Genomic DNA, 57,671 nt, shown 5'->3' on the forward strand with positions numbered 1-57,671 from the left:
TAAACACGGTGGCGGAGGTGAACGGCGCGCTGTTGTTCGGCAGACGGGTGACCCAGTTGTCCGGCACCAGCTTGCCGTTGTCCGCCAGGGCATTGATGTCGGTGGCCATGTTCATGGTGATCACGTCAGCCGGCAGGCCGTCGATCACCGAGCGCGCCTGTTTGCTGGAGCCGCCGAAGGACATCTGCAAGGTCAGCTTGTCGTTCGGGTGCTCGGCTTCCCAGTGCTTTTGGAAGGCGGCGTTATAGTCCTTGTAGAAGTCGCGCATCACGTCATAGGAGACGTTGAGCAGTGTGACGGGGGCAGCCTGGACGGCGCCCGCCAGGGCTAGGCCGGCGGCCAGTAAGGAGGCGCTAACGAGTTTTTTCACTGCTCATTCCTTGTTGTTCGAGAAGGTTGTCGATTGAGTGGGGGCATTTTGCCACCGACTATAGCCGCGCCCGTATAGACGTTTAAAGATTAAAACGAACTTTGCTTATTCCACTTTACGAAACAGGTTGCTGCCACAGCGCGAGCAAAACGCTGCGTTGGGCTCGTGGTTGTCTTTCTTGCACACCGGGCAATCGTGCTGCAGTTGTTCACCGCGCATGGCACTGGCCAACTCGGCGGTAAAAATCCCGGTGGGCACGGCGATGATCGAATAACCGGTGATCATCACCAGCGACGAAATGACCTGGCCCAGCGGGGTCTTCGGCACGATGTCGCCAAAGCCCACGGTGGTCAGCGTCACGATCGCCCAGTAGATGCCTTTGGGAATACTGGTAAACCCGTGTTCCGGGCCTTCGATCACGTACATCAGCGTGCCGAATACGGTCACCAGGGTGCACACGCTGACCAGAAACACCACGATCTTCTGCTTGCTGCCACGCAGCGCCGCCATCAAGTAGTTGGCTTGCTTGAGGTACGGGCTGAGCTTGAGCACGCGGAAAATCCGCAGCATCCGAATAATGCGGATGATCAGCAGGTACTGAGCGTCGCTGTAATACAGCGCGAGGATGCCGGGCACGATGGCAAGTAAATCCACCAGCCCATAAAAACTGAACGCATAACGCAACGGCTTGGGCGAGCAATACAGCCGCAGGCTGTATTCGATGGCGAAGATGACGGTAAAGCCCCACTCGATGTAGGCCAGCACGTCGGCGTAGTTGTCGTGGACGGTCTGGATACTGTCGAGGATCACGATCACAAGGCTGGCGAGGATGATCAGCAACAGGGTGCTGTCGAAGCGCCGGCCGGCCACGGTGTCGCTTTGGAACACCATTACATAGAGGCGCTGACGCCAGTCGTTGTTGCTACGCATAAATCCCGCCCGAATCGAATATCGGGCAAGCCTAGGGGGATTCGAACGGGCTGTCCACGCGGGCTTTGAACATCCGCTGGCTGGCGTGTACCAGCCAGCAGGCGAGGATAAACGGCGCCGTCAATGCGGGCAGGTGCAGGGCGGCGAAACCGGGCGTGAGCATGACCGCCAGAAGGATGCCGAGCAGCGGCTGCCAGGGTCGGCGGCGTGACTGGCTTAACGCCAGCGCGGCCAGCGCCGGGTTATAGCTGTGCAGGCCGAGGAGGGCGCTGGCGGGTTCGTCCAGCCACAGGGCGATCAACACGCCGGTAGCGGCGCCCGTGAGTGCCCACAGCGCGGCGCGGCGGTTGGCCAGCAACAGGCCAAGCGCAATCAGAGCGCCAGCCAACGGCTGGTCCAGCAACATGATTTGTGCGAGCCCGGTGAAGGGCGCGGTGAGCACGTCCAGGGTGTCGGGTTCGGTCAGCGTGAATGTGCTGTCAGGCACTGCGCCGATCAGCAACCAGCCGAGGCCGACAAAGGGCGCGGTGTAGGCGGGCAAGTCATCTGGTGCAGGGGCGTGTTTCAACCATTGCCGCGTGAGCATCGCACTCAGGCCGCCGCACGCCAGGATCAGCGGCGGCAACAACGCCGACCAGGCAAAGTGCTGGCTGATCAGCAAGCCCAGCAGCACGCCGTTGTAGCTGTAAAGGCCCGCTTGGCGTTCGGCCTTGGGATAACCCCGGCGCTGGGCCGTGAGCAAACCGGCGACGCCACCCAATAATGCGCCGCCGAATAAGGCCGGGGCGCCGATCAGGATGGCCAGCAGGCACAGCAAGCCACACAGTGGCTGGCGTTGCAGGAAGATCTGGCTGAAGCCATTGAGCAGGGCTTCGGCCCAGTCGGGGCAGGTTGGGTTGTGCATGGTGGTTTAGTCAGTGAGGCCGAGTCGTCCCCAATCGCAGGCAAGCCCGCTCCCACACTTGATCGGGTTCACAACAATCAAATGTGGGAGCGGGCTTGCCCGCGATGAGGCACTTACAGACGCTAAATCAACGTCTCGATGCGCAGCGAGTTGGTCGACCCCGGCTGCCCGAACGGCACCCCCGCCGTAATCACCAAGGTATCCCCGCGCTGCGCCATGCCTTGCGCCTGAGCAATCTCCAGCGCGGTGGAACACACCTCATCCACCTGGCGCAGTCGATCGTTGACCACCGAATGCACGCCCCACGCCACGCTCAAACGCCGCGCCGTAGAGAGGTTCGGCGTAAGGTTGAGGATTGGCGCCACCGGCCGCTCCCGCGCCGCGCGCAGGCTGGAGCTGCCGGACTCGCTGTAGTTGACCAGCACCGCCACCGGCAGAATGCTGCTGATACGCCGGATCGCGCAGCTGATCGCGTCCGACACCGTGGCGTCCGCCTTGGGCCGGCTGACGTCCAGCTGCGTCTGGTAGTCCGGGCCGTTTTCCACCTGGCGGATGATCTTGCTCATCATCTGCACGGCCTCCAGCGGGTATTCACCCGAAGCGGTTTCCGCCGACAGCATCACCGCGTCTGCGCCTTCGGCCACCGCGTTGGCCACATCCGTCACTTCGGCGCGGGTCGGCGCCGGCGAAAAGCGCATGGATTCGAGCATCTGCGTGGCCACCACCACCGGTTTGCCCAGCTGGCGGCAGGTGCTGATGATGTTTTTCTGGATCTGCGGCACGCTCTCGGCGGGCACTTCCACACCCAGGTCTCCTCTGGCCACCATGATTGCGTCACTCAGCTCAGCGATTTCCTGCAAGCGTTGGACGGCGGACGGCTTTTCGATCTTGGCCATCAAAAACGCCTTGTCGCCGATCAACTCGCGGGCCTCGCGGATGTCTTCCGGGCGCTGCACGAATGACAGCGCCACCCAGTCCACGCCTAGCTCCAGACCAAAGCTCAGGTCGCGGCGGTCCTTGGCGGTCAGTGGGCTGAGTTCCAGCAAGGCTTGTGGCACATTTACGCCTTTGCGGTCGGACAGTTCGCCGCCATTGAGCACGGTGGTGTCGATGGCATCGGCATGCTTGGTGATCACGCGCAGGCGCAATTTGCCGTCATCGAGCAGCAGGTCCATGCCCGGCTCCAGCGCCGCGATGATTTCCGGGTGGGGCAGGTTGACCCGGCACTGATCGCCCGGCGTTGGGTCCAGGTCCAGGCGCAACGCCTGGCCGCGCACCAGTTGCACCTTGCCCTCGGCAAACGTGCCGACGCGCAGCTTCGGCCCTTGCAGGTCCATCAGGATGCCCAGCGGGTAATTGAGCTGGCGCTCCACCTGGCGGATCCACTGGTAGCGTTGGGCATGATCGGCGTGGTCGCCATGGCTGAAGTTGAGGCGAAAGATATTCACCCCGGCCTCCACCAGCTCGCGGATGTCATCGATGCCGTTGGTGGCCGGGCCGAGGGTGGCGAGGATTTTGACCTTCTTGTCAGGCGTCATGTTTGGCAGTCTCAAGAATCAGGATGGCGCGCAAGTCATTGACATTGGTGCGGGTCGGCTCAGTGATGATCAAACCGTCGAGCGCGGCGAAATAGCCGTAGCCATTGTTGTTGTCCAGCTCGTCGCTGGCTGACAGGCCCAGGGCTTCGGCGCGGGCGTAGCTGGTAGGGGTCATGATCGCGCCGGCGTTGTCTTCCGAACCGTCGATGCCGTCGGTGTCGCCGGCCAGGGCGTACACGCCGGGCAGGCCCTTGAGGCTGTCGGTGAGGCTGAGCAGGAACTCGGCATTGCGCCCACCGCGGCCATCGCCGCGCACGGTGACGGTGGTTTCACCGCCGGAGAGGATCACGCACGGTGCCGCCAGCGGCTGGCCGTGCTGCACGATTTGTCGGGCGATACCGGCGTGTACCTTGGCCACGTCCCGCGCTTCGCCTTCGAGGTCGCCGAGGATCAACGGGCTGAAACCGGCCTGGCGCACTTTCACCGCCACGGCTTCCAGTGATTGCTGCGGGCGGGCGATCAGTTGGAAGTGGCTGCGCGCGAGCACCGGGTCGCCGGGCTTGACGGTTTCCGACGCCGGGTTCTGCAGCCAGCTGCGCACCGAGGCGGGCGCGTCGATGCTGTAACGCTTGAGGATTGCCAGGGCTTGCTGCGAGGTGCTTGGGTCGCCGACGGTGGGACCGGACGCGATGACAGTGGCCTGATCGCCCGGCACGTCGGAGATCGCGTAGGTGTAGACCGTCGCCGGCCAAGCGGCCTTGGCCAGGCGCCCGCCCTTGATCGCCGAGAGGTGCTTGCGCACGCAATTCATCTCGCCAATGGTCGCGCCGGATTTGAGCAGGGCTTTGTTGATGGTCTGCTTGTCGGCCAGGGTGATGCCTTCGGCGGGCAAGGCCAGCAAGGCAGAACCGCCACCGGAGAGCAGGAAGATCACGCGGTCGTCTTCGGTGAGGTTGCCGATCAGTGCCAGTACGCGCTTGGCCACCGCCAGGCCGGCGGCATCGGGCACCGGGTGTGCGGCTTCGACCACTTCGATTTTTTTGCACGGCGCGCCGTGGCCGTAGCGGGTGACCACCAGGCCCGAGACGTCGCCTTGCCAGCATTCCTCGACCACGAGTGCCATGGCCGCTGCGGCTTTGCCAGCGCCGATTACGATCACACGGCCGCTGCGGTCGGCGGGCAGATAAGGTTCAAGCACTTGCCGGGGGTGGGCGGCGTCGATGGCTGTGGCAAACAGCTCGCGAAGCAGGTGTTGCGGATCGACCGACATAAGCGGGCTCCCGGGGATTTTTTGTTATTAGATATGCATCAATTTCAGACTTGGAATGCGATCAACTGTGGGAGCGGGCTTGCTCGCGAATGCGGTCTTTCATTCAACATCCATGCTGACTGACCTACCGCTTTCGCGAGCAAGCCCGCTCCCACATTCGACCGCATTTCAAAGGGGGAACGGTGTTTCTTACTTATCGCGAATCGAAAAATTCGCCATATGCTCCAGGCCCTTGATCAGCGCCGAGTGGTCCCAATTGCCGCCGCCAATCGCCGTGCACGTACTGAACACCTGCTGCGTACCGGCGGTGTTCGGCAGGTTGATGCCTAGCTCCTTGGCACCGGCCAGTGCCAGGTTCAAATCCTTCTGGTGCAGGTTGATGCGGAAACCCGGATCGAAGGTGCCCTTGATCATGCGCTCGCCATGCACTTCGAGAATCTTCGAGGAAGCAAAGCCGCCCATCAGCGCTTCACGCACCTTGGCCGGGTCGGCGCCGTTTTTCGAGGCGAACAGCAGCGCTTCGGCCACCGCCTGAATATTCAGCGCGACGATGATCTGGTTGGCGACCTTGGCGGTCTGGCCATCGCCGTTGCCGCCAACCAGGGTGATGTTCTTGCCCATGCTCTGGAACAGTGGCAAAGCGCGTTCGAAGGTCTGCGGCTCGCCACCGACCATGATGCTCAAGGTGCCGGCCTTGGCGCCGACTTCACCACCGGACACCGGCGCGTCGAGGTACTGCGCGCCGGTTTCGTTGATCTTCGCCGCGAACGCCTTGGTGGCGGTGGGGGAGATCGAACTCATGTCGATCACTACCTTGTTCGGCGACAGGCCGGCCGCAACGCCATCCTTGCGGAACAGCACGTCATCGACCTGCGGGGTGTCGGGCACCATGACGATGATGAATTCGGCTTCCTGCGCCACTTGCTGGGGGTTGGCCAGGGCCACGGCGCCGGCGTCGATCAGGGCTTGCGGAGCCTTGCCGTGGTGTTCGGAGAGGAACAGTTGGTGACCTGCTTTCTGCAGGTTCGCAGCCATGGGTTCGCCCATGATGCCGGTGCCGATAAATCCGATTTTAGCCATGATCAAAATCCTCTTTTTATTAGATGGGCATGCCTGTCTCGGGCCTGCCAAACACCGAAGATCTACTGTGGGAGCTGGCTTGCCGGCGATAGCGGCCTGTCAGTTGATAAATAGTTGGCTGATACACCGCCATCGCAGGCAAGCCAGCTCCCACCTTGTTCTGTGGTGTGTCTGTTAGATAGCGTTGTGGGTTTTGAGCCAACCCAATCCCGCTTCAGTGGTGGTCAACGGCTTGTACTCACAGCCAACCCAACCCGCATAACCAATGCGATCCAGATGCTCGAACAGGAAGCGATAGTTGATCTCCCCGGTTCCCGGCTCGTTGCGCCCCGGGTTGTCCGCCAGCTGGATGTGGTTGATCTCACCCAGGTGCGCGGCCATGGTCCGGGCGAGGTCACCTTCCATGATTTGCATGTGATAGATGTCGTATTGCAGGAACAGGTTGGCGCTGCCCACCTGCTCGCGAATCGACAGGGCTTGCGCGGTGTTGTTGAGGTAGAAGCCCGGGATGTCACGGGTGTTGATCATCTCCATGACCAGCTTGATGCCCGCGGCTTGCAGTTTGTCGGCGGCGTATTTGAGGTTGGCGACAAAGGTTTTTTCCACGGTTTGGTCGTCAACGCCTTGTGGCCGGATGCCGGCCAGGCAGTTGATCTGGGTATTGCCCAGCACCTGGGCGTAGGCGATGGCCAGCTTGACCCCGGCGCGGAATTCCTCGACCCGGTCCGGGTGGCACGCCACGCCGCGCTCGCCCTTGGCCCAGTCCCCGGCCGGCAAGTTGAACAGCACTTGGGTCAGGCCGTTGGCGTCCAGTTGCGCCTTGATCTCGGCGGAGCTGAACTCGTACGGGAACAGGTACTCGACCCCCTGGAAGCCGGCATCGGCAGCCGCTTTGAAACGGGCGAGAAAGTCCTGCTCGGTAAACAGCATGGACAGGTTGGCGGCAAAACGCGGCATAGGGTTCTCCTTAATCGAGCAGGGAAATGGCAGTCGGTGCATCGTTGCCGACCAGGGCCAGATCTTCGAATTCGTTGACGGCGTTGATCTCGGTGCCCATGGAAATATTGGTCACGCGCTCCAGAATAATCTCAACAATCACCGGAACCTTGAATTCTTCGATCATTTCCTTGGCCTTGCGCAGCGCCGGGGCGATCTGGCCCGGTTCGAACACACGCAGCGCCTTGCACCCCAGGCCTTCGGCGACGGCCACGTGATCGACGCCATAACCATTGAGTTCCGGGGCGTTGAGGTTGTCGAAGGACAGCTGCACGCAGTAGTCCATTTCAAACCCGCGCTGGGCCTGGCGAATCAACCCCAGGTAGGAGTTGTTCACCACCACGTGGATGTACGGCAGCTTGAACTGCGCGCCCACGGCCAGTTCTTCGATCATGAACTGGAAGTCATAGTCGCCCGACAGCGCCACCACTTTGCGGCTCGGGTCAGCCTTGACCACACCGAGCGCGGCCGGAATGGTCCAGCCCAAGGGACCGGCCTGGCCGCAGTTGATCCAGTGACGAGGCTTGTAGACGTGCAGGAATTGCGCGCCGGCAATCTGCGACAGGCCGATGGTGCTGACGTAGCAGGTGTCTTTGCCGAACACCTGGTTCATCTCTTCGTACACGCGTTGCGGCTTGACCGGCACGTTGTCGAAGTGGGTCTTGCGGTGCAGGGTGGCCTTGCGCTCCTGGCAGTCGTGCAGCCAGGCGCTGCGGTCCTTGAGTTTGCCGGCGGCTTTCCACTCGCGGGCCACTTCAATGAACATCGTCAGGGCGGAGCCGGCATCGGAAACGATGCCCAGGTCCGGGGTAAACACGCGGCCAATCTGCGTCGGCTCGATGTCGACGTGGATGAATTTGCGCCCCTCGGTGTACACCTCCACCGAACCGGTGTGGCGGTTGGCCCAGCGGTTGCCGATGCCCAGCACCACGTCCGATTTGAGCATTGTCGCGTTGCCATAACGGTGCGAGGTTTGCAGGCCGACCATGCCCACCATCTGTGGGTGATCGTCTGGGATCGTGCCCCAGCCCATCAAGGTTGGGATTACTGGAATACCGGTCAATTCGGCGAACTCCACCAGCAATTCGCTGGCGTCGGCGTTGATCACGCCGCCACCGCTGACCAGCAATGGGCGTTCGGCCTGGTCCAGCAGCGCCAAGGCTTTTTCGACCTGGATGCGCGTGGCCAATGGTTTGGCCAGGGGCAGCGGCTGGTAGGCGTCGATGTCGAACTCGATCTCGGCCATCTGCACGTCGAATGGCAGGTCGATCAGCACCGGGCCAGGGCGGCCGGAGCGCATTTCATAGAAGGCTTTCTGGAACGCGTAAGGCACTTGGCCGGGTTCCAGGACGGTGGTCGCCCACTTGGTCACCGGCTTGACGATGCTGGTGATGTCGACGGCCTGGAAGTCCTCTTTGTGCATGCGGGCACGCGGGGCTTGGCCGGTGATGCACAGAATCGGGATCGAGTCGGCCGAGGCGCTGTACAGGCCGGTGACCATGTCAGTGCCCGCCGGGCCCGAGGTACCGATGCACACACCGATATTGCCGGCCTTGGTGCGGGTGTAGCCCTCGGCCATGTGCGAGGCGCCTTCAACGTGGCGAGCAAGGACGTGATCGATGCCACCGACCTTCTGCAAGGCCGAATACAGCGGGTTGATGGCGGCGCCTGGAATGCCGAAGGCGGTGTCTACGCCTTCACGGCGCATCACCAGGACGGCGGCTTCGATTGCTCTCATTTTGCTCATGGTTTTGGTGCCTCTTGCGTTTTGTAATTGTATACAAGTGGTTTTTGATCGAAGTGTATTCACGGCGAGCGGGGCAGGTCAATGCATTTTATAAACTGGCCTTTACGCGGGTCTGGATGGCTTTTTTCGACGTATGGAGCCTTTGTGCGCAAATATTGTATACAAAAAATAATTTCATTGTGTTCTATTTGTTTGATCGAGCTTCTCATCAAACAGACTTCAACCCTTTCCCAATAACAAAAGAAGGACGGCACCTATGAGCGCTTTAACCTTGAAACTCGCCACCCAACTGGCCAGTCAGGCCCTCACCGCAGGCCGCACCATTTGCGCCGCGCCGCTGACCATTGCGGTGCTCGACAGCGGCGGCCACTTGGTCACCCTGCAACGCGAAGACGGCGCCAGCCTGCTGCGCCCGCAAATCGCCATCGGCAAGGCCTGGGGCGCGATTGCACTGGGCAAGGGCTCGCGTTTGCTGGCGTTGGATGCGCAACAACGTCCGGCATTTATCGCGGCGTTGAACAGCCTCGGGCAGGGCAGCGTGGTGCCGGCGCCGGGCGGCGTGTTGATTCGGGATCAGGCAGGGGCGGTGCTGGGGGCGATCGGGATCAGTGGGGATACGTCGGATATTGATGAGCAGTGCGCGATTACGGCGATTGAGGGCGTGGGGTTGTTGGCGGATGCGGGGGTGTCTGCTTGATTTGAGGTGGCAGATAGATTGCCATCGCGGGCAAGCCCGCTCCCACATGAGTATGCATTCCAAATGTGGGAGCGGGCTTGCCCGCGATGGCGGCGACTCGGTCTTCAGTCAAATCCAAATCGCATCCCAAAGCGGATAATCGCCAAACTTCTTCACCAGGCCTGCTCGCAGGGGGTTGGCCACAATGTAGCGGGCTATACCTTCCAGGCTTTCTTCGCGCCGCACGGCATGATCGTGAAATCCAGGTTGCCAAAGACGTCCCTGACGCCCGGCAACTGCATTTACGACTCGAGTGCTTTTGGATTTCACCTGGCGCATCAAGTCGCAAAGGGAACCTTTCTCTAGTGAGATAAGCCAGTGGAAATGGTCAGGCATGACTACCCATGCCAACGACGTTGCCAAGCCTTGGTTCTGGGCGATTCTGAATTGTTGGACAACCAGTCGGCCAAGTTTGAAGTCCTTGAAAATGGGCGCGCGATCAAGGGTGTTGGTGGTGAGTAGGTAAATTCGGTTGGATTCGCTGTAACGACCGATGCGCAGTCGTTTTGATGCGGGGAGATCAGGCATTCCATGGCCTCTTTTCAGATGGTGTTTCGAGAGGCTAGGTGTTGAAAGCAGGGGTTGATCGACAGGCTTTTGGCAGGATGTGTAGGGGAGGGCGCTATCGCGGGCAAGCCCGCTCCCACATTGGCTTTGCGGTGTTCATACAGCGTGTGTCTGGCACAGTTCCAAAGGTGGGAGCTGGCTTGCCTGCGATGGCCATACTGCGGTCTCTCAGTCCGGCTCACACCCCTTAAGCACCAATCGAATAATTGTCTGCGCCGCCGCTTCATAATCGGCCTCATCCAGCTTGGCCTTGCCGGTCACGGCCGATATCTGCCAATCAAAGTCGGCATAGGTCTGCGTCGCCGCCCAGATGCTGAACATCAGGTGATGGGGGTCAATGGCGGCGATCAGGCCGCGATCCACCCAGCTCTGGATGCAGTCGATGTTGTGCTTGGCCTGGGCGTTCAGTTGCTCGACCTGCTGGCTGCTCAGGTGCGGTGCGCCGTGCATGATTTCGCTGGCGAATACCTTGGAGGCGAACGGCAGGTCGCGGGAGATGCGGATCTTGGAGCGGATGTAATTGCTCAGCACTACCGCGGGCTCGCCGTCTGGATTGAACGGCGTGGACGCCGCCAGGATCGGCTCGATAATGCTTTCGAGCACCTCGCGGTAGAGGTTGTCCTTGGACTTGAAGTAGTAATAGACGTTGGGCTTGGGCAGCCCGGCCTTGGCGGCGATGTCGCTGGTTTTGGTCGCGGCGAAGCCCTTGTCGGCAAACTCCTCGCTGGCCGCCCGCAGGATCATTTCTTTATTGCGCTCGCGAATGGTGCTCATAAACCAGGATTTTCCTTGCCAGGACAGGCGGTCGAACATGGTAGCACCGGCTCGACGCAGCGCTCAAGAATGCCGGCGCAGCCCTTGTACGGCGGGCGTTGCAGCTGACTTTATCTGTCTTGATGCTGAACGTATTCACGGTAGTACAGGCACAGGCTGGCCGCGCTGCTAGAGTTCAGAGCAAGGACGCGGCCATCTGGGCCGGCGTTCAGTCCTGTAGTCGGCGTTCGAGTGAGAAACCGTGGAGAAAAGCAGACGACGTACGTTCGCCTGGGTGGTTGGCGCGTTATTGGTGGTGGCGCTGTTGATTGGCCTGGGCATGCATTTGTTTGGCGGCGCCCATAAAGGCAAGCCCGTGTCCCCCGGCGAACCGGTAGCAGCAGTGCCGGTAGCCTTGCAGGATGTGCCGGTGTACATCGACGCCCTCGGCACCGTCACACCCACCCGCAGTGTCACGGTGGTGACCCAGGTCGATGGCATCCTCAGCAGCGTGGAATTCAAGGAAGGCCAGCACGTCAGCAAAGGCCAGGTCATCGCCCGTATCGACGACCGCGCGCTCAAGGCGCAGCTGGCCGTGGCCAAGGGCACCCTGGCGCATGACCAGGCGGTGTTGAGCAATGCCCAGCGCGACCTGGCCCGTTACCGCGACCTGGTCAAAGCCGGCTCCACCAGCCAGCAAACCCTCGATACCCAGGCCTCGCTGGTGCAGCAACAACAAGGCACTGTGGCCGCCGACCAAGGCAACGTACAAAACCTCGACGTGCAATTGAGCTACTGCACCATCACCTCGCCGGTGGATGGCGTGGTCGGTCTGCGCCTGGTCGATCCCGGCAACTACGTGACCACCGCCAGCACTACCGGCATCGTGGTCATCACCCAGATGAACCCGGCCACCGTGGTGTTCGCCGTGCCCGAAGATGACCTGGGCGCCATCAACCAGGCTCTGGCGCGCGGCAGCGTCACGGTGCTGGCCTACGACCGCAACAAGCAATCGTTGCTCGCCACCGGCAGCCTGCTGGCGCTGGATAACCAAGTGGACACCAGCACCGGCACGATCAAGGTCAAGGCGCAGTTCGATGACTCGGGCAATGCGCTGTTTCCCAATCAGTTCGTCAACGCCCGGCTCAAGGCCGACACCTTGAACCAGATCGCCGTGGTCCCGACCCGTGCGATCCAGCACGGCAGCAAGGGCGACTTCGTGTTTGTGGTCAACGGCAACAAGGCCAGCCTGCGCACGATCAAGACCGGCCCGCCCACCGGCGATGTCTCGGCGGTGCTCGACAATGGCGTCAAGGCCGGTGAGCAGGTGATCACCGAAGGCGCCGACAAGCTCGACGACGGCTCGGCGGTGAAGGTCGTCGCCCAGTGAGGAGCCGCCGAGCATGAATATTTCGCGGCCCTTTATCGAACGCCCGGTGGCCACCACGCTGATGATGGTCGCGGTGTTGCTGCTCGGCCTGTTGGGTTACCACTTGCTGTCGGTGTCGGCGCTGCCGGAGGTGGATTACCCGACCATCCAGGTGTTCACCCAATACCCCGGTGCCAGCCCGGACGTGGTCAGCTCGTCGATTACCGCGCCGCTGGAGCGCCAGCTCGGCGAAATGCCGGGGCTCAAGTCGATGAACTCGACCAGCTCGGACGGCGCTTCGGTGGTGACCCTGCAATTCGATTTGTCGCTGTCGCTGGACGTGGCCGAACAGGAAGTGCAGGCGGCGATCAACGCGGCGGGCACCTTCCTGCCGGCCAACCTGCCGTACCCGCCGGTGTACAGCAAGGTCAACCCGGCGGATGCGCCGGTGCTGACCCTGTCGTTGACCTCCGACGTGTTGCCGCTGACCAAGGTCGAAGACCTGGCCGACACGCGCCTGGCACAGAAAATCTCGCAGATCACCGGCGTCGGCCTGGTCACCATCAGTGGCGGCCAGCGCCCGGCGGTGCGGGTCGAGGCCAACACCTCGGCGCTGAACAGCCTCGGCCTTTCCCTGGATGACCTGCGCACCTCGCTCGGTACGGCCAACGTCAACCAGGCCAAGGGCAATATCGATGGCAAGTTCCAGGCCTATTCCATTGGCGCCAACGACCAACTGCAGTCGGCCGAGGAATACCGCGACCTGGTGATTGCCTACAAAAATGGCGCGCCGATTCGCCTGTCGCAGATCGCCAGTTCCACCCAGGGCGCGGAAAACCCTCGCCAGGCGGCGTGGACCAATGACACGCCGTCTATCGTGCTGAATATCCAGCGCCAGCCCGGCGCCAACGTGATCGAAGTGGTCGATCGTGTGCAGCAACTGCTGCCCAAATTACGCGCCAGCCTGCCGGGCACCTTGAAGGTCGCGGTGCTCACCGACCGCACCCAAACCATCCGCGCCTCGGTCACCGATGTGCAATACGAGCTGGGGCTGGCGATTTTGCTGGTGGTGATCGTGATCTTCATCTTCCTGCGCAATATCCCGGCCACGATCATTCCGGCCGTGACCATCCCGCTGACGCTGATCGGCACCCTGGCGGTGGCCTACGCGCTGGGCTTTTCCCTGAACAACCTGACGTTGATGGCATTGACCATCGCCATCGGTTTTGTGGTCGATGACGCCATCGTCATGATCGAAAACATCACGCGCTACCTGGAGGCCGGCGACACGCCGTTGCAAGCGGCGCTCAAGGGCGCGGAGCAGATCGGTTTTACCATCATCTCGCTGTCCATCGCGCTGATTGCGGTGATGATCCCGCTGCTGTTCATGGGCGATGTGGTCGGGCGGTTGTTCCGCGAATTCGCCATGACCGTGGCGGTGACCATCGTGATTTCGGCGGTGATTTCACTGACGCTGACGCCGATGATGTGCGCGCGCATGCTCAAGTCCAAGCATGAAGAGCGCCGCCCGGACTTCTTCGACCGCATCAACAACCACTATGTACGCGGCCTGGATTGGGTGTTGGCGCACCGCACCTTGACGCTGATCTCGGTGGTGCTCACCGCCGCGCTGACCTTGTTCACCTTGGTGATCATGCCCAAGGGCTTTTTTCCCGATCAGGACACCGGCCTGATCCAGGGCATTTCCCAGGCCTCGCCGACCATCTCGTTCCAGCAGATGCAGGTTGAACAGCAACGCCTGGCCGCACGTATCCTCAAGGACCCGGCGGTGCAAAGCCTGTCGTCGTTCGTCGGTATCGACCAGACCAACCCGACCATCAACCAGGGCAATTTGCTGATCAACCTTAAGGCGCGTGGCGAGCGAGACAGCGCCACCGAAGTGATCCGCCGCCTGGCCGATGCGAATGCCGACGACGCCGGCATCCGCCTCTACCTGCACTCGGTGCAGGATCTGACCCTGGACGCCACGGTGTCCACCACCAGTTACCGCCTGGGCCTGCAAGCCACCGACCCGGATGAGCTGGAGCAGTGGACCACCAAGTTGCTGGCCGCGATCAAGCAAGACCCGATGTTCACCGACGTGCAAAGCCAGGCTATGCAGTTTGGCAACCAGATCAAGCTGACCTTCGACCGCGCCACCGCCTCGCGCCTGGGGATTACCCCGCAGGCTATCGACGATGTGCTCTACGACGCGTTTGGCCAGCGCCAGGTCTCAACCATTTACACCCAGCTCAACCAGTACCACGTGGTGATCGCCACCGACCACCCGCCGCGCAATTTGCCGGACTTGCTCACCGGTTTGTACGTGGACATTCCCGGCGGTGGCGTGGCGCCGCTGTCGAGCATGGCGACCCTGGAGGTGGTGCGTTCGCCGGTCACCATCAACCGCCTGGGGCAGTTTCCCTATGCGGACGTGTCGTTCAACCTCGCGCCCGGCCAGACGCTGGGCGCGGCGGTGACGCGGCTGCAGGACATTGAAGCCAAAGTCGGCCTGCCATTGTCGGTGCAAGCCAATCTTGAGGGTGCGGCGGCGACGTTCCAGGCATCGCTGTCCAACCAGGTGTTTCTGGTGTTGGCGGCCATCGTGGTGGTGTACCTGATGCTGGGCATTCTGTACGAGAGCTTCGTGCACCCGGTGACCATCCTCTCGACCCTGTTGTCGGCGGCCCTCGGCGCGTTGCTGGCGTTGCTGGTGACGGGCACGCAGTTCGACATCATCGGCCTGATCGGCATTGTGTTGCTGATCGGCATCGTCATGAAAAACGGCATCATGATGGTCGACTTCGCGCTGGAGCTTCTACGTGAGGGCGGCTTGAGCCCGGTGGAAGCGATTCGCCAGGCGGCGGAACTGCGCTTTCGGCCGATCCTGATGACCAGCATGGCCTCGCTGTTCGGCGCGGTGCCGTTGGCGCTGGGCACCGGCATCGGCTCGGAGCTGCGCCATCCGCTGGGCATCGCGATCATCGGCGGGCTGTTGCTCAGCCAGTTGCTCACGCTGTTTTCCACGCCGGTGATCTTCCTTGCCATGCACGGCCTGGGGCAGCGTTTCAGCCGTCGTCCGGTGGCGCTGGAATGATGCGATGAACCTCAGCGCGCCGTTTATCCATCGCCCGATTGCCACCACGCTGCTGGCGGCCGGGCTGGCGTTGTTTGGTGTGCTGGCCTTCAACCTGTTGCCGGTGGCGCCGTTGCCGGAAGTGGATTTCCCCACCATCAGCGTCAGCGCCTCATTACCTGGCGCCGACCCGACCACCGTCGCCAGCTCCGTGGCCACGCCGCTGGAGCGCCAGTTCGGGCAGATCGCCGGGGTCACGCAAATGACCTCCGCCAGCAGCCTCGGCTCGACGCGCATCACTATGCAGTTTGATCTGAGCCGCGACATCGACGGCGCCGCGCGGGATGTGCAGGCGGCGATCAACGCCGCGCGCAGTAACTTGCCCAGCGACTTGTCCGGCAACCCGACCTACCGCAAGGTCAACCCGGCCGATTCGCCGATACTGATCATCAGCCTGACCTCCGACAGCGCCACGCCGGGGCAGATGTATGACGCCGCCTCGACGGTACTCGAACAACGCCTGTTGCAGACCACTGGCGTCGGCGACGTCACGGTGGGCGGCGGCGCATTGCCGGCGGTGCGCATTGAGCTGAACCCGGACCGGCTCAACCAGTACGGCGTGAGCCTGGAGCAGGTGCGCCAGGTCATCGGCGCCTCCAACGCCAACTTGCCCAAGGGCAATGTGGCGGTGGGCGATCGCTCGTATGGCATTGGCGCTAATGACCAGTTGCTCGACAGCAACGATTACGGGCCGCTGGTGGTCAAGGCCAAAAACGGCGACCTGATCCACATTGCCGACCTCGGTTATGTGCGCGAAGACGTGCAGGACCTGCGCAACTTCGGCCTGTCCAACGGCAAGCCGGCGGTGCTGCTGGTGGTGTTCAAGCAACCGGGCGCCAACGTGATCGACACGGTGGACGCGGTGAAAGCGTCGCTGCCGTTTTTGCAAAGCTCGATCCCGGCGTCGATCAAGCTCAACCTGTTGATGGACCGCACCACCACTATTCGCGCGTCGTTGCATGACGTGGAAGTGACGTTGCTGGCCTCGATCCTGCTGGTGACGCTGGTGACCTTCGGCTTCTTCCGCGACTGGCGCAGCACCCTGGTGCCGGCCGTGGTGGTGCCGCTGTCGTTGCTTGGCACCTTTGGCGCGATGTACTTCCTCGGCTACAGCCTGAATAACCTGTCGTTGATGGCGCTGACCATTTCCACCGGCTTTGTGGTCGACGATGCGATCGTGGTGGTGGAAAACATCATGCGTCACCTGGAGCGCGGCAAGACGCGGGTGGAAGCCGCGCTGGCCGGGGCGCAGGAAGTCGGTTTTACGGTGCTGACCATCAGCGTGTCGCTGGTGGCGGTGTTTATTCCGTTGCTGCTGATGGGCGGGATTGTCGGGCGGCTGTTTCGCGAGTTCTCGGTGTCGCTGTCGGTGGCCATCGTCATCTCGATGGTGATTTCGCTGACGGTGACGCCGATGCTTGCCAGCGTGTTGTTGCGCGCACCCAAGGAAATCCGCGAAGGCAACGAGCACCCGGACTCACGCTTTCACCGCTTCTACGACCGCACGCTGGGCTGGGTGATCGAGCACTCGATCCTGATGGGCGTGGTGACGGTGCTGGTGATCGTGCTCGCGGGCGTGCTGTACGTGCTGGTGCCCAAGGGCTTCTTTCCCCAGGAAGACACCGGCCGCCTGCAGGGCAGCATCATCGCGGCGCAGAGTATTTCCTACGGGGCGATGCAAAAGGACTTCACCCAGATCAACCACAAGGTCATGCAAAACCCCAATGTGGAAACTGCTGCCGGGTTTGTCGGCGGCGGTGGCGGTGGCGGCGGGGCGGTCAACAGTGCGCAGCTGTTTGTGCTGCTCAAGCCGATTGATCAGCGAAAGGACAGTGCTGTCGATGTGATCGGCCAGATCCGCCGCAGCCTCGGCGATCTGCCTGGCACCAAGCTGTTTTTGCAGGCCGCCCAGGACATCACCGTGGGCGGCCGACAAAGCGGCGCGCAGTACCAATACACGCTGACTGCCGACGACCAGCAATCCCTGGATGAATGGGTGCCCAAGGTGGTGGAAGTGCTGCATAAGTTGCCGCAACTCACCGACTTGAACACCGACCAGCAAGACAACAGTCTATTGGCCAATGTGAGCATCAACCGCGACACCGCCGCGCGGCTCGGCGTGGGCATGTCGGCGGTGGACCAGACGCTGTACGACGCGTTCGGCCAGCGTCAGGTCTCGACCCTTTACCGCGCCGCCAACCAGTACCACGTGGTGATGGAAATCGCCCCGCAGTACTGGACTGACCCTCAAGCGCTCAAGGGGATTTACGTGCCCGCCGGCAACACCGCAGTGGCGGCCAAAGGCACCACCGTCGCGCCGAACCTGACCACGCCCACGACGTTGGTGCCGCTGTCCGCGCTGGCCGATAACAGCATTTCGCGCACGGCGATTTCGATCAGCCACCAAGGCACTTTTCCGGCCGTGACCGTCTCGTTCAACCTCGCCCCCGGCACCTCGATCGGCCAGGCCACCGCGCTGGTGGAGGACGCGGTAAAACAGCTGCGCATGCCGGCCAGCGTCACCGGCCAGTTTGCCGGCACGGCCCAGGTGTTCCAGTCGTCGGTGGCCAGCGAGCCGCTGCTGATCGTCGCCGCGTTGCTCTCGGTGTACATCGTGCTGGGCATCTTGTATGAAAACCTGATGCACCCGCTGACTATCCTTTCCACCTTGCCCTCGGCGGGCGTCGGCGCGTTGATCGCCTTGCTGCTGACCGGCACCGAACTGTCGATCATCGCGCTGGTGGGCGTGATCCTGTTGATCGGCATCGTGAAGAAGAACGCAATCATGATGATCGACTTCGCGATCACCGAACGGCGGGAGTTCGGCCTCACGGCCAAGGAAGCGATCCGGCGCGCCTGCCTGATCCGCTTCCGGCCGATCATGATGACAACGCTGGCGGCGATTCTCGGCGCGCTGCCGCTGGTGCTCGGCTCAGGTTATGGCTCGGAACTGCGCCGGCCGTTGGGGATTTCGATTATTGGTGGGCTGTTGTTCAGCCAGGTGCTGACGCTCTACACCACTCCGGTGATTTACCTCTGGCTCGACCGGGCGTCTCAGCGCCTGGGGCGGCACAAGGAAGCAAGGTCATGAAACTCAGATATAGCGTGCTGTTGGCCAGCCTGGTGCTGGGGGGCTGCATGGTCGGGCCGGACTACCAGAAGCCGGCGATGGAACTGCCACAGTCGTTCAAGGAGGGCGCGCAGTGGCAGCGCGCGGTCTCCAACCCTCAAGGGGCGTTGGACAGCCAGTGGTGGCTGGCCTATCAGGACCCGGTGCTCAATGACTTGGTGGCGCGTTCGGCCAAGGCCAACCAGTCGATCATTGCGGCTGAGGCAGCGTATCGGTTGGCCCAGGCGCAGGTGGCATCGAGCCGCGCCGGGTTGTGGCCGACGGTGGGCGTGGGCTTGTCCGGTTCGCGCGGCGAGGGCGGCGACGGCAGCACGTCCAGCACCACCACGGCATCGACCGGGGTGAAGAACAGTGTCAGCGCCACGTTGACCGCGAGCTGGGAGCCGGACTTGTGGGGTGAAGTGCGCCGGGGCATCGAATCGAGCCAGGCCACAGCCCAGCAATCGGATGCGTTGCTGGCCGGTGTGCGGTTGTCGATCAGTTCCAGCGTGGCGAGCAATTACCTGGCGTTGCGGCAGATGGATATCGATGTGCGCCTGTTGCAACAGCAGCAGACCATCAATCAGCAATTGCTCGACATGATCCAGGCGCAGTTCACCCAGGGCGTGGCCACTAATGACCAGTTGCTGGTGGCTCAGGATCAATTGACCACCTCGATAGCCGACTTGCAGACCTCGCTGCGTGATCGCGAGCAGTACGAGCATGCCTTGGCGGTACTGGTGGGCGTGGCGCCGAGTGAGTTCAGCATTGCGCCACGGACTGATTTTGCATTCGTGGTGCCACGGCCACCGTTGACCTTGGCCTCGACCTTGTTGCAGCGCCGGCCTGATGTGGTTGCGGCCGAGCGCTCGGCGGCGGCGGCGAATGCCAAGATCGGCGTGGCTGAGGCGGCGTTCTTTCCCACGCTGGACCTGACTGCTCAGCTGGGGTATCGCGGCAGTGCCTTGGGTGGGTTGTTCTCCCTGCCCAACCGCATCTGGACGTTGGGCCCGGCGTTGGCGGAGACGATTTTTGATGGCGGCGCGCGCGAGGCGGCGGTCAAGCAGGCTGAGGCGAGTTATGACCAGATTGCAGCGAATTACCGGGGCACGGTGTTGAGTGCCTTGCAGAATGTCGAGGACAATTTGTCGGCGATCAATCATCTGCAAACTCAGGCGGATGCCTTCCAGCAGGTGTACCAGCGCAATCAGCAGTTGTTCGGCAGTCAGCAAGCGCAGTTGCGTGCGGGCACTGTCAGTCGGGAGACGGTGTTGACCCAACAACTGGTGTTGCTGCAAGCGGAGCAGAATTTGCGTGATACGCAGGGGCAGTTGAGCCAGGGCAGTGTGGCGCTGATCCAGAGCCTGGGCGGTGGTTGGCAGGCGCCCTGATGAGTTGATTCACCGCAATCAAACTGTGGGAGCTGGCTTGCCTGCGATAGCGACCTCCGAGCTGCCCATTATCTTGCTGACCCAGCACAATTGAACTGTGGGAGCGGGCTTGCTCGCGAAGGCGGCGTGCCGGTTGGCAGGGATGTCTAGTCGGAGTACATATCCATTCCTTCGGTAACGGGCACTTAGGGTTCCGCTCTTACAGCGGCTCACTTTTGGAAGGACCGGAATGCCGGCCCAGCAAAAAGTAAGCAAAAAGTCCTCGCCCCACCACTCGGCACCTCGCCTAGGCTCGGAGTGCGGCCAGCGTGGTTGACGGGGCGACTCAGATCAAGATCAAGATCAACAGCCAGATCAACAGCAATCCTTCACGCAGCGGAAACCTATATTCCCTCACGGTCGCCGCGTTATATTCGCGGCACTTTACTTACAGGATGACCGCGTCATGGCAGGAAGCAGCTTACTGGTACTGATCGACGACATCGCCGCCGTCCTCGACGATGTGGCGTTGATGACCAAAATGGCCGCCAAGAAGACTGCCGGGGTGCTCGGCGATGACTTGGCGTTGAATGCCCAGCAGGTTTCCGGGGTGCGGGCCGAGCGGGAGATCCCGGTGGTGTGGGCGGTGGCCAAGGGCTCGTTTCTCAACAAGTTGATTCTGGTGCCTGCGGCGTTGTTGATCAGCGCGTTTGCGCCGTGGGCGGTCACGCCGTTGTTGATGCTGGGCGGGGCTTATCTGTGTTTCGAGGGCTTTGAAAAGCTCGCGCATAGCTTCATACACAAGCGCACTGAGGAGCAGGCGCACTTGGTCGAAGCGGTGGCGGACCCGGCGACTGACTTGGTTGCGTTTGAGAAGGACAAGATCAAGGGCGCGGTCCGTACCGACTTCATTCTGTCGGCGGAAATCATCGCCATCACCCTCGGCACGGTCGCCGATGCGCCGCTGATGCAGCAGGTAATCGTGCTGTCGGGCATCGCCATTGTCATGACCATCGGCGTTTACGGCCTGGTCGCCGGTATCGTCAAGCTCGATGACCTCGGTCTGTGGCTGACCCAAAAGCCCGGCCAGGCCGCGCGCAGCATCGGCGGGGCGATTCTGCGTGCCGCGCCTTACATGATGAAAAGCCTGTCGGTGATCGGCACGGCGGCGATGTTCATGGTCGGTGGCGGGATTCTCACCCACGGCGTGCCGGTAGTGCATCACTGGATTGAGACGGTGAGCCAGAGCGTCGGCGCCATGGCGTGGCTGATGCCGACGCTGCTCAATGCGGTGGCCGGGATTATTGCGGGGGCGGTAGCGTTGGTGGTGGTTCAAATCTTCGAGAAAATTTGGCACGCAGTAAGACATTGACAGGTGTTTGCCAGGGCGTGTGAGTCAGTCTAGTCGCAGCGCTTTAGGCTTTTCCCTACAGAGGACCAATTCAATCCTTCCTAAGATCTGCGGCTCTGTTTGGCCTATCCAGGCGTTTTACAGAGTCTGTTAATCAGGGAGTTTTAAATGAATTGGTATCTGGACGCACTGAAGAAATCATTTGTATTCGAGGGGCGGTCGAGCAGGAGAGCTTTCTGGTATTTTCAGTTGGTTGATAAGGTAATTGAAGGGGCATACATAGCTATTTGCTGGTGGTTTTTTGAAGATTGGATAAAAACTACCTTGGGTATTGGCTTGGGTTATTTGCTGCTGACGCTGCCTGCCAGGGTCACTCTGTTATGCCGAAGGCTCACCGATAACGGCATCAGCCAGGTCAACTCGTTCTGGACGTTGTTGCCTTTTGTCGGGTCGCTCTTCTGGGTTGGTTTTGGGTTATGGCCGGGCGCTAAAGAACAATCTGCCAGTCGCTCTGTGGATACGTCACGTACTGCTGAGTGATGTTGGAGCACAAACAAAAAAGCCACTCATTTAGGTGAGTGGCTTTTTCGTATCTGCAGGGCGTTTACTCGGCAATCTGCAACTTGCGCGATTCGGTGTAGATGTAGCGCACCTTTTCATACTCGAACGGCGAGTTCATCTGACCGTAGCGGAAGCTGGTCTGGTAGCGCTTGTCGACGGCGCGCAGGGCCCAGATTTCCGGGTGGTTTTCGCTGACCTTGGACACGTTGAGGAAGTTGATCTCGGTTTCCGCGCCGTAGTCGACGATCAGGCCGGTGGTGTCGCGCAGGTTCGACGGGCCGAAGATCGGCAGCACCAGGTAGGCGCCGCCAGGCACGCCGTAGAAGCCCAAGGTTTGACCGAAGTCTTCGCTCTGACGCGGCAGGCCCATGGCGGTGGCTGGGTCCCACAGGCCGGCGACGCCAATGGTGGTGTTGAGCAGCAGGCGCCCGGTGGTTTCCAGGGAGCGATGGCCCTTGAGCTGCAGCAGGCTGTTCAACAGGTTGGGCACATCGCCCAGGTTGTTGAAGAAGTTGCTCACGCCGGTGCGCAGGAAGCTCGGGGTGACATAGCGGTAGCCGTCAACCACCGGCAGGAACACCCACTGGTCGAAGCGATAGTTGAAGTGGTACACGCGGCGGTTCCACGACTCCAGCGGGTCGTACACGTTGAGCGCGGTCAGCGATGAACGCTCGAACTCGCGCTGGTCCAGGCCCGGGTTGAACTTGAGCTTGGTCAGCGGCTCTTTGAAGCCATCAGCGTCGACCTTGACCGGTTCATGCGCCTTGCTGTTGTCGGCATTGGCGACGCCCGCGCACATCAGGGCGGCGAGCAGCAGAAGATATTTAGCCACGGAAGAACTCCAGCATGGCGTCGGCGTTGACGCGGTAATTGAGGTTGCCGCAGTGGCCGCCCAGCGGGTAGACGGTCAAGCGATCGCCGAAGGTTTTACGCAGGAAACCGAGGTCGCCAGGGCCGAGGATCACGTCGTCGGCGTTGTGCATCACCGCGATTTTCGGGCTGCTGTGCAGGTAGTCCTTGAGCGCGTACAGGCTCACCTGATCAACCAGTTGCAGCAGGCTGCCGCCGTCGGAACGCGCGCGCCACATGGGGATCACTTGTTCGGTGAGGTAGCAGTCGAAGTCGCATTGCAGCGCACGCTTGAGGAACGGCGTGAGGCTGGTGCCTTCGGTGATCGGGTATTTAGGCGGAATGATCAGACCGCGGCGGTTGATCAGGTCCGAGGTAAAGGCAATGTCGGCCGCCGAGAAGCGGAACGAGGTGCCGATCAGCATCGCCATTTGTTCGTTGGTCAGGTGCTGCTTGGAGTTCTGGAAGTCGTAGAGCAGGGCGTCATTGAGGTCGATGTAGCCCTTTTGCTGGAAGTAGCGGGTCAGCTTGCTCAGCACCAGCTCATAGAAGGTGGTGGTGTTGTTGATGCCTTTGACCTCGGTCTGTACCAGCTTGTCGAGGTTGGTGATCGAGGTGTAGAGGTTGACCGGCGGGTTGAGCAGCAGCACCTTTTTGAAGTTGAAGCTGCGACGGGTCTCGTCGAGCTTGCTGACAAACGCCGCATCCAGGGCACCGAGGCTGTAGCCGGTGAGGTAGAAGTCGGTCACCGGCAGCGAGGCGTTCTGCGCGCGCACGGCTTGCATCACGCGGTACATGTCCTCGGCGTCTTCCTGGGTGATCCCCGGGGTGGCGAAGCGCGAAGCGGCGCTGATGAAATCGAAGCTGGTTGGCGACGACAGCTGCACCACGTGGTAGCCGGCCTGGTAATAGAGTTTTTTCAGGTATTCGTTGATGCTGCTGTCAAACCGCGCGCCGGTGCCCGCGATCAGGAAGATCAGCGGCGCGGCGTGGTCTTGTTTGGCGATGCGATAGGTGAGTTTCTTCACCGCCCAGAAGTTGTCCGGCAGGCTGAACTCGCGCTCGGGGCGCATGTTCAGCGTGTAGTCGGACTGGTTGATCTCGTCGTCGGTCGGCAATTTAGGCCGAAGGTCAGGCGGGGTGGTCGCAATGGTCGCTTCGAACGGGTTGGTCAAAGGGTAGCCATAGCTGGCTTGGTCGATGTCGACGGCCAGTGCTGACGCACTCAAAAATAGGCTGCCCAGCAAGGCAGCACAGCGCAAGGAACGGAGCATGACTTAATCCCTAAGAGGAAACGTGCTGAATGAAGTTCGCAGGCTATGACCACCGCGTTGCCACCGAAGTGCCAGCTCTCGGCACTAAAAGTCGGAAAAAAGCCACGGAATCGGGGTAATAGTAGCCAGAAGATACACTTTGCGAGGCATGGATGAATACTTATCTGTGCACACCGCTTGCTAACGGCCGCCGTGGGATTAAGCTGAGCGCCGTTTTTGTCTATCGGAGTGCCCCATGTCCCGTCGTTTGCCGCTGATCCTGCTGCTTATTGCCTTGCCTTTATGGCTGGCCGCCAGTTATGGCGCACGTTACGGTTTTATGGAGGATGGCCAGTGGGTCGGCATCTGCGCCGATGAGGCCAGCCGTTGGGAATGCCAGTTGCGTTCGAACCTGGGGTTGATGATTCACTTCAAGGTCTTGGGCTGGGCGGCGTTGGTTACATCGGTGCTGGGATTTTTTGTGCCGGGCCGTGCCGGATGGGGCCTGGCTGTGTTGGGGATGGTGTTCGGCTTGCCGGCGCTGGCGTTGTACAACACCACGTTTGCGGTGTTTGCGGTGGTGATTGCAGGGTTGCGGTTGGTCAGGAAGCCGCGGGCTGCCTGACAGGGTCTCTTCGCGAGCAAGCCCGCTCCCACATTTTGACCGCGTGAATCCGGCCTTAATGTGGGAGCGGGCTTGCCTGCGATGGCGCTCTTAGGCCTTGCGCACGCGCAAGCAACGCCACAAGGCTACAACCATCAGCACACTCACGATTACCCAACCCCACGCCTGCTGGTTCTGCAACCCTTCGCGATACAGCTGTGGCGCAATGCCTGCGCCGATGATGAAGGCCAGCAGCGCAATCTCCCGACGCGGGCCGGTTACCGGACGAACCAGGTAAACCAGCGCCGGCAACACCAGCGCCGCACTCGGGAAGCTGCGATAACGCGGGTCAAACACCAGCGCGAGCATCATTACCGCACCGGCAAACCCGGCGATTGCCACCAGCCAGCCCGCGCGTTGCTCCAGCCAGTTAAAGGCCCGCTCACGCCAACCGTCGCGCGCGCTCAGGGCCAGGGCGGCGTGGGCCAGCACCAGCAGGTTCAACACCACCAGCAAGCCTGCCCACACCCATTCATCGTTGAAGCGCGCAGTAACGCGGGTCAGCTCGGCCCAGGTGCCGATGGAACAGGCCGCTACGGCACCGAGCAATGGCAGCATGAGTGCTGCGCGCGTGCTGCGAACGCGCCCGCCAAGTACCAAGGTGCCCAGCAGGATAATCCCGCCCACGCTCAGCCACAGCGGCCAGTACGGCACATTGCTGACCGGCCCGGCGAGGATGCCCTTGTCCTGGCGATCAGCATCAAACAGCCCCCAGTAACCCCCGACCGCGCCTTCGCTGGCGCGTTTCCATGGCTGGTCAAAGGCTTCGATCAGGTTGTAATGCCAGCCATTGGCCTCGGCCATGGCGACAAAGCCGCGCATGAACTTGGCCTCATTGACCCGGCTCGGCACGGCGGTGTCGCGTTGGCGGCCTTCGCTGGGCCAGCCGGTCTCGCCGATCAGCACATCCTTGGGAGCGAACGTGTTGCCGAAAGTCTGACGTACATCACCCACGTGCTTGAGCGCCTGGTCGATGCCCGACGGGTCATCTTCCCAGTACGGCAGCAGGTGAATGGTCAGGAAGTCCACCGCCGGAGCGATTTCCGGGTGCTTGAGCCAGAACTCCCACACGTCGGCATAAGTCACCGGCTGCTTGATCTGGCTTTTGACCTTATGGATCAGCGTCACCAACTGCTTGGCGGTGACTTCCTTGCGCAGCAGCGCTTCGTTGCCGACGATCACCGAGGTGACCACGTCAGGGTTGGCGTTGGCCGCAGCGATCAACTCGGCGACTTCTTTTTCGGTGGCAACCGGGTCACTGCTGACCCAGGCGCCGGCCATCAACTTCAACCCATGCTTGCGCGCCAGGTCCGGCAAGGCTTCCAGGCCGGTCATGGAGTAGGTGCGAATGCATTCAAAGCGGGTGGCCAGCAGGGCCAGGTCGGCGTCCATGCGCTCGGGGCGCAGCTTGAAGGGCTGGTCGAACGGCGACTGGTCCTTGTCGAACGGCGTGTACGAGGCGCATTGCATTTTGTGGCTGGCGCTGGCCACGTCCGGCAACACCACGGGCCGGCCGAGGCCGTACCAATAGCCGACAAGGGCAAGTACGCCGAGGATCAGGGCGAAAATATAGGGCAGGGCAGGGAAGCGGGCAGTCGCGGGCATGGTCGGCTTATCTGGGGAGCAAAGGCGCGCATCTTACCCGGATTTAGCCCTTCCCAGTGGGGCCGCATAATTTAGACATGCAAAGTTCGGGCGGGATTTTGCTGCGATGTCCTACAAATCGTCCTGCTGGCGATGTGATGTCGTTTCTTGCTTACCTGAGGTCGCAGTCAGAGCAGGTCCAAGGTCCCGGCAGGTTGATGATCGAAGTGTCAGCACTCCACTGATGTCTGGGCCGCCGGATCGATGCGCGTGAAGGGGGCGCGGTGCACCACATAACAACAGGTTGACGTCGCTCGGCATCCGCCGGGCGCAGCACTTTCGGGGAAGTACTATGAAGATGCGACGACTCTTGGGCGCAGCTGCCACTCTGGTAGTTGCGATGAGCTCCACACTGGCCAGCGCCGACAGCAAAACCCTGAGCATCGGTTACGTAGATGGCTGGTCTGACAGCGTTGCCACCACCCACGTGGCGGCAGAAGTGATCAAGGAAAAGCTCGGTTATGACGTGAAACTGCAGGCCGTCGCTACCGGGATCATGTGGCAGGGCGTGGCCACCGGCAAGCTCGACGCCATGCTCTCCGCCTGGCTGCCCGTGACCCACGGTGAATACTGGGCCAAGAACAAGGACAAGGTGGTCGACTACGGCCCCAACTTCAAGGATGCAAAAATTGGCCTGATCGTGCCGGAGTACGTCAAGGCCAAATCGATTGAAGACCTCAAGACCGACACCACCTTCAAGAACAAGATTGTCGGCATCGACGCCGGTTCAGGCGTGATGCTCAAGACCGACGAAGCGATCAAGGCCTATGGCCTGGACTACAAGCTGCAAGCCAGCTCGGGCGCCGCGATGATCGCCGAACTGACCCGTGCCGAAGACAAACAGGAGTCCATTGCGGTCACCGGTTGGGTGCCACACTGGATGTTCGCCAAGTGGAAACTGCGTTTCCTGGACGATCCAAAAGGAATTTATGGGGCTGCTGAAACCGTCAACAGCATCGGCAGCAAGGGCCTGGAGAAGAAAGCGCCGGAAGTCGCCGCCTTCCTGAAGAAATTCCAGTGGGCCTCCAAGGACGAAATCGGCGAAGTCATGCTCGCAATCCAGGAAGGCGCCAAGCCTGATGCCGCGGCCAAGGATTGGGTCGCCAAACACCCTGAGCGTGTGGCCGAGTGGACTGCCAAATAAAGCACTAACTCTTTAGAAGCCCCACCACAACCTAATGTGGGAGCGGGCTTGCCCGCGAAGGCGGTGTGTCAGTCAGCCCATCTATTGACTGATGCACCGCCTTCGCGAGCAAGCCCGCTCCCACATTTTTTTGCCTGCATTCAGGCTGTTGTTTATTTGTTGGCTTAAAAACTTGCGAAGTTGCTATCTCGTTCTACTACTAAGGTCGTCTGGAACCTGATCCGCAGCCGCATACAGTGGATATGTTCCAAAATAATAAAAAGCTGTGCTGCGAGGATAAAAACAATGAACGACAGCATTTACCTCTCGATTCAAAACAGCCCGCGTTTCAAGGAGCTGGTGAGAAAAAGGGAAAGGTTCGCCTGGATTCTCTCGGCGATCATGCTAGGGCTTTACTCCGCTTTCATCCTGTTGATTGCCTACGGGCCACAAGTGCTGGGCGCCAAGCTCAGCCCCGGTTCCTCGATTACCTGGGGAATCCCGATCGGGGTCGGGCTGATTGTGTCGGCCTTCATTCTTACCGGCATCTACGTGCGACGCGCCAACGGCGAATTCGACGACCTGAACAATGCGATTCTCAAGGAGGCTGCGCAATGATCCGGCGTCTATTGGCTGTATGTGGCGCTTCGATCTTCGCGCCCGCCGTTTGGGCGGCGGATGCCTTGACCGGTGAAGTGCACAAGCAACCGCTGAATATCGCCGCGATCCTGATGTTCGTGGCGTTTGTCGGTGCAACCCTGTGCATCACCTACTGGGCGTCCAAGCGCAACAAATCGGCGGCTGACTACTATGCCGCCGGCGGCAAAATTACCGGCTTCCAGAACGGCCTGGCGATTGCTGGCGACTATATGTCGGCGGCGTCCTTCCTGGGCATTTCCGCGCTGGTGTTCACCTCCGTTACGACGGCCTGATCTATTCGATCGGCTTCCTGGTGGGCTGGCCGATCATCCTGTTCCTGATCGCCGAACGCCTGCGTAACCTGGGCAAGTACACCTTTGCCGACGTGGCGTCCTATCGCCTCGGCAAACCCAGATCCGCAGCCTGTCGGCCTGTGGCTCGCTGGTGGTGGTGGCGTTCTACCTGATCGCGCAGATGGTCGGCGCGGGCAAGCTGATCCAACTGTTGTTCGGCCTGGATTACCACGTTGCGGTGATTCTGGTGGGCATCCTGATGTGCCTGTATGTGTTGTTCGGCGGCATGCTGGCGACCACCTGGGTACAGATCATCAAGGCTGTGCTGTTGCTGTCCGGTGCCTCGTTCATGGCGCTGATGGTGATGAAGCACGTCAACTTCGACTTCAACACGCTGTTTGCCGAGGCGATCAAGGTTCACCCTAAAGGTGAAGCGATCATGAGCCCGGGCGGCCTGGTGAAAGACCCGATCTCGGCGTTCTCCCTGGGGCTGGCGCTGATGTTCGGTACTGCTGGCCTGCCGCACATCCTGATGCGCTTCTTCACCGTAAGTGACGCCAAGGAAGCGCGTAAGAGCGTGCTGTATGCCACCGGCTTCATCGGTTACTTCTACATCCTGACCTTTATCATCGGCTTTGGCGCGATCCTGCTGGTCAGCACCAACCCGGCGTTCAAGGATGCGGCAGGCGCCTTGCTCGGCGGCAACAACATGGCGGCGGTGCACCTGGCCAACGCGGTGGGCGGCAGTATTTTCCTGGGCTTCATCTCGGCCGTGGCGTTTGCCACCATTCTGGCAGTGGTTGCCGGCCTGACCCTGGCGGGTGCTTCGGCGGTGTCCCATGACCTGTATGCCAGCGTGATCAAGAAAGGCAAGGCCAACGAGAAGGATGAGATTCGCGTGTCGAAGATCACCACCATCGCCCTGGCGGTGCTGGCAATCGGCTTGGGTATCCTGTTCGAAAGCCAGAACATTGCGTTCATGGTCGGCCTGGCGTTCTCCATTGCCGCCAGCTGTAACTTCCCGGTGCTGCTGCTTTCCATGTACTGGAAAAACCTCACCACCCGTGGCGCGATGATTGGCGGCTGGCTGGGCTTGATCAGTGCCGTTGGCCTGATGATCCTCGGACCGACCATCTGGGTGTCGATCCTGCACCACGAGAAAGCCATCTTCCCGTACGAATACCCGGCGCTGTTCTCGATGATCATTGCGTTCATCGGCATCTGGTTCTTCTCCATCACCGACAAGTCGGCGGCGGCAGAGAAAGAGCGTGCGCTGTACTTCCCGCAGTTTGTGCGCTCACAAACGGGCCTGGGGGCGAGTGGGGCGGTTAACCACTAAGTGTCGTAACGGTTACAAAAAAAGCCCCGGTCGCGAGATCGGGGCTTTTTTTTGCTTTTATTGGTCACGAATACGACAAAACTGTTTCTTAAATCCTGCATCAATAAAAGTGGTTTTTCAGCGGGTGAGGGGGTGGAAGTGATTGGTGTTGGCGCGTGTTCGGCAGAAACAAATAAGGCCTCCAGAGGAGGCCTTATTCGGTGCAACTAAGCGGTTGGCTTACTTGCGGTCTTCCAGCTTGGTGATGTCACGCGACTCGTAGCCGGTGTACAGCTGGCGCGGGCGGCCAATCTTGTACGGGCTGGAGAGCATTTCTTTCCAGTGGGAGATCCAGCCCACGGTCCGCGCCAGGGCGAAGATCACGGTGAACATGCTGGTTGGAATGCCGATCGCCTTGAGGATGATCCCCGAGTAGAAGTCGACGTTCGGGTACAGCGAGCGCTCGATGAAGTACGGATCGGTCAGCGCGATCTCTTCCAGGCGCATGGCCAGTTCGAGTTGCGGATCGTTCTTGATGCCCAGTTCCTTCAACACTTCGTCGCAGGTCTGCTTCATCACGGTGGCGCGCGGGTCACGGTTCTTGTAGACGCGGTGACCGAAGCCCATCAGCTTGAACGGATCGTTCTTGTCCTTGGCCTTGGCGATGAACTTGTCGATGTTTGAGACATCGCCGATTTCATCGAGCATGGTCAATACGGCTTCGTTCGCACCGCCGTGGGCAGGGCCCCACAGTGCGGCGATACCGGCGGCGATACAGGCGAACGGGTTGGCACCCGAAGAGCCTGCCAGGCGTACGGTCGAGGTGGAGGCGTTCTGCTCGTGGTCGGCGTGGAGGATGAAGATCCGGTCCATGGCCTTGGCGAGCGTCGGGCTGATCGGTTTGATCTCGCACGGGGTGTTGAACATCATGTGCAGGAAGTTTTCCGCGTACGTCAGGTCGTTGCGCGGGTACATCATGGGTTGCCCCATGGAGTACTTGTAAACCATTGCGGCCAGGGTTGGCATCTTGGCAACCAGGCGGATCGCGGAGATTTCGCGATGCTGCGGGTTATTGATGTCCAGGGAGTCGTGATAGAAGGCCGACAGGGCGCCAACCACGCCGCACATCACGGCCATCGGGTGGGCGTCGCGACGGAAGCCGTTGAAGAAGGTCTTCAACTGTTCGTGAACCATGGTGTGGTTCTTCACGGTGCTGACGAACTGGGCTTTTTGCTCGGCTGTTGGCAATTCGCCATTTAGTAGCAGGTAGCAGGTTTCGAGGTAGTCCGATTGCTCGGCCAGCTGCTCGATCGGGTAGCCCCGGTGCAGCAGAATGCCATTGTCGCCGTCGATATAGGTGATCTTCGACTCGCAAGAGGCGGTCGACATGAAGCCTGGGTCGAAAGTGAAACGGCCCGTGGCCGTCAGGCCCCGTACGTCGATAACATCGGGACCAACGGTGCCGGTTAAAATGGGCAGCTCGACGGGGGCTGCGCCCTCGATGATCAACTGCGCTTTTTTGTCAGCCATGTGGCCTCCTATTTATGCTTCAAATCATCAGACAGACCCCCCACGCAGGGCCCGCACCACTATAGTGAGATAAATTCAGATGTCAATTTGCCTAAAGTCTTGCTCCAGAAGGCTTTAACCGTACTTTTTCGTCGAAATTGACTGCCATTTACGCCTTTTATCCCGCCAGCGCAATCAGCTATTAGGGTGAGGAGCGCGCGTTGTCATTAGTAACCTAACTGTCTATACTCGGCCACCGACCGCCAAGGGCTTTTGGGCTTGCTTTCATTGGGGGTCGCACTCCCTGGGTGGTGCTTACCTGACCAGTCGCACTCCCCAACAACTTTGCCCTGATTGTTAGGGGCTCTTCAGTGTGAAAAAAAGCCGTGAATAGCCAACGACCTGTAAACCTAGACCTAAGGACCATCAAACTCCCCATCACCGGCGTTACGTCGTTCCTGCACCGTGTTTCCGGCATCATCCTGTTCCTGGGCTTGGGCATCATGCTTTATGCATTGAGCAAATCCCTGGGTTCCGAGGAAGGTTTTGCCGAGGTGAAGGCATGCTTGACCAGCCCGCTGGCCAAGTTCGTAGCATGGGGCCTCCTGTCCGCTCTGCTTTATCATCTGGTAGCCGGCGTGCGCCACTTGATCATGGATATGGGCATCGGTGAGACGCTGGAAGGCGGCCGCCTGGGCTCGAAAATCATCATCGCCATTTCCGTGGTGCTGATCGTTCTGGCAGGAGTTTGGATATGGTAACCAGCGTTACGAACCTTTCGCGTTCGGGCCTCTATGACTGGATGGCACAGCGTGTGTCTGCGGTCGTTCTCGCGGCTTATTTCATTTTCCTGATCGGATACCTCGTCGCAAACCCGGGCATCGGCTATGAGCAATGGCACGGCCTGTTTTCCCACAATGCGATGCGAATCTTCAGTCTGCTGGCACTTGTAGCTCTGGGCGCTCACGCCTGGGTCGGCATGTGGACCATCGCGACTGACTACCTGACGCCAATGGCGCTGGGCAAGTCCGCGACTGCAGTCCGTTTCCTCTTCCAGGCAGTATGCGGCGTCGCGATGTTCGCTTACTTCGTCTGGGGTGTGCAGATTCTTTGGGGTATCTGATTCATGGCTAACATTCCAACTATTTCCTTCGACGCCATCATTATTGGTGGCGGCGGTGCTGGCATGCGCGCAGCGCTGCAGCTGGCCCAGGGCGGTCACAAGACTGCCGTGATCACCAAAGTGTTCCCAACGCGTTCCCACACCGTATCGGCCCAGGGTGGCATCACCTGCGCCATCGCGTCCGCCGACCCGAACGATGACTGGCGCTGGCACATGTACGACACCGTCAAGGGTTCCGATTACATCGGTGACCAGGACGCTATCGAATACATGTGTCAGGAAGGTCCGGCCGCCGTGTTCGAGCTGGACCACATGGGTCTGCCGTTCTCGCGTACCGAGCAGGGTCGTATCTACCAGCGTCCATTCGGCGGCCAGTCGAAGGATTACGGTAAAGGCGGCCAGGCTGCCCGTACGTGCGCCGCTTCCGACCGTACCGGTCACGCGCTGCTGCACACCCTGTATCAGGGCAACCTGAAAGCCGGCACCACGTTCCTGAACGAATACTACGCGGTTGACCTGGTGAAAAACGCTGACGGCGCATTCGTCGGCGTGATCGCCATCTGCATCGAAACCGGTGAAACCTCCTACATCCGCGCCAAGGCTACCGTTCTGGCGACTGGCGGTGCAGGCCGTATCTACGCATCGACCACCAATGCCCTGATCAACACCGGTGACGGCGTCGGCATGGCACTGCGTGCAGGCGTACCGGTGCAAGACATCGAAATGTGGCAGTTCCACCCAACCGGCATTGCCGGCGCCGGCGTACTGGTAACCGAAGGTTGCCGTGGTGAAGGTGGCTACCTGATCAACAAGAACGGCGAGCGCTTCATGGAGCGTTATGCTCCGAACGCGAAAGACCTTGCCGGTCGTGACGTTGTAGCCCGTTCGATGGTCAAGGAAATCATTGCCGGTAACGGCTGTGGCCCTAATGGCGACCACGTACTGCTCAAGCTCGATCACCTGGGCGAAGAAGTACTGCACAGCCGCCTGCCGGGTATCTGTGAGCTGTCCAAGACCTTTGCTCACGTTGACCCGGTGGTTGCTCCGGTTCCGGTTGTTCCGACTTGCCACTACATGATGGGCGGCGTGCCGACCAACATTCATGGTCAGGCGATCACTCAGAACGCCGACGGCGTGGACGAGATCATTCACGGCCTGTTCGCGGTAGGCGAAGTGGCGTGCGTATCGGTTCACGGCGCCAACCGCCTGGGCGGCAACTCGCTGCTCGACCTAGTGGTATTCGGTCGCGCTGCCGGCCTGCACCTCGAGAAGGCACTGTCCGACGGCATCGAATACGATGACGCGACCGACGCCAACATCGAAACTGCCCTGGCGCGCCTGAACGCTCTGAACGAGCGTACCGATGGCGAAGATGTGGCAACCCTGCGTCGCGAGCTGCAAAACTGCATGCAAAACTACTTCGGTGTATTCCGTACCGGCGAATACATGCAGAAGGGTATTGCCCAGCTGGCCGATCTGCGCAAGCGCATCGCCAACGTCAAGATCAACGATAAGAGCCAGGCGTTCAACACCGCTCGTATCGAAGCCCTTGAGCTGCAAAACCTGTTGGAAGTGGCTGAAGCGACTGCGATCGCCGCCGAGGTTCGTAAAGAATCCCGTGGTGCTCACGCTCGTGAAGACTTTGAAGACCGCGACGACGAGAACTGGTTGTGCCACACCCTGTACTTCCCGGGTGACAAGCGCGTGACCAAGCGTGCCGTGAACTTCTCGCCGAAGACGGTTCCGACGTTTGAACCGAAGATTCGGACTTACTAAGGGTGGCTGCCATGTTGAAAGTCAGTGTTTATCGCTACAACCCTGATCAGGACGCTGCGCCGTTCATGCAGGAATTCCAGGTTGATACCGGTGGTAAAGACCTGATGGTGCTGGACGTGCTGGCCCTGATCAAAGAGCAGGACGAGGGTTTCTCCTATCGTCGCTCTTGCCGTGAAGGTGTGTGCGGTTCCGACGGCATGAACATCAACGGCAAAAACGGCCTGGCGTGCATCACGCCGCTGTCTGCCGTGGTTAAAGGCAACAAGCTGATCGTTCGTCCTCTGCCAGGTCTGCCGGTTATCCGTGACCTAGTCGTCGATATGAGCATCTTCTACAAGCAATACGAGAAAGTTAAGCCGTTCCTGCAGAACGACACGCCGGCTCCGGCCATCGAGCGTCTGCAGTCCCCGGAAGAGCGTGAAAAGCTCGACGGTCTGTACGAGTGCATCCTGTGCGCTTGCTGCTCGACTTCGTGCCCGTCCTTCTGGTGGAACCCGGACAAGTTCCTGGGTCCAGCTGCACTGCTGCAAGCGTATCGCTTCCTAGCAGACAGCCGTGACACCAAGACGTCCGAGCGTCTGGCTTCACTGGATGACCCGTTCAGCGTATTCCGCTGCCGCGGGATCATGAACTGCGTCAACGTATGTCCCAAAGGCCTGAACCCGACTAAGGCCATTGGTCACATCCGTAACATGCTGCTGCAAAGCGGCGTGTAACCGACGTTGTAATAAAGCAGGACCGTTGTGCCCGTAAATGCTACGGCGCAGGCTTCAACCGGCGCCGTAGTTTTAACTTGAGCAGCGACTTACAAAGCCGCGGCTCTTATTTTGAAGAAATGAGACAAGCAGGGGCATTCGGGTTGGTACCCGAACTATCAGCGTGATCCTAAGTGGCTTGTTTTGGTCGCTGCACTTGGCCTTTTGCAAGCAAACTCGGTGTTTTCGCCGGTGGTGTCCCCAAATCGAGGGTGACCAAGCATGCAAGAAAGCGTGATGCAGCGCATGTGGAACAGCGGCTATCTTTCAGGTGGTAACGCTGCCTATGTGGAAGAGCTTTATGAGCTCTACCTGCACGACCCTAACGCTGTGCCAGAAGAATGGCGCACCAAATTTCAGACGTTGTCTTCAGACGGCAACGCTGCCACCGATGTATCGCACGCAACAATTCGCGATCAGTTTGTGCTGCTGGCAAAGAACCAGCGCCGCGCTCAGCCGGTTTCCGCCGGGAGCGTGAGCAGCGAGCACGAGAAGAAGCAAGTTGAAGTACTGCGACTGATCCAGGCTTACCGGATGCGTGGCCACCAGGCGGCCCAGCTTGACCCGCTGGGGCTCTGGAAGCGTCCTGCACCTGCTGACCTGTCGATCAATCATTACGGCTTGACCAATGCCGATCTTGATACGACCTTCCGTGCCGGCGACCTGTTCATCGGCAAAGAGGAAGCGAGCCTACGCGAAATTCACGAAGCGTTGCAGCAGACATATTGCCGCACCATCGGCGCTGAATTTACGCACATCACCGATTCCGAGCAGCGCCACTGGTTCCAGCATCGTCTGGAAGGTGTGCGTGGCCGTCCGGTTTTGTCTGCCGACGTACGCAGCCATTTGCTGGAGCGCGTGACCGCAGCCGAAGGTCTCGAGAAATACCTGGGTACCAAATACCCGGGCACCAAACGTTTCGGCCTGGAAGGCGGCGAGAGCCTGATTCCAATGCTCGACGAGCTGATCCAGCGTTCCGGTTCCTACGGCACCAAGGAAATCGTGATCGGCATGGCTCACCGTGGTCGCCTGAACGTGTTGGTCAACACCTTCGGCAAGAACCCGCGCGAGCTGTTCGACGAGTTCGAAGGCAAGAAGAAGGTCGAGCTGGGTTCCGGTGACGTTAAATACCACCAGGGCTTCTCGTCCAACGTGATGACCACCGGCGGTGAAGTTCACCTGGCCATGGCCTTCAACCCATCCCACCTGGAAATCGTTTCTCCAGTGGTCGAGGGTTCGGTACGTGCTCGCCAGGATCGTCGCAACGATTCCACCGGTGAAAAGGTTCTGCCGATTTCCATCCACGGTGACGCGGCATTCGCCGGTCAAGGCGTGGTTCTGGAAACCTTCCAGATGTCGCAGACGCGCGGCTTCAAGACCGGCGGTACGGTTCACATCGTCATCAACAACCAGGTGGGTTTCACCATCAGCAACCCGCTGGACGCGCGCTCTACCGAGTACGCCACCGACGTTGCCAAGATGATCCAGGCGCCGATCCTCCATGTGAATGGTGATGATCCGGAAGCCGTGCTGTTCGTGACCCAACTGGCCATCGACTACCGCATGCAGTTCAAGCGTGACGTGGTGATCGACCTGGTCTGCTACCGTCGTCGCGGTCACAACGAAGCGGATGAGCCTAGCGGCACCCAACCGTTGATGTACCAGCAAATCACCAAGCAGCGCACCACCCGTGAGCTGTACGCCGACAGCCTGATCAAGGCCGGCGTGGTTGACGATGCGCGTGTTCAGGCGAAGATCGATGAATACCGCAACGCGCTGGACAACGGTCTGCACGTAGTAAAAAGCCTGGTTAAAGAGCCGAACAAAGAGCTGTTCGTGGACTGGCGTCCGTACCTGGGCCACGCCTGGACTGCGCGTCACGACACCTCGTTCGATCTGAAAACCCTGCAGGAACTGTCCGCCAAGCTGCTGGAAATTCCAGATGGCTTCGTGGTGCAGCGCCAGGTTGCGAAGATCTACGAAGACCGTCAGAAGATGCAAGCCGGCGGCCTGCCGATCAACTGGGGTTACGCTGAAACCATGGCGTACGCGACCCTGGCGTTCGAAGGTCACCCGATCCGCATGACCGGCCAGGACATCGGCCGCGGTACGTTCTCGCACCGCCACGCGGTATTGCACAACCAGAAAGACGCGGGCACCTACATCCCGTTGCAGAACCTGTACGAAGGCCAGCCACGTTTCGACCTGTACGATTCGTTCCTCTCCGAAGAAGCCGTACTGGCGTTCGAATACGGTTACTCGACCACCACGCCAAACGCGCTGGTGATCTGGGAAGCCCAGTTCGGCGACTTCGCCAACGGTGCTCAGGTGGTTATCGACCAGTTCATCACCAGCGGCGAGCACAAGTGGGGCCGTCTGTGCGGTCTGACCATGCTGCTGCCACACGGTTATGAAGGTCAGGGTCCGGAGCACTCTTCGGCCCGTCTGGAGCGTTACCTGCAGCTGTGCGCCGAGCACAACATCCAGGTGTGCGTGCCGACTACTCCGGCCCAGATCTACCACTTGCTGCGTCGCCAGGTGATCCGCCCGCTGCGCAAGCCGCTGGTAGTGCTGACCCCGAAATCGCTGTTGCGTCACAAATTGGCCATCTCGACCCTGGAAGATCTGGCCGACGGTTCGTTCCAGACCGTGATTCCAGAAATCGACACCCTGGACGCCGCCAAGGTCACTCGCCTGATCCTGTGCAGCGGCAAGGTTTACTACGACTTGCTGGAAAAACGTCGTGCCGAAGGCCGCGAAGACATCGCCATCGTGCGGATCGAGCAGCTTTACCCGTTCCCGGAAGACGACCTGATGGAGGCCATCGCGCCTTACACCAACCTCACCAACGTGGTGTGGTGTCAGGAAGAACCGATGAACCAGGGCGCGTGGTACAGCAGTCAGCATCACTTGCGTCGCAGCATCGGTAACCACAAAACAGGCCTTGGCCTTGAGTATGCCGGTCGTGATGCTTCTGCTGCACCTGCGTGTGGTTATGCGTCGATGCACGCCGAGCAGCAGGAAAAACTGCTGCAAGATGCTTTCACTGTTTAACGCCTTCGCGCTGACTGAAACCGAATTTTAAGGACCCACAGATAATGGCTATCGAAATCAAAGCCCCGTCATTCCCGGAATCGGTTGCCGATGGCACCGTTGCCACCTGGCACAAGAAACCAGGCGACGCCGTCAAGCGTGACGACCTGATCGTCGACATCGAGACCGACAAAGTCGTTCTGGAAGTGTTGGCTGAGGCTGACGGCGTACTGGGCGCAATCGTTGCCGAAGAAGGCGCTACCGTTCTGTCGAACCAGATTCTGGGCTCGATCGAAGAGGGCAGCGCTGCTGCTCCTGCTCCAGCCGCTGCCCCGGCCGCCGCTGCTGCACCGGCTGCTTCGGCGCCAGCTGCACCGGCTGCTGCTGGCGAAGATCCAATCGCTGCCCCGGCTGCGCGTCAGCTGGCCGAAGAAAACGGCATCAACCTGGCGTCCATCAAAGGCACCGGCAAAGACGGCCGTGTCACCAAGGAAGACGTTGTAGCTGCAGTTGAAGCCAAGAAAAACGCTCCAGCTGCCGCACCTGCCAAGGCTGCTGCACCGGCTGCCGCTGCGCCTGTGTTCGCCGCTGGCGACCGCACCGAGAAGCGCGTACCGATGACTCGCGTACGTGCCACCGTGGCCAAGCGCCTGGTCGAAGCACAGTCGAACATGGCGATGCTGACTACCTTCAACGAAGTCGACATGACCGAAGTCATGGCCCTGCGTTCGAAGTACAAGGACCTGTTCGAGAAGTCCCACAATGGCGTGCGCCTGGGCTTCATGTCGTTCTTCGTGAAAGCGGCCACCGAAGCGCTGAAACGCTTCCCGGCAGTCAACGCTTCCATCGACGGCAGCGACATCGTTTACCACGGCTATGCAGACATCGGCGTTGCCGTGTCCAGCGACCGTGGCCTGGTGGTACCGGTTCTGCGTAACGCCGAACTGATGAGCCTGGCTGAAATCGAAGGCGGCATCGCCGGCTTCGGCAAGAAAGCCCGTGACGGCAAGCTGACCATCGACGAGATGACCGGTGGTACCTTCACCATCACCAACGGTGGTACCTTCGGTTCGATGATGTCGACCCCGATCGTCAACCCGCCACAAGCTGCGATCCTGGGCATGCACAACATCATCCAGCGTCCGATGGCCATCAACGGCCAAGTCGTGATCCGCCCAATGATGTACCTGGCACTGTCTTACGATCACCGCCTGATCGATGGTAAAGAAGCCGTGACTTTCCTGGTGACCATCAAGAACCTGCTGGAAGACCCGGCTCGTCTGCTGCTGGACATCTAAAGACGCAGCGGCAAGTTGCGAGCTACAAGCTGTAGGAAAAAGCAGCTTGGCTTGCGGCTTGTCGCTTGAAGCTTGTCGCTGAATAGAGGAACTATTTTCATGTCGCAGAAATTTGACGTTGTTGTGATTGGTGCAGGTCCTGGCGGCTACGTTGCCGCTATCAAGGCCGCACAACTGGGCCTCTCGACTGCTTGCATCGAAAAATACACCGACAAGGAAGGCAAACTGGCGCTGGGCGGTACTTGCCTGAACGTAGGTTGCATTCCTTCCAAGGCGCTGCTGGACAGCTCCTGGAAATTCCACGAAGCCCAAAGCGGTTTCGCGATCCACGGCATCAACCATGCTGGCGTGACCATGGACGTGCCAGCAATGGTCGGCCGTAAAGCCAACATCGTTAAAGGCCTGACTTCCGGCGTTGCCACCCTGTTCAAGGCCAACGGCGTTACTTCCCTGCAAGGTCACGGCAAACTGCTGGCCGGCAAGAAAGTTGAAATCACCAAGCCGGACGGTTCGGTCGAGGTCATCGAAGCCGAGAACGTGATCCTGGCTCCAGGCTCGCGTCCAATCGACATTCCACCGGCTCCCGTTGACCAGAACGTGATCGTTGATTCGACCGGCGCCCTGGAATTCCAAACCGTGCCTAAGCGTCTGGGCGTGATCGGCGCTGGCGTCATCGGTCTGGAGCTGGGTTCGGTATGGTCCCGCCTGGGTTCTGAAGTGACCGTTCTGGAAGCCCTGGACACGTTCCTGCTGGCTGCCGACACCGCGGTGTCCAAAGAAGCGCTGAAAACCCTGACCAAACAAGGTCTGGACATCAAGCTGGGCGCCCGTGTTACCGGTTCCAAGGTCAACGGCGAAGAAGTCGTGGTGACCTACACCGATAAAGAAGGCGAGCAGACCATCACCTTCGACAAGCTGATCGTAGCCGTGGGTCGCCGGCCAGTGACCACCGACTTGCTGGCTTCCGACAGCGGCGTGAACATCGACGAGCGTGGTTTCATCCACGTTGACGATCACTGCGCTACCACCGTGCCTGGCGTGTACGCCATCGGCGACGTGGTGCGCGGCATGATGCTGGCGCACAAGGCGTCCGAAGAAGGCATCATGGTTGTCGAGCGCATCAAGGGTCACAAAACCCAGATGAACTACGACCTGATCCCGTCCGTTATCTACACCCACCCGGAAATTGCATGGGTCGGCAAGAACGAACAGCAGTTGAAAGCTGAAGGCGTTGAAGTTAACGTCGGCACCTTCCCGTTTGCCGCTTCTGGCCGTGCCATGGCAGCCAACGACACCGGTGGTTTTGTCAAAGTCATCGCTGATGCCAAGACTGACCGCGTATTGGGCGTCCACGTGATTGGCCCAAGCGCTGCAGAACTGGTTCAGCAAGGCGCGATCGGTATGGAATTCGGCACCAGCGCCGAGGACCTGGGCATGATGGTCTTCTCCCATCCGACCCTGTCTGAAGCGTTGCATGAAGCCGCGTTGGCTGTGAATGGCGGCGCCATCCACATCGCCAACAAGAAGAAACGCTAAGCGAGATAATAAGAAACCACGGCGGTTGCCCGTCGTGAGCCTTGCGCGCAAGACTCACCGCGGAATATCCGCTGGACGCAGTCTTGCGCAGCTTTACGGGCGTTAAGCCCTGCAAGTTGTGCAAGCAGCAGTCACAGGTGGCGCGGCACTCATAATGAGCGCAGCGCCGAATGCGCAGTACCTAACGAAGACGGTAAAAAGCATGAATCTTCACGAGTATCAGGGTAAGCAGCTGTTCGCTGAATACGGCCTGCCAGTATCCAAGGGTTACGCAGTAGACACCCCGGAAGCAGCAGCAGAAGCTTGCGACAAAATCGGTGGTACCGAGTGGGTTGTCAAAGCCCAGGTCCACGCTGGTGGTCGCGGTAAAGCGGGCGGCGTTAAGCTGGTTCGCAGCAAAGAAGACGCCAAGGCCTTCGCACAGCAGTGGCTGGGCAAGCGTCTGGTGACTTACCAGACTGATGCCAATGGCCAACCAGTCACCAAGATCCTGGTTGAATCGTGCACTGATATCGCTAAAGAGCTGTACCTGGGCGCTGTCGTTGACCGTTCGAGCCGTCGCATTGTGTTCATGGCTTCCACCGAAGGTGGCGTGGACATCGAGAAGATTGCTCACGAAACCCCAGAAAAAATTCTGAAAGCCACTATCGATCCACTGGTTGGCGCTCAGCCATTCCAGGGTCGTGAGCTGGCTTTCCAGCTGGGCCTGGAAGGCAAGCAAGTTGCCCAGTTCGCCAAGATCTTCGTAGGTCTGGCCAAACTGTTCCAGGATCACGATCTGGCCCTGCTGGAAGTGAACCCGCTGGTGATCAAGGCTGACGGCGATCTGCACTGCCTCGACGCCAAGATCAACATCGACGCCAACGCCATGTACCGTCAGCCTAAGCTGAAGACTTTCCACGATCCGTCGCAAGACGATCCGCGCGAAGCGCACGCTGCCAAGTTCGAACTGAACTACGTAGCGCTGGAAGGTAACATCGGTTGCATGGTCAACGGTGCTGGCCTGGCCATGGGTACCATGGACATCGTCAACCTGCATGGCGGCAAGCCAGCCAACTTCCTCGATGTGGGCGGCGGTGCTACCAAAGAACGCGTGACCGAAGCGTTCAAGATCATCCTGTCCGACTCCAACGTCGCTGCAGTATTGGTCAACATTTTCGGCGGCATCGTTCGTTGCGACATGATTGCCGAAGGCATCATCGGTGCAGTGAAAGAAGTCGGCGTTAAAATCCCGGTTGTTGTACGCCTTGAAGGTAACAACGCTGAACTGGGCGCTAAAGTACTGGCAGAAAGCGGTTTGAACATCATCGCGGCTACCAGCCTGACCGACGCTGCTCAACAAGTTGTCAAAGCTGCGGAGGGCAAATAATGAGCGTCCTGATCAATAAAGACACCAAAGTTATCTGCCAGGGTATTACCGGTTCGCAAGGTAGTTTCCACACCCAGCAAGCCATCGAGTACGGCACCAAGATGGTTGGCGGCGTAACTCCGGGCAAAGGCGGCACCGAGCACCTGGGTCTGCCAGTGTTCAACACCGTGAAAGACGCTGTAGCTGCCACTGGCGCCACCGCCAGCGTGATCTACGTTCCAGCACCTTTCTGCAAAGATTCCATCCTGGAAGCAGCATTCGGCGGCATCAAGCTGATCGTGTGCATCACCGAAGGCATTCCTACCCTGGACATGCTGGACGCTAAAGTTAAGTGCGACGAGCTGGGCGTAGTCCTGATCGGCCCTAACTGCCCAGGCGTGATCACCCCAGGCGAATGCAAGATCGGCATCATGCCAGGTCACATTCACTTGCCAGGCAAAGTCGGTATCGTTTCGCGTTCCGGCACCCTGACCTACGAAGCTGTGAAGCAAACCACTGACGCCGGTTTCGGTCAGTCGACTTGCGTCGGCATCGGCGGTGACCCGATCCCAGGCTCGAACTTCATCGACATCCTGAAACTGTTCCAGGAAGACCCGAAGACCGAAGCGATCGTGATGATCGGTGAGATCGGCGGTTCGGCTGAAGAAGAAGCGGCTGCCTACATCAAGGCACACGTGACCAAGCCGGTTGTTTCCTACATCGCTGGTGTGACTGCCCCTGCGGGCAAGCGCATGGGCCATGCTGGCGCAATCATCTCTGGCGGCAAAGGCACTGCAGACGAGAAATTCGCTGCACTGCAAGACGCAGGCGTTAAAACCGTGCGTTCGCTGGCAGACATCGGCAAAGCCCTGGCTGAGCTGACGGGTTGGGCTGTCAAGTAAGCCTCGCGCTTAGCTGACGCTTCACCCACACAAAGGCCACCTTCGGGTGGCCTTTGTGCGTTCTGGAGATTGTTGAAGATCAAAATGTGGGAGCGGGCTTGCTCGCGAATGCGCAGGATCAGTCGGTAAATTTGGTACTGACAGACCGCATTCGCGAGCAAGCCCGCTCCCACATTGTTCTGTATTAACAACGTTAAGTATGAAAACGCGACATTTGGATGTCGCTTATCGGACAGTTCGCCCCGCAACAGTGTGTTTGTCAGCCCAATTCTGTACTCTAGCCGCCTCTTTATGCGTCCGCATCCCAAAAGGAAGTCGCGCGCCAGATCGGTCGGTCCCCATAAGGACCGGCAGCAGTTCCCTCATCCACAGGGAATCCCTCTCTAAATTCCGATTCAGTAGTGTGGTATTTCCTGAAATGAAAGTGTTGAAAAGCCAGGATATCCTGGCGTTAGGCTTTATGACTTTTGCCCTGTTCGTGGGCGCCGGCAACATCATCTTCCCGCCTATCGTTGGTTTGCAGTCCGGGCCTCACGTCTGGATGGCAGCGTTGGGCTTCCTGATCACCGCGGTCGGTCTGCCGGTGGTCACCGTCATCGCCCTGGCCAAGGTTGGCGGCGGTATGGACGCGTTGAGCAGCCCGATCGGCAAGATCGCCGGCGGCCTGCTCGCGGCGGCGGCGTACCTGGCGGTAGGGCCGCTGTTCGCCACCCCGCGTACCGCGACCGTTTCCTTTGAAGTGGGCCTGGCGCCGCTGACCGGCGAAAGCCCGCTGGCGCTGTTCCTCTACAGCTCGGTGTATTTCCTGGTGGTGTTCTTCGTGTCCCTGTACCCGGGCCGCCTGCTGGACACTGTCGGTCGCTTCCTGGCGCCACTGAAAATCATCGCCCTGGCCATTCTGGGCATCGCTGCATTTGCCCTGCCGGCCGGTGATGTGGGCGTGGCGACACCGGAATACGTGGCCGCACCGTTCTCCCAAGGGTTCATCAATGGTTACCTGACCATGGATACCCTGGGCGCGCTGGTGTTCGGGATCGTCATCGTCAATGCCATCCGTTCCCGTGGCGTCGAATCGCCACAGCTGATCACCCGCTACGCAATCATTGCCGGGTTGATTGCCGGCGTGGGCCTGGCGCTGGTGTACGTCAGCCTGTTCCGCCTGGGTTCGGGCAGCCACGCCGTGGCCGCCGGCGCGAGCAACGGTGCGGCGGTGCTGCACGCTTACGTGCAATACACGTTCGGCTCCCTGGGCAGCGGCTTCCTCGCCGTGTTGATCTCCCTGGCATGCCTGGTCACCGCTGTGGGCCTGACCTGCGCGTGCGCCGAGTACTTCAGCAAAATCCTGCCGCTGTCCTACAAGACACTGGTCGTGATCCTGGCGCTGTTCTCGCTGTTTGTGTCCAACCTGGGCCTGACCAAGCTGATCGCCTTCTCGATTCCGGTGCTTACCGCGATCTACCCGCCGTGCATCGTGCTGGTGGCCCTGAGCTTCTGCAAAGACTTCTGGCTGGAGCAGGGCCGTATCGTTGGCCCGGTGATGCTGGTGTCGTTCATCTTTGGTTGCATCGATGCGCTCAAGGGCGCGGGCCTGGCCGATTGGTTGCCTGCCCAGCTGGCGCACCTGCCGCTGAGCGAGCAAGGCCTGGCATGGCTGGTGCCGTCGGTGATGACGCTGGTCGTTGCATTTGTGGTTGATCGCATGCTCGGCAAGCGTAGCGAAGCCATCGCGTAACGAGCGGTTTCACGCGGCATCGAAATGCCCCGTATCAATCGATACGGGGCATTTTTTATGCCTGTGAGACTACTACCCTCTAAAGTTGAAACGCGGTCGATGTGGGAGCTGGTTGCCTGCGGTTGCTGTATCGCCCGATCCAGCGCTATCGCAGGCAAGCCAGCTCCCACATTTTGAACCGCGTTCGTCTCCATCCATTGTGCATAAGGCCCCGCATGTCGTTCATCGAAACCAATCAGGTCCACCTGCTTGCCGCCCTCTGGTTCGTCCTGTGCTGGGGGGTTACACCCGATACGCCACTTGGAAAGCCCGCGACACCGCCTGCCTGGCCAGCGTGCTGCATTTGTATCGCGAAGACTGGATGCGCCGCATGTTGCTGCGCGACAACCGCATCGCCGACGCCAGCGTGATCGGCAACCTGGAGCGCAACGCTTCGTTCTTCGCCTCCAGCACGTTGATCATCCTCGCCGGCATTCTTACCGTGCTCGGTGCGTCCGAGCGGGCGGTGTCGTTGCTGGCGGACATCCCCATGGTGCAGCAGGCGTCCCAGGGCATGTCGGAAATCAAGCTGCTGTGCCTGGCGCTGGTGTTCGTCTACGCGTTTTTCACCTTCAGTTGGTGCATGCGCCAATACAACTTTGCCGCGGTGCTGGTGGGGTCGGCGCCGATGATCGGTGAGCGGCATGTGTCGGAGCAGGAGCGTAAAGCGTTTGCGCTGCGAGCAGCCAGGGTGATCTCGATGGCCGCCAACCAATTCAACTTTGGCCTGCGCGCTTATTATTTTGGCATGACCATGCTCGCCTGGTTTGTCAGCCCCTGGTTGTTCATGTTGATGAGCGGCGGGGTCGTGGTGGTGTTGTACCGTCGGGAGTTTCATTCCGACGTACTGCAGGTGATGGTCTATACCCCGACTGATACGCCGGCGTCCGAAGTGGCTAAAGACGCAGTGTCTTAACTAGGGCGTCCGGTTAGTCCAACTTTTAACCCACGGCTAAACAGCAGACAAAGAAAAGCCCGCTATGTAAGCGGGCTTTCTTTCGCAGCAATTGCCAGGCTATTAAGGCTTGGCAGGTGCTACTGGAGCAGCGGTACCGTCTTCTTTCGCTTTTTCAGCGTTTGCATCAGCCTGAGCTTTGGCAGCATCGGCGTTTTCTTTTGCAGCGTCGTTCACTTTATCCTGTGCTTTCGCCATGTCCTTCTGAGCTTGCTCAGAATGCGACTGTGCATCTTGGGCTTTGTCTTCGGATTTTTTATCGCAGGCAGCGAGGCCGAGGGCAGCGGCGAGCATCATGGAAATAGCTAAAGTCTTGCGCATGGGGTGTTTCTCCTTATTGAAGATATCTACTGGCCTTTCGAGCCTGGGGGGTCAGCATTAGTTCCTTTTATTCCCCAGATATATAAACACCGGTGATCAAGGAGCTTTCAACCGCACGACATACTCCGCGGATCAACACTAATAAGAGTCTAGACCACATGACCGAAAATCCCCTGTTAGCCCGTGCCACGCGCTTTGTTTCGGCGCTGCGCCATTGCCAGGTGCTGGGCATCACCGTCCATGCTGCCAGCGACGAAGGCATGACGCTGTGCCTGCCTTACGGCCCGCATATCGTCGGTGATCCCCAGACCGGCGTGATTCACGGCGGCGCATTGACCTCCTTGATGGACACGGCCTGCGGCATGGCAACCCTGTGTGTATTGCCCGAGTTCGAGGTGTGCCCAACCCTGGACCTGCGCGTTGACTACATGCACCCCGCCGAACCGCACAAACCTGTTTATGGCTTTGCGCACTGTTACCGGGTGACCACCGACGTGATCTTCACCCGTGGTTTTGCTTATCAGGAGGACCCGCAACAGCCGATTGCCCATGTGGTGGGCACATTCATGCGCATGGGCAAGCGCCTCAAGGGCACCCAAGGGCTGGGCAGCACCATCAAGGGAGAGCGGGCATGACACACCGATTCAAAACCCGCCTCGAACAGGCCCATGAGCGCGGTAACTATGAGGCGCTGCTCGACCTGATTCCCTACGCCAAGCTGATCGGCATTGAGTGCACGCGTCTGGGAGATGAATTGCTGTTTCGTATGCCGGCCAACAAGGACAACATTGGTAACCCGATATTGCCGGCGCTGCACGGTGGCGTGATTGCCGGGTTCATGGAGTTGTCGGCGGCGTTGCACCTGCTGGTGTTTACCGGCTCGCCCGGCATTCCGAAAATCATCGACTTTTCCCTCGATTACCTGCGTGCCGGCCAGTTTCGCGACACTTACGCCAAATGCCAGGTATGGCGCCAGGGCCGCCGAGTTGCCAATGTGGCGATCACCGCCTGGCAAAGTACCCCGGCCGAACCGATTGCCACCGCCCGCGCACATTTCAAGATTGAGGAATCGGCGCGCCCTTGAAATCCTGGTCTTAGCCCCCAACTTTGATGACAACCCGCCGCCAACCCTCAAGGGCGCGGCCACTGCCATCCAATTGGAGTTTGATGACCATGAGTGTGGAAACTCAAAAGGAAACCCTGGGCTTCCAGACCGAGGTGAAGCAGCTGCTGCACCTCATGATCCATTCGCTGTATTCCAACAAGGAAATCTTCCTTCGCGAATTGATCTCGAACGCCTCAGACGCTGTCGACAAATTACGTTTCGAAGCCCTGTCCAAGCCTGAGTTGCTGGAAGGTGGCGCCGAACTGAAAATCCGTGTGAGCTTCGACAAAGACGCCAAGACCGTCACCCTCGAAGACAACGGCATCGGCATGAGCCGCGAAGACGCGATCACCCATTTGGGCACCATCGCCAAATCCGGTACCGCCGATTTCATGAAAAACCTGTCGGGCGACCAGAAAAAAGATTCGCACCTGATCGGTCAGTTCGGTGTGGGCTTCTACTCGGCCTTCATCGTCGCCGACAAGGTTGAAGTGTTCAGCCGTCGCGCCGGCCTCGACGCCAGCGAGGGCGTGCACTGGTCCTCCAAAGGTGAGGGCGAGTTCGAAATCGCCACCATCGACAAGGCTGACCGTGGCACGCGCATCGTGCTGCACCTCAAATCCGGTGAAGATGAATTCGCCGACGGTTACCGTCTGCGCAACATCATCAAGAAGTACTCCGACCATATTGCTTTGCCAATCGAACTGCCTAAAGAACAGGCGGCTGTCGAGGGCGAAGAGAAACCTGCCCAGGAATGGGAAGTGGTCAACCGTGCCAGCGCCTTGTGGACCCGTCCTCGCACTGAGGTGAAGGACGAGGAATACCAGGAGTTCTACAAGCACATCGCTCACGACTACGAAAACCCGCTGAGCTGGAGCCACAACAAGGTCGAAGGCAAGCTGGAATACAGCTCGCTGCTTTACGTACCGGCCCGTGCGCCGTTCGACCTGTACCAGCGTGAAGCGCCAAAAGGCCTGAAGCTGTACGTGCAGCGCGTGTTCGTGATGGACCAGGCGGAGTCCTTCCTGCCGTTGTACCTGCGCTTCATCAAAGGCGTGGTCGACTCCAACGACCTGTCGTTGAACGTGTCGCGCGAAATCCTGCAGAAAGACCCGATCATCGACTCCATGAAGTCGGCGCTGACCAAGCGCGTGCTCGACATGCTGGAGAAACTGGCGAAGAACGAGCCTGAGCAATACAAGAGCTTCTGGAAAAACTTCGGCCAGGTCATGAAAGAAGGCCCGGCGGAAGATTTTGCCAACAAGGAAAAAATCGCCGGCCTGCTGCGCTTTGCGTCCACCCTGGGTGATGACGGTGAGCAGGTTGTGTCGCTGGCCGAGTACCTGGCGCGCGCCAAGGAAGGTCAGGACAAGATCTACTACCTGACCGGTGAAACCTACGCGCAGGTCAAAAACAGCCCGCACCTGGAAGTCTTCCGCAAGAAAGGCATCGAAGTGCTGCTGCTGACCGACCGTATCGATGAGTGGCTGATGAGCTACCTCAGCGAGTTCGACGGCAAAACCTTCGTCGACGTGGCCCGTGGTGACCTGGACCTGGGTAACCTGGACTCCGAAGAAGAGAAAAAAGAAGCCGAAGAAGTCGCCAAGGCCAAAGAAGGCCTGGTTGAACGAATCAAGTCCGCCTTGGGCGATGCCGTCAGCGAAGTGCGGGTTTCCCACCGTCTGACCGACTCTCCGGCGATTCTGGCCATCGGCGAGCAGGACCTGGGCATGCAGATGCGTCAGATCCTTGAAGCCAGCGGTCAGAAGGTTCCGGATTCCAAGCCGATCTTCGAATTCAACCCGGCTCACCCGCTGATCGAGAAACTCGATGGCGAGCAAAGCGAAGAGCGTTTTGGCGACCTGTCGCACATCCTCTTCGACCAGGCGGCGCTCGCCGCTGGCGACAGCCTGAAAGACCCGGCCGCCTACGTGCGCCGACTGAACAAGCTGTTGGTTGAACTGTCGGTTTAACACCGTTGTAGAAAAACCCGCTTCGGCGGGTTTTTTCGTTCTACGCATCTCAACTGGAGTAAATGATGAGCCAAGTCACTGTGCGTTCCGTGGTCTATCAGATTGATGGCCAGTCTTATGAAAGCCGCCTGGCGTTCGATGCCAGCCATAAGGGCCCGCTGCCGGGTCTGCTGATGGCGCCGAACTGGATGGGTGTGAGTGCCGGTGCTGAAGAGATCGCCAAAAGCGTGGCTGCCAAGGGCTACGTGGTGCTGATCGCCGACCTGTACGGCCAAACCGTGCGCCCCTCCAATGGCGATGAAGCCGGCGCGGCCATGATGCCGTTGAAGAATGATCGCCCGCTGCTGAACAAGCGCATGCAGGCGGCCTTCGAGCAACTGCAAGGCCAGAGCGAGGCGGCGGTGGATACCTCCAGGCTTGCGACCTTTGGTTTCTGCTTCGGCGGTTGCTGCTCCCTGGAGCTGGCGCGTACCGGCGCCCCGTTGAAGGCCGCCGTGTCGTTCCACGGCACCCTCGACACGCCGAACCCGGCGGATGCGAAGAACATCAAAGGCGCGGTGTTGGTGCTGCACGGTGCGTCCGATCCCTTGGTGCCGAAAGAGCAACTGCCAGCGTTTGAAGATGAAATGAACGCGGCCGGTGTGGATTGGCAACTGCTGAGCTACGGCGGCGCCGTGCATTCCTTCACCGACCCGCACGCCAATGTGCCGGGCAAGATGATGTATGACGCGAAGACCGCTGCGCGGGCGTTCCAGTCGATGCATAACTTGCTGGATGAAGTGTTCAAGGGCTGAATCTTCGGCGCCTGTTAGGGCCTCATCGGGGGCAAGCCCCCTCCCACATTTTGAATGTATTCACAGTTCAAGTGTGGGAGGGGGCTTGCCCCCGATGGCTATCTCCCAGGCAACTCAATTCTTTCAGTTTCCCCCGGCACCGTCGGCCAATCCCCGGCCGCCCATCGTTGCCGCGCTTGTTCGATCATTGCTGGGTCGCTCGCGACAAAATTCCAGTTGATCCGCCGTGGCCCGTCCAGCGGCGCGCCGCCAAACACCACCAGGTGGCAATCACTTTCAGCGAACAGCGTCATTTCCTGCCCGGCAGGCAGCACAACCAGGCTACGCACCGCCAAGGCCTCGCCGTCCAACTGCGCTTCACCCTCCAGCACATACACCGCCCGTTCCTCGTATTCATCCGGGATCAGCAGCGTCGTGGCCGTCTGCATCTGCACTTCGGCATACACGGTGGGCGAGAGCACCGGCACTGGCGATTTGAGGCAGAAGCCGGCGCCTGCGATCAGGCGAACCTGCACGCCCAGGTTGTCACTGATCGGTAAGCTCGCCGCCGCGTGATGGCTGTAATGCCCGGGTCCGGTTTCGTGGTCCTTGGGGGAGGCCAGCCACACTTGCAGCCCGTGCAGGCTGAATCCGTCGGCCTTGAGTGCCTCGGGCGTGCGTTCGACGTGGGCAATCGCGCTGCCGGCGGTCATCCAGCTGACGTCGCCGGCCTGCACCACCTGGTCCGAGCCGAGGCTGTCCTTGTGCTGCAGCGCGCCCTCAAACAAATAGGTCAGCGTGGACAACCCGATATGCGGGTGCTGGCGGATGTTCATGCCGGTACCCGGCGCATAGCGCGTGAGCAGCATGTGATCGAAAAACACGAAAGGCCCGACGCTACGGCATTCGCGCGACGGCAGCGGGCGCAGGATTGGCTGGCCCTCGACCTCTTCGGCGCGCGGGCGGATCACGGTGAGGATGGGCATGGTGCGTCCCTGTCTGAGCGGGTTGGATGACCAAGAGCATAACCCGCTCGACGGGAGGTTGGCGCTATTGGCTGAAAGCGCCTTCGGACAATGTGGTCTCGATGGTGACGTCGGCGGTGGTCATCAGTTTGTGTACCGGGCAGCGATCGGCGACGTGGTGCAGCTCATCGCGCTGTGCGTCGGTGAGCACGCCTTTGAGTGTCAGCTTGACGTTGAGCTTGTATTTGCCTTTTTGCTCCTCGGTGCTGTCGTGGGTGACTTCCACGGTCACGCCGCTCAGCGGGATGTCTTTCTTCTGGGCGTACAGCTTGACGGTCAAGGCCTTGCACGAGGCCAGGGCAGCATCGAAATAGTCGTGGGGGGAGGGCGCCGAGTCGTCGCCGCCCAGGCTCTTGGGCAGGTCGGTGAACAGTTCGTGGTTATTGATATTCACACTGTGGCGAAAGTTGTCGTGGTTCAGGGTGTTGACGGTAACAGGCATGGTGAACCTCACAAGGTTGGCAGGATGAAGGTCATGCAGTTATAGAACATGCTGGCACTTAGGTGTTCCGCGTTTTTGGCCGATGAACCGTGGCGCTTTGCACACGGTCTACCCGTATTAGCCGATACCGAGGTTCTACCGTGCTCCTGACCCGCCTGAGTCTCGCCCTGCTGTTCGCCGCCGCCAGCGTTGCGGTGCAGGCGCGCGACTATGCCTACAGCGACGCGCACCTGCACTACGTGGATTTTTTCCAGGAAACGGCGGGCATGGATGCATTGCTCAAGGCGATGGCCGACGCCCACATCGAACACGTGATGATTTCCGGTATTCCCGTCGCTAAAAAATGGCACGAAGACGAACCCAAGCGCCCGCGTTACTACGCCGGTGACGATGCCGATGCCTATTGGTACAGCGCCACTGACGTGATCGTTGCGGCTGCGGTGAACAAACTCACACCTGAGCAGCGTCGGCACTTTCACCCGTTTTTATCCGGCTTCAACCCTAACGACAAAAATTCCGCGGCCCATATCCAGCGCATGCTGGATCTCAACCCCGGGCTTTGGCAGGGCATCGGTGAGGTGTTCACGCGCCACGATGACCTCACGGCCTTGACCGCCGGCGACACCCCGCGCGCCAACAACGAAGCCATGAGGCGCATCTATCACCTCGCCGCCGAAAACGATCTGCCGGTGATGCTGCACGCCAACATTACCTCCAAGCGCGAGCGCAACCCGCTGTACCTGCCGGAGGTGGAAGAATCGCTGCGCAACCACCCGCACACCCGCTTTATCTGGGCCCATGCCGGCACCAGTAAAGAGATTCACCGTCATCAGGTGCAGATGGACTTTCTTCTGCCGACCTTGAACCGCCTGCTTGAGGCGTATCCCAATCTCTACATTGACCTGTCCTGGAGCATGCTCACGCCGTACTTGCTCGATGAAGCGGGCAAGCCTCGGCCCGAGTGGGTAGAGCTGGTAGAGCGCTTCCCGGAGCGTTTTATGCTGGGTTCGGATGTTGTAGGGCGCTTCAGCAAGCTCGGTAAGGAAATGCATCGCTTTGCACCCTTTCTCGACGCTCTGCCCGAGGAGGTAGCCCGCAAGGTGGCGCGAGACAACTTCCTGGCAGTTCTGCCGAAATCAGCTCGCGATGAGCAAGCACATTGATATCGCCTTTTCGTCTTACGCAATATTGAACACGGGCCGATACCTTTCAGGAGACCCGCTGCAGGTGGATGCAGCGCATTTGGAAGGAATCCAGGCAATGAGTATCCGTAGTCTGAATATCGCCCCCCGCGCCGGTTTGGGCTTTGGCGTGCTGGCATTGATGGTGTTCGCCTTGGGCGGCTTTGCCCTGTTGCAGATGGCCAATATGCGCCAGCAGTCGGATCAGGTCGAAAACAACTGGTTGCCCAGCGTGATGGCGGTGGGGGAGATGAGCCAGGACCTGTTGCGGGTTCGTGCGCTGACCCTGCGCTTGCTGGTCAATCGAGACCCACAGGCGCTGGCGCAGAACGAGCAGAAACTCACCGAGCTCAAAAGTGGCCTGCACCATGCGCAAACCCTCTATGAAGCGCTGATTGTGCTGCCCGAAGAGCGCACGCTGTTTGATCGCTTCAAGGCCGGGGAGCAGCAATACCTGCAGCGCCAGGAACAGGTCATGACGTTCTCCAAGGCCAATCGGTTGGAAGACGCAATCAAGGTGGTCAACGGCGAGATGAATCAACTTGCCGATGAGATGGCCGGAACGCTGCACGACCTAGTGGCCTTGAACAAGGCCAGTGCCAATCAGGCTGCGAGCCTGGCGCAACGGGTGTTCGCTCAATCTCGCACTTGGGTGGTCGGCATGATCGTGGTCACCGCGTTGATCACCATCGGGCTTGCGGTGTGGCTGACTCGCAGTATCGTGCTGCCGCTGGCACAGTCGTTGAAAATCGCCCAGGGCGTGGCCAGTGGCGACTTGACGGGTGAGATCAGCGTGACGGGCAGCGACGAGCCGGCGCGTTTGCAGCAGGCGCTCAAAGGCATGCAGGAGAACCTGCGCGACACCATTCGGCGCATTGCCGAATCGTCCAACCAATTGGCCTCGGCGTCCGAAGAGCTCAGTTGCGTCACCGAAGACGCTACTCGCGGCTTGCACCAGCAGAATCAGGAAATTGAACAGGCGGCGACGGCGGTTAACCAGATGACGGCGGCGGTGGAGGAGGTGGCGAGCAACGCCGTGGCGACGTCACAAGCCTCGCGTGAGTCTGACCGCATTGCCCAGCAGGGGCGTGAACAGGTGCACCAGACAGTCGAGTCGATCGAGGCCCTGGCCACGGATGTGACCGCCAATGCGACCCAGGTCGAGGAACTGGCGCAAAAGGTGTATGGCATCAGCAAAGTGCTGGATGTGATTCGCTCAATTGCCGAACAGACAAATTTGCTGGCCTTGAATGCGGCGATTGAAGCGGCCCGCGCCGGGGACGCCGGGCGTGGGTTTGCGGTGGTCGCCGATGAAGTGCGGGCCTTGGCCCACCGCACGCAACAGTCGACCCAGGAAATCGAGCAGATGATCAGCGCAATTCAACAGGGCACCGATCAGGCCGTGAGTTCGATGCAGCAGAGCAATACGCGGGCACGGTCCACGTTGGGCATCGCCAAGTCGGCGGGCACGGCGCTAGAAGAGATTGCGTCGGCGTTTACCCTGATCAACGAGCGCAACCTGGTGATTGCCAGCGCGTCGGAGCAGCAGGCCGCGGTGGCGCGCGAGGTGGATCGCAACTTGATGAATATTCGCGATTTGGCGCATCAGACGTCGACCGGGGCGAATCAGACCAGTGCGGCGAGCCAGGAGTTGTCGCGGTTGGCGGTGGATCTGAACACGATGGTGGCGCGGTTTTCGGTGTAGTGCCGTAAACCGAGTGGACGCTATCGCAGGCAAGCCAGCTCCCACACTTTGATGTGTGAACACAGTCAAATGTGGGAGCTGGCTTGCCTGCGATGCGGCGACTCGGTCTCAAATCCAGCCACGCATAAAAAAGCCCCGAACCAGTCGGGGCTTTTTCACATGCTCAGCCTACAGGTCTTACTTACCCTGCCAGCGTTTCAGCACCAGAGTGGCGTTAGTGCCACCGAAGCCGAAGCTGTTGCTCATCACGGTGTCGATTTTTGCGTTCTCGACGGTCTTGGTCAGGATCGGCATATCGGCGACGACCGGGTCGATCTCTTCGATGTTGGCCGAACCGGCCATGAAGTTGCCTTCCATCATCAGCAGGCAGTAGATCGCTTCGTGAACGCCAGCGGCGCCCAGGGAGTGACCGGACAGGCTCTTGGTGGAGCTGATGGCCGGAGCCTTGTCGCCGAATACCGCACGCACGCCTTCCATTTCCTTGGCATCGCCGACCGGGGTCGAAGTGCCGTGGGTGTTCAGGTAGTCGATTGGGGTATCCACGGTGGACATGGCCATCTGCATGCAACGGATAGCGCCTTCGCCGCTTGGCGCAACCATGTCGTAGCCGTCGGACGTGGCGCCGTAACCGACGATTTCCGCGTAGATCTTCGCACCGCGGGCCAGAGCGTGTTCCAGCTCCTCGACCACGACCATGCCGCCACCGCCGGCGATGACGAAACCGTCACGCTTGGCGTCGTAGGCGCGGGAGGCCTTTTCCGGGGTTTCGTTGTACTGGGTGGACAGCGCGCCCATGGCGTCGAACAGGAACGACTGGCTCCAATGCTCTTCTTCACCACCGCCGGCGAAAACGATGTCTTGCTTGCCCAGCTGAATCTGCTCGACCGCAGTGCCGATGCAGTGAGCACTGGTGGCGCACGCGGAGGAGATCGAGTAGTTCACGCCCTTGATCTGGAACGGCGTGGCCAGGCAGGCCGAAACGGTGCTGCCCATGGTCCGCGTTACACGGTACGGGCCAACGCGTTTCACGCCTTTTTCGCGCAGGATGTCCAGCGCTTCCATCTGGTTGAGGGTCGATGCGCCGCCGGAGCCGGCGATCAGGCCGGTGCGTACGTTCGATACCTGGTCTTCGCTCAGGCCGGAATCGGCGATGGCGTCTTTCATGGCCAGGTAGGCGTAGGCGGCAGCGTGGCCGACGAAGCGATAGATCTTGCGATCGATCAGTTCTTCGAGGGGCAGGTCGATGGAGCCGGAAACCTGGCTACGCAGACCCATTTCGGCATATTCCGGGTTGAAGCGGATGCCAGGGCGACTTGCACGCAGGTTAGCGGTGACGGTCTCTTTGTCATTGCCCAGGCAAGAAACAATGCCCAGACCAGTGATAACGACGCGGCGCATGCGGATAACCCTTAAAAGTTGTCAGTGGAAGTGAATACGCCGACCCGAAGGCCTTCGGCAGTATAGATCTCGCGACCGTCGACAGTGACCGAACCATCGGCGATTGCGAGGTTCAGCTTGCCCTTGAGGACGCGCTTGATTTGAATGTTGTAGGTGACTTTCTTGGCGGTCGGCAGGACCTGGCCGAAGAACTTCACTTCGCCCGAACCCAGTGCCCGGCCGCGGCCCGGCAGGCCTTGCCAGCCCAGGTAGAAGCCGACCAGTTGCCACATGGCGTCGAGGCCCAGGCAACCTGGCATGACAGGGTCGCCTTCGAAATGGCAGGCAAAGAACCACAGGTCAGGGGTGATATCCAGCTCGGCGACCAATTCACCTTTGCCGTACTTGCCACCCTCTTCGCTGATATGGGTGATGCGATCCACCATCAGCATGTTCGGGGCGGGCAGTTGCGCGTTACCTGGGCCGAACAGCTCACCGCGACTGCAGCGCAGCAGGTCTTCCCGAGTAAAGGCGTTTTGTTTGGTCATGCGAGCTCCTCAATAATCCCATGCGGCAGGGTAGGGCAAATCTTCCCGAACCGAATGAAGCGTTCATGCCTCATGTCGGCAGCCTACACATAGACTATTGCGTTGTAGTGAAAGTCACAGCGTCAAGGTACTGAATGTACACTTGTTCACTGAAATTTTAAACCGAGCCTGTTTATAGGCCCGTTCGGGTGCCTAAGACTGCCGCACTTTCGTGTTTCACGCCAGTCGCAGTTGGTTGATGGCGCAGCGCTATTGCACCCAACGTTGCAGTATTTGCTGCAAATCCGTGCGTTTGAACGGCTTGGCCAGGTAATCGTTCATTCCGGCTGCCAAACAGGCCTCGCGATCGCCCTGCAACGCGTTGGCGGTGAGCGCGATAATCGGCAGATTGGCGCAGCCGGGCAGTTGGCGGATCTGGCGGGTGGCTTCATAGCCGTCGATCAGCGGCAAGCGGCAATCCATCAGAATGGCGGTGAATATCAGGCTTTCGGCACTGCGGATCGCCTCGGCGCCGTCGGTGGCCAGGCTCACTTCAAAGCCCAGGCTGCGCAACATGGCTTCAACCACGGTGCGGTTGACCGGATTGTCTTCCACCAGCAACACGTGGCGGCCGTTACCGGCGCTGGTTTTGCCTTCGGCATGCAGGTCAATGGTCGGCAGGCTTTGCTGGTCGATGGCCAGCGGAATTTCCAGGGTAAACACCGAGCCACGGCCTTCTTCGCTCTGGGCGCGCAGCGTGCCGCCCATGCGTTCGGCGAGGGTGCGGGCGATCGGCAAGCCCAGCCCGGTGCCGCCGTAACGTCTTGAAATGGAACTGTCGGCCTGCTGGAACGCATCGAACATCAGTTCAAGACGCTCGGCGGAAATGCCGATGCCGCTGTCGCGCACGGTGCAGGTGAACCACACCAATTCATGGTCGAGGGTTTGCCAGTGAGGCTCGACGGTGACCGTGCCATGCTCGGTGAACTTCAGCGCGTTACCGATCAGGTTCACCAGGATCTGCCGGATCCGCGTCGGATCGCCCTGCACCCGCAAGGACTCCATGCCCGCCGGAATCGGCAACGCCAGCGCCAGGCCGCGTTGCTGGGCGCTATGCTGGAACGCCTGGGCACAGCTGCTGATCAGGTCCGCCAGATTGAACGGGATATGCTCCAGCTCCAGCGCGGCGCGCTCGATGCGCGAGAAGTCGAGGATGTCGTTGATCACCTTGAGCAAGTGTTCGGTGGACTCGGAGGCCAGCGCCGCGTACTCGCTCTGCTCCTCGGTCATCTCGGTGGTTTCCAGCAGTTGCAACATGCCCAGCACGCCGTTCATGGGCGTGCGCAGCTCGTGGCTCATCATCGCCAGGAAGTCCGACTTGGCATTGTTCGCGCGCTCGGCTTCTTCGCGGGTCTGGATCAACTGGGCCATGGCCTGGTGCTGCTCGCGGCTGGCCTGGTTGAGGCCCTCGGCGAGGTTGTTGATATGGCGCGACAGGTCACCGAGCTCCGAGTCGTCGACGATCGGCAGCGGCGTCTTGTAGTCGCCTTGCTGGATCGCTTTGACCGCGTGGCCCATGGCGCTGATCGGCTGCGACAGGCTGGCGGCCAGACGCCGTGCGAGCAGGAAGGTAAACAGCAGGGCGAACAGGGCGAGAATCCCGGCC

46 protein-coding genes and 2 pseudogenes (2 of these 48 only partly in view) are annotated in these 57,671 nt (G+C 60.1%); 28 read left to right on the top strand and 20 right to left on the bottom strand.

Annotated features, from left to right (window positions below; all coding sequences use genetic code 11):
• The 8 genes from AB5I78_RS09305 to gcl all read right to left on the bottom strand — a co-directional run.
• Positions 1-370 carry the 5' portion of a sulfate ABC transporter substrate-binding protein gene (locus AB5I78_RS09305; RefSeq protein WP_262206088.1) on the bottom strand. 635 nt of this gene lie to the left of the window's left edge, so only the first 370 of its 1,005 coding nucleotides appear in the window; its start codon is at positions 368-370; its stop codon lies beyond the left edge, outside the window.
• 105 nt (positions 371-475) lie between these two features.
• Positions 476-1,300, bottom strand: a complete 825-nt coding sequence (locus tag AB5I78_RS09310) for an ion transporter (protein ID WP_262206087.1) — start codon at positions 1,298-1,300, stop codon at positions 476-478.
• A 31-nt stretch (positions 1,301-1,331) separates the two neighbouring features.
• Positions 1,332-2,204 carry an urea transporter gene (locus AB5I78_RS09315; protein ID WP_369300493.1) on the bottom strand — a complete coding sequence of 291 codons (873 nt, stop codon included), beginning with the start codon at positions 2,202-2,204 and terminating at the stop codon, positions 1,332-1,334.
• A gap of 122 nt (positions 2,205-2,326) precedes the next feature.
• Complete coding sequence (gene pyk, locus AB5I78_RS09320) at positions 2,327-3,742, bottom strand: pyruvate kinase (protein WP_369300492.1); 1,416 nt, start codon at positions 3,740-3,742, stop codon at positions 2,327-2,329.
• A complete protein-coding gene (locus tag AB5I78_RS09325) occupies positions 3,732-5,012 on the bottom strand; it encodes a glycerate kinase (protein WP_369300490.1) in 1,281 nt (426 codons plus the stop codon). The genes pyk and AB5I78_RS09325 overlap by 11 nt, the downstream gene beginning before the upstream one ends.
• A 189-nt stretch (positions 5,013-5,201) precedes the next feature.
• A complete protein-coding gene (locus AB5I78_RS09330) occupies positions 5,202-6,092 on the bottom strand; it encodes a 2-hydroxy-3-oxopropionate reductase (RefSeq protein WP_145165023.1) in 891 nt (296 codons plus the stop codon).
• Positions 6,093-6,266: 174 nt separating this feature from the next.
• Complete coding sequence (gene hyi / locus AB5I78_RS09335) at positions 6,267-7,049, bottom strand: hydroxypyruvate isomerase (protein WP_242193717.1); 783 nt, start codon at positions 7,047-7,049, stop codon at positions 6,267-6,269.
• A 10-nt stretch (positions 7,050-7,059) separates the two neighbouring features.
• Positions 7,060-8,835 carry a glyoxylate carboligase gene (gene gcl / locus AB5I78_RS09340; RefSeq protein WP_145165019.1) on the bottom strand — a complete coding sequence of 592 codons (1,776 nt, stop codon included), beginning with the start codon at positions 8,833-8,835 and terminating at the stop codon, positions 7,060-7,062.
• A gap of 256 nt (positions 8,836-9,091) precedes the next feature.
• Here gcl and AB5I78_RS09345 point away from each other — a divergent pair, with 256 nt between their 5' ends.
• Complete coding sequence (locus AB5I78_RS09345) at positions 9,092-9,532, top strand: heme-binding protein (RefSeq protein WP_106576758.1); 441 nt, start codon at positions 9,092-9,094, stop codon at positions 9,530-9,532.
• A gap of 108 nt (positions 9,533-9,640) precedes the next feature.
• Here the strand turns inward: AB5I78_RS09345 and AB5I78_RS09350 are convergent, their stop codons facing one another.
• Both AB5I78_RS09350 and AB5I78_RS09355 read right to left on the bottom strand, forming a co-directional pair.
• Positions 9,641-10,099 carry a transposase gene (locus AB5I78_RS09350; protein ID WP_145165017.1) on the bottom strand — a complete coding sequence of 153 codons (459 nt, stop codon included), beginning with the start codon at positions 10,097-10,099 and terminating at the stop codon, positions 9,641-9,643.
• A 207-nt stretch (positions 10,100-10,306) separates the two neighbouring features.
• Entirely contained in the window at positions 10,307-10,912 is a 606-nt protein-coding gene (locus AB5I78_RS09355; RefSeq protein WP_145165015.1) for a TetR/AcrR family transcriptional regulator, read from the bottom strand.
• 241 nt (positions 10,913-11,153) lie between these two features.
• Between AB5I78_RS09355 and AB5I78_RS09360 the strand changes: the two genes are divergently transcribed.
• The 6 genes from AB5I78_RS09360 to AB5I78_RS09385 all read left to right on the top strand — a co-directional run bounded on the left by AB5I78_RS09360 (position 11,154) and on the right by AB5I78_RS09385 (position 21,766).
• Entirely contained in the window at positions 11,154-12,281 is a 1,128-nt protein-coding gene (locus tag AB5I78_RS09360) for an efflux RND transporter periplasmic adaptor subunit (RefSeq protein WP_369300489.1), read from the top strand.
• A gap of 13 nt (positions 12,282-12,294) precedes the next feature.
• On the top strand, positions 12,295-15,357 hold the full coding sequence (locus AB5I78_RS09365) for an efflux RND transporter permease subunit (protein ID WP_369300487.1): 3,063 nt from the start codon (positions 12,295-12,297) through the stop codon (positions 15,355-15,357).
• A gap of 4 nt (positions 15,358-15,361) precedes the next feature.
• Positions 15,362-18,487: an efflux RND transporter permease subunit gene (locus AB5I78_RS09370; protein ID WP_369300485.1), complete on the top strand. Its 3,126-nt coding sequence runs from the start codon at positions 15,362-15,364 to the stop codon at positions 18,485-18,487.
• Complete coding sequence (locus tag AB5I78_RS09375; RefSeq protein ID WP_369300484.1) at positions 18,484-19,896, top strand: efflux transporter outer membrane subunit; 1,413 nt, start codon at positions 18,484-18,486, stop codon at positions 19,894-19,896. Before AB5I78_RS09370 ends, AB5I78_RS09375 begins: the two co-directional genes overlap by 4 nt.
• 445 nt (positions 19,897-20,341) lie before the next feature.
• Entirely contained in the window at positions 20,342-21,247 is a 906-nt protein-coding gene (locus AB5I78_RS09380; RefSeq protein ID WP_369300483.1) for a DUF808 domain-containing protein, read from the top strand.
• Positions 21,248-21,394: 147 nt separating this feature from the next.
• Positions 21,395-21,766, top strand: coding sequence for a DUF805 domain-containing protein (locus tag AB5I78_RS09385; RefSeq protein ID WP_353188882.1), 372 nt, complete (start codon positions 21,395-21,397; stop codon positions 21,764-21,766).
• Positions 21,767-21,830: 64 nt separating this feature from the next.
• Here the strand turns inward: AB5I78_RS09385 and AB5I78_RS09390 are convergent, their stop codons facing one another.
• Entirely contained in the window at positions 21,831-22,619 is a 789-nt protein-coding gene (locus tag AB5I78_RS09390; RefSeq protein WP_145164999.1) for a VacJ family lipoprotein, read from the bottom strand.
• Positions 22,612-23,910: a serine/threonine protein kinase gene (locus AB5I78_RS09395; RefSeq protein ID WP_106576749.1), complete on the bottom strand. Its 1,299-nt coding sequence runs from the start codon at positions 23,908-23,910 to the stop codon at positions 22,612-22,614. Before AB5I78_RS09395 ends, AB5I78_RS09390 begins: the two co-directional genes overlap by 8 nt.
• Positions 23,911-24,145: 235 nt before the next feature.
• Between AB5I78_RS09395 and AB5I78_RS09400 the strand changes: the two genes are divergently transcribed.
• Complete coding sequence (locus AB5I78_RS09400; protein WP_106576748.1) at positions 24,146-24,514, top strand: hypothetical protein; 369 nt, start codon at positions 24,146-24,148, stop codon at positions 24,512-24,514.
• A 90-nt stretch (positions 24,515-24,604) separates the two neighbouring features.
• On the opposite strand, the gene AB5I78_RS09405 is transcribed toward AB5I78_RS09400, so the two are convergent.
• Positions 24,605-26,158, bottom strand: a complete 1,554-nt coding sequence (locus AB5I78_RS09405) for a beta (1-6) glucans synthase (protein WP_369300481.1) — start codon at positions 26,156-26,158, stop codon at positions 24,605-24,607.
• Between the two features lie 331 nt (positions 26,159-26,489).
• Between AB5I78_RS09405 and AB5I78_RS09410 the strand changes: the two genes are divergently transcribed.
• From AB5I78_RS09410 to AB5I78_RS09420, 3 genes and pseudogenes are all read left to right on the top strand, one after another.
• Positions 26,490-27,341 carry a glycine betaine ABC transporter substrate-binding protein gene (locus AB5I78_RS09410; RefSeq protein ID WP_145164995.1) on the top strand — a complete coding sequence of 284 codons (852 nt, stop codon included), beginning with the start codon at positions 26,490-26,492 and terminating at the stop codon, positions 27,339-27,341.
• Positions 27,342-27,626: 285 nt separating this feature from the next.
• On the top strand, positions 27,627-27,938 hold the full coding sequence (locus AB5I78_RS09415; protein ID WP_106576745.1) for a DUF485 domain-containing protein: 312 nt from the start codon (positions 27,627-27,629) through the stop codon (positions 27,936-27,938).
• A pseudogene (locus AB5I78_RS09420) lies at positions 27,935-29,591 on the top strand (cation acetate symporter). The gene AB5I78_RS09415 and the pseudogene AB5I78_RS09420 overlap by 4 nt, the downstream one beginning before the upstream one ends.
• A 219-nt stretch (positions 29,592-29,810) precedes the next feature.
• Here AB5I78_RS09420 and gltA read toward each other — a convergent pair.
• Positions 29,811-31,100, bottom strand: a complete 1,290-nt coding sequence (gene gltA, locus AB5I78_RS09425; protein ID WP_078047629.1) for a citrate synthase — start codon at positions 31,098-31,100, stop codon at positions 29,811-29,813.
• A 365-nt stretch (positions 31,101-31,465) separates the two neighbouring features.
• On the opposite strand from gltA, the gene sdhC reads away from it, so the two are divergent.
• The 11 genes and pseudogenes from sdhC (at position 31,466) to AB5I78_RS09480 (ending at position 45,537) form a co-directional block, all read left to right on the top strand.
• Positions 31,466-31,840: a succinate dehydrogenase, cytochrome b556 subunit gene (gene sdhC / locus AB5I78_RS09430; RefSeq protein ID WP_106576743.1), complete on the top strand. Its 375-nt coding sequence runs from the start codon at positions 31,466-31,468 to the stop codon at positions 31,838-31,840.
• On the top strand, positions 31,834-32,202 hold the full coding sequence (sdhD, locus tag AB5I78_RS09435; RefSeq protein ID WP_003172805.1) for a succinate dehydrogenase, hydrophobic membrane anchor protein: 369 nt from the start codon (positions 31,834-31,836) through the stop codon (positions 32,200-32,202). Before sdhC ends, sdhD begins: the two co-directional genes overlap by 7 nt.
• A 3-nt stretch (positions 32,203-32,205) precedes the next feature.
• Complete coding sequence (sdhA, locus tag AB5I78_RS09440; protein ID WP_145164991.1) at positions 32,206-33,978, top strand: succinate dehydrogenase flavoprotein subunit; 1,773 nt, start codon at positions 32,206-32,208, stop codon at positions 33,976-33,978.
• Positions 33,979-33,989: 11 nt separating this feature from the next.
• The gene (locus AB5I78_RS09445; protein WP_003172807.1) at positions 33,990-34,694 is read left to right on the top strand and encodes a succinate dehydrogenase iron-sulfur subunit; all 705 of its coding nucleotides are present in this window, start codon (positions 33,990-33,992) and stop codon (positions 34,692-34,694) included.
• A 261-nt stretch (positions 34,695-34,955) separates the two neighbouring features.
• Complete coding sequence (locus AB5I78_RS09450; RefSeq protein WP_145164989.1) at positions 34,956-37,787, top strand: 2-oxoglutarate dehydrogenase E1 component; 2,832 nt, start codon at positions 34,956-34,958, stop codon at positions 37,785-37,787.
• 44 nt (positions 37,788-37,831) lie between these two features.
• A complete protein-coding gene (gene odhB / locus AB5I78_RS09455) occupies positions 37,832-39,064 on the top strand; it encodes a 2-oxoglutarate dehydrogenase complex dihydrolipoyllysine-residue succinyltransferase (RefSeq protein WP_262210685.1) in 1,233 nt (410 codons plus the stop codon).
• Positions 39,065-39,163: 99 nt separating this feature from the next.
• Positions 39,164-40,600, top strand: coding sequence for a dihydrolipoyl dehydrogenase (gene lpdA, locus AB5I78_RS09460; RefSeq protein ID WP_106576739.1), 1,437 nt, complete (start codon positions 39,164-39,166; stop codon positions 40,598-40,600).
• 202 nt (positions 40,601-40,802) lie between these two features.
• The gene (sucC, locus tag AB5I78_RS09465) at positions 40,803-41,969 is read left to right on the top strand and encodes an ADP-forming succinate--CoA ligase subunit beta (RefSeq protein WP_003233235.1); all 1,167 of its coding nucleotides are present in this window, start codon (positions 40,803-40,805) and stop codon (positions 41,967-41,969) included.
• Positions 41,969-42,850 (top strand): succinate--CoA ligase subunit alpha, encoded by an 882-nt coding sequence (gene sucD / locus AB5I78_RS09470; protein ID WP_003172813.1) that lies wholly within the window; start codon positions 41,969-41,971, stop codon positions 42,848-42,850. The genes sucC and sucD overlap by 1 nt, the downstream gene beginning before the upstream one ends.
• Before the next feature lie 418 nt (positions 42,851-43,268).
• Positions 43,269-44,582 (top strand): branched-chain amino acid transport system II carrier protein, encoded by a 1,314-nt coding sequence (gene brnQ, locus AB5I78_RS09475; RefSeq protein ID WP_369300476.1) that lies wholly within the window; start codon positions 43,269-43,271, stop codon positions 44,580-44,582.
• Positions 44,583-44,797: 215 nt separating this feature from the next.
• A pseudogene (locus AB5I78_RS09480) lies at positions 44,798-45,537 on the top strand (DUF599 domain-containing protein).
• Between the two features lie 102 nt (positions 45,538-45,639).
• On the opposite strand, the gene AB5I78_RS09485 reads toward AB5I78_RS09480, so the two are convergent.
• On the bottom strand, positions 45,640-45,897 hold the full coding sequence (locus AB5I78_RS09485) for a hypothetical protein (RefSeq protein WP_369300474.1): 258 nt from the start codon (positions 45,895-45,897) through the stop codon (positions 45,640-45,642).
• A gap of 158 nt (positions 45,898-46,055) precedes the next feature.
• Between AB5I78_RS09485 and AB5I78_RS09490 the strand changes: the two genes are divergently transcribed.
• The 4 genes from AB5I78_RS09490 to AB5I78_RS09505 all read left to right on the top strand — a co-directional run bounded on the left by AB5I78_RS09490 (position 46,056) and on the right by AB5I78_RS09505 (position 49,769).
• On the top strand, positions 46,056-46,532 hold the full coding sequence (locus tag AB5I78_RS09490; RefSeq protein ID WP_369300472.1) for a PaaI family thioesterase: 477 nt from the start codon (positions 46,056-46,058) through the stop codon (positions 46,530-46,532).
• Entirely contained in the window at positions 46,529-46,981 is a 453-nt protein-coding gene (locus AB5I78_RS09495) for a PaaI family thioesterase (protein WP_106576734.1), read from the top strand. Before AB5I78_RS09490 ends, AB5I78_RS09495 begins: the two co-directional genes overlap by 4 nt.
• Positions 46,982-47,070: 89 nt before the next feature.
• On the top strand, positions 47,071-48,975 hold the full coding sequence (htpG, locus tag AB5I78_RS09500) for a molecular chaperone HtpG (RefSeq protein WP_369300470.1): 1,905 nt from the start codon (positions 47,071-47,073) through the stop codon (positions 48,973-48,975).
• Between the two features lie 65 nt (positions 48,976-49,040).
• Complete coding sequence (locus AB5I78_RS09505) at positions 49,041-49,769, top strand: dienelactone hydrolase family protein (protein WP_145164974.1); 729 nt, start codon at positions 49,041-49,043, stop codon at positions 49,767-49,769.
• Between the two features lie 98 nt (positions 49,770-49,867).
• Here the strand turns inward: AB5I78_RS09505 and AB5I78_RS09510 are convergent, their stop codons facing one another.
• Both AB5I78_RS09510 and AB5I78_RS09515 read right to left on the bottom strand, forming a co-directional pair.
• Positions 49,868-50,734 (bottom strand): pirin family protein, encoded by an 867-nt coding sequence (locus tag AB5I78_RS09510; RefSeq protein WP_369300469.1) that lies wholly within the window; start codon positions 50,732-50,734, stop codon positions 49,868-49,870.
• A 64-nt stretch (positions 50,735-50,798) separates the two neighbouring features.
• Complete coding sequence (locus AB5I78_RS09515; RefSeq protein ID WP_369300467.1) at positions 50,799-51,215, bottom strand: OsmC family protein; 417 nt, start codon at positions 51,213-51,215, stop codon at positions 50,799-50,801.
• A 140-nt stretch (positions 51,216-51,355) separates the two neighbouring features.
• Here AB5I78_RS09515 and AB5I78_RS09520 point away from each other — a divergent pair, with 140 nt between their 5' ends.
• Both AB5I78_RS09520 and AB5I78_RS09525 read left to right on the top strand, forming a co-directional pair.
• Positions 51,356-52,378, top strand: coding sequence for an amidohydrolase family protein (locus tag AB5I78_RS09520; protein WP_369300466.1), 1,023 nt, complete (start codon positions 51,356-51,358; stop codon positions 52,376-52,378).
• A 97-nt stretch (positions 52,379-52,475) separates the two neighbouring features.
• On the top strand, positions 52,476-54,101 hold the full coding sequence (locus AB5I78_RS09525) for a methyl-accepting chemotaxis protein (RefSeq protein ID WP_369300464.1): 1,626 nt from the start codon (positions 52,476-52,478) through the stop codon (positions 54,099-54,101).
• A 177-nt stretch (positions 54,102-54,278) separates the two neighbouring features.
• Here the strand turns inward: AB5I78_RS09525 and fabB are convergent, their stop codons facing one another.
• From fabB to AB5I78_RS09540, 3 genes are all read right to left on the bottom strand, one after another.
• Positions 54,279-55,499 carry a beta-ketoacyl-ACP synthase I gene (fabB, locus tag AB5I78_RS09530; protein WP_106576728.1) on the bottom strand — a complete coding sequence of 407 codons (1,221 nt, stop codon included), beginning with the start codon at positions 55,497-55,499 and terminating at the stop codon, positions 54,279-54,281.
• A gap of 11 nt (positions 55,500-55,510) precedes the next feature.
• A complete protein-coding gene (gene fabA / locus AB5I78_RS09535) occupies positions 55,511-56,026 on the bottom strand; it encodes a 3-hydroxyacyl-[acyl-carrier-protein] dehydratase FabA (RefSeq protein WP_003210552.1) in 516 nt (171 codons plus the stop codon).
• A 249-nt stretch (positions 56,027-56,275) separates the two neighbouring features.
• Positions 56,276-57,671, bottom strand: partial view of an ATP-binding protein gene (locus AB5I78_RS09540; protein WP_369300463.1) — the 3' portion only. It continues 506 nt past the right edge of the window; 1,396 of the gene's 1,902 nt are visible here — the last part of the coding sequence; the start codon falls outside the window, past its right edge; its stop codon occupies positions 56,276-56,278.

This window comes from Pseudomonas sp. N2-3-1-14 (assembly GCF_041228395.1).
Lineage (GTDB): Bacteria > Pseudomonadota > Gammaproteobacteria > Pseudomonadales > Pseudomonadaceae > Aquipseudomonas.

Excerpts from the sequence above, each read along its gene's own strand:
- AB5I78_RS09310 (WP_262206087.1), bottom strand. The coding sequence starts at position 1,300 with ATGCGTAGCAACAACGACTGGCGTCAGCGCCTCTATGTAATGGTGTTC.
- AB5I78_RS09315 (WP_369300493.1), bottom strand. The coding sequence starts at position 2,204 with ATGCACAACCCAACCTGCCCCGACTGGGCCGAAGCCCTGCTCAATGGC.
- pyk (WP_369300492.1), bottom strand. The coding sequence starts at position 3,742 with ATGACGCCTGACAAGAAGGTCAAAATCCTCGCCACCCTCGGCCCGGCC.
- AB5I78_RS09325 (WP_369300490.1), bottom strand. The coding sequence starts at position 5,012 with ATGTCGGTCGATCCGCAACACCTGCTTCGCGAGCTGTTTGCCACAGCC.
- AB5I78_RS09330 (WP_145165023.1), bottom strand. The coding sequence starts at position 6,092 with ATGGCTAAAATCGGATTTATCGGCACCGGCATCATGGGCGAACCCATG.
- hyi (WP_242193717.1), bottom strand. The coding sequence starts at position 7,049 with ATGCCGCGTTTTGCCGCCAACCTGTCCATGCTGTTTACCGAGCAGGAC.
- gcl (WP_145165019.1), bottom strand. The coding sequence starts at position 8,835 with ATGAGCAAAATGAGAGCAATCGAAGCCGCCGTCCTGGTGATGCGCCGT.
- AB5I78_RS09345 (WP_106576758.1), top strand. The coding sequence starts at position 9,092 with ATGAGCGCTTTAACCTTGAAACTCGCCACCCAACTGGCCAGTCAGGCC.
- AB5I78_RS09350 (WP_145165017.1), bottom strand. The coding sequence starts at position 10,099 with ATGCCTGATCTCCCCGCATCAAAACGACTGCGCATCGGTCGTTACAGC.
- AB5I78_RS09355 (WP_145165015.1), bottom strand. The coding sequence starts at position 10,912 with ATGAGCACCATTCGCGAGCGCAATAAAGAAATGATCCTGCGGGCGGCC.
- AB5I78_RS09365 (WP_369300487.1), top strand. The coding sequence starts at position 12,295 with ATGAATATTTCGCGGCCCTTTATCGAACGCCCGGTGGCCACCACGCTG.
- AB5I78_RS09370 (WP_369300485.1), top strand. The coding sequence starts at position 15,362 with ATGAACCTCAGCGCGCCGTTTATCCATCGCCCGATTGCCACCACGCTG.
- AB5I78_RS09375 (WP_369300484.1), top strand. The coding sequence starts at position 18,484 with ATGAAACTCAGATATAGCGTGCTGTTGGCCAGCCTGGTGCTGGGGGGC.
- AB5I78_RS09380 (WP_369300483.1), top strand. The coding sequence starts at position 20,342 with ATGGCAGGAAGCAGCTTACTGGTACTGATCGACGACATCGCCGCCGTC.
- AB5I78_RS09385 (WP_353188882.1), top strand. The coding sequence starts at position 21,395 with ATGAATTGGTATCTGGACGCACTGAAGAAATCATTTGTATTCGAGGGG.
- AB5I78_RS09395 (WP_106576749.1), bottom strand. The coding sequence starts at position 23,910 with ATGCTCCGTTCCTTGCGCTGTGCTGCCTTGCTGGGCAGCCTATTTTTG.
- AB5I78_RS09400 (WP_106576748.1), top strand. The coding sequence starts at position 24,146 with ATGTCCCGTCGTTTGCCGCTGATCCTGCTGCTTATTGCCTTGCCTTTA.
- AB5I78_RS09405 (WP_369300481.1), bottom strand. The coding sequence starts at position 26,158 with ATGCCCGCGACTGCCCGCTTCCCTGCCCTGCCCTATATTTTCGCCCTG.
- AB5I78_RS09410 (WP_145164995.1), top strand. The coding sequence starts at position 26,490 with ATGAAGATGCGACGACTCTTGGGCGCAGCTGCCACTCTGGTAGTTGCG.
- AB5I78_RS09415 (WP_106576745.1), top strand. The coding sequence starts at position 27,627 with ATGAACGACAGCATTTACCTCTCGATTCAAAACAGCCCGCGTTTCAAG.
- gltA (WP_078047629.1), bottom strand. The coding sequence starts at position 31,100 with ATGGCTGACAAAAAAGCGCAGTTGATCATCGAGGGCGCAGCCCCCGTC.
- sdhD (WP_003172805.1), top strand. The coding sequence starts at position 31,834 with ATGGTAACCAGCGTTACGAACCTTTCGCGTTCGGGCCTCTATGACTGG.
- sdhA (WP_145164991.1), top strand. The coding sequence starts at position 32,206 with ATGGCTAACATTCCAACTATTTCCTTCGACGCCATCATTATTGGTGGC.
- AB5I78_RS09445 (WP_003172807.1), top strand. The coding sequence starts at position 33,990 with ATGTTGAAAGTCAGTGTTTATCGCTACAACCCTGATCAGGACGCTGCG.
- AB5I78_RS09450 (WP_145164989.1), top strand. The coding sequence starts at position 34,956 with ATGCAAGAAAGCGTGATGCAGCGCATGTGGAACAGCGGCTATCTTTCA.
- odhB (WP_262210685.1), top strand. The coding sequence starts at position 37,832 with ATGGCTATCGAAATCAAAGCCCCGTCATTCCCGGAATCGGTTGCCGAT.
- lpdA (WP_106576739.1), top strand. The coding sequence starts at position 39,164 with ATGTCGCAGAAATTTGACGTTGTTGTGATTGGTGCAGGTCCTGGCGGC.
- sucC (WP_003233235.1), top strand. The coding sequence starts at position 40,803 with ATGAATCTTCACGAGTATCAGGGTAAGCAGCTGTTCGCTGAATACGGC.
- sucD (WP_003172813.1), top strand. The coding sequence starts at position 41,969 with ATGAGCGTCCTGATCAATAAAGACACCAAAGTTATCTGCCAGGGTATT.
- brnQ (WP_369300476.1), top strand. The coding sequence starts at position 43,269 with ATGAAAGTGTTGAAAAGCCAGGATATCCTGGCGTTAGGCTTTATGACT.
- AB5I78_RS09485 (WP_369300474.1), bottom strand. The coding sequence starts at position 45,897 with ATGCGCAAGACTTTAGCTATTTCCATGATGCTCGCCGCTGCCCTCGGC.
- AB5I78_RS09490 (WP_369300472.1), top strand. The coding sequence starts at position 46,056 with ATGACCGAAAATCCCCTGTTAGCCCGTGCCACGCGCTTTGTTTCGGCG.
- AB5I78_RS09495 (WP_106576734.1), top strand. The coding sequence starts at position 46,529 with ATGACACACCGATTCAAAACCCGCCTCGAACAGGCCCATGAGCGCGGT.
- htpG (WP_369300470.1), top strand. The coding sequence starts at position 47,071 with ATGAGTGTGGAAACTCAAAAGGAAACCCTGGGCTTCCAGACCGAGGTG.
- AB5I78_RS09505 (WP_145164974.1), top strand. The coding sequence starts at position 49,041 with ATGAGCCAAGTCACTGTGCGTTCCGTGGTCTATCAGATTGATGGCCAG.
- AB5I78_RS09510 (WP_369300469.1), bottom strand. The coding sequence starts at position 50,734 with ATGCCCATCCTCACCGTGATCCGCCCGCGCGCCGAAGAGGTCGAGGGC.
- AB5I78_RS09515 (WP_369300467.1), bottom strand. The coding sequence starts at position 51,215 with ATGCCTGTTACCGTCAACACCCTGAACCACGACAACTTTCGCCACAGT.
- AB5I78_RS09525 (WP_369300464.1), top strand. The coding sequence starts at position 52,476 with ATGAGTATCCGTAGTCTGAATATCGCCCCCCGCGCCGGTTTGGGCTTT.
- fabB (WP_106576728.1), bottom strand. The coding sequence starts at position 55,499 with ATGCGCCGCGTCGTTATCACTGGTCTGGGCATTGTTTCTTGCCTGGGC.
- fabA (WP_003210552.1), bottom strand. The coding sequence starts at position 56,026 with ATGACCAAACAAAACGCCTTTACTCGGGAAGACCTGCTGCGCTGCAGT.